This is a genomic window from Streptacidiphilus cavernicola, from assembly GCF_042510955.1.
GTDB lineage: Bacteria > Actinomycetota > Actinomycetes > Streptomycetales > Streptomycetaceae > Streptacidiphilus > Streptacidiphilus cavernicola.
This window is the reverse complement of record NZ_JBHFAB010000031.1, coordinates 1-57,671: the sequence shown is the minus strand read 5'-3', so window position 1 is coordinate 57,671 and position 57,671 is coordinate 1. Positions and strand designations below refer to the sequence as shown.

43 protein-coding genes, 1 tRNA gene and 1 pseudogene (1 of these 45 running past the window's edge) are annotated in these 57,671 nt (G+C 69.5%); 19 read left to right on the top strand and 26 right to left on the bottom strand.

The features are described from left to right. On the bottom strand, positions 1 to 1,313 hold the 5' portion of the coding sequence (locus ACEZDE_RS30410) for an ABC transporter permease (protein WP_380543131.1). It extends 70 nt beyond the left edge of the window; 1,313 of the gene's 1,383 nt are visible here — the first part of the coding sequence; it begins with the start codon at positions 1,311 to 1,313; the stop codon falls past the left edge of the window. A gap of 11 nt (positions 1,314 to 1,324) precedes the next feature. Next, positions 1,325 to 2,587: an ABC transporter permease gene (locus ACEZDE_RS30405; RefSeq protein ID WP_380543128.1), complete on the bottom strand. Its 1,263-nt coding sequence runs from the start codon at positions 2,585 to 2,587 to the stop codon at positions 1,325 to 1,327. A gap of 110 nt (positions 2,588 to 2,697) precedes the next feature. On the opposite strand from ACEZDE_RS30405, the gene ACEZDE_RS30400 reads away from it, so the two are divergent. Next, positions 2,698 to 3,360, top strand: coding sequence for a response regulator transcription factor (locus ACEZDE_RS30400; RefSeq protein ID WP_380543125.1), 663 nt, complete (start codon positions 2,698 to 2,700; stop codon positions 3,358 to 3,360). Continuing rightward, positions 3,351 to 4,574, top strand: a complete 1,224-nt coding sequence (locus ACEZDE_RS30395; RefSeq protein WP_380543122.1) for a sensor histidine kinase — start codon at positions 3,351 to 3,353, stop codon at positions 4,572 to 4,574. The genes ACEZDE_RS30400 and ACEZDE_RS30395 overlap by 10 nt, the downstream gene beginning before the upstream one ends. Positions 4,575 to 4,602: 28 nt before the next feature. On the opposite strand, the gene ACEZDE_RS30390 is transcribed toward ACEZDE_RS30395, so the two are convergent. Continuing rightward, on the bottom strand, positions 4,603 to 5,574 hold the full coding sequence (locus ACEZDE_RS30390; RefSeq protein ID WP_380543119.1) for an alcohol dehydrogenase catalytic domain-containing protein: 972 nt from the start codon (positions 5,572 to 5,574) through the stop codon (positions 4,603 to 4,605). A 172-nt stretch (positions 5,575 to 5,746) separates the two neighbouring features. Between ACEZDE_RS30390 and ACEZDE_RS30385 the strand changes: the two genes are divergently transcribed. Next, on the top strand, positions 5,747 to 6,241 hold the full coding sequence (locus tag ACEZDE_RS30385) for a TetR/AcrR family transcriptional regulator (RefSeq protein ID WP_380543116.1): 495 nt from the start codon (positions 5,747 to 5,749) through the stop codon (positions 6,239 to 6,241). Positions 6,242 to 6,284: 43 nt separating this feature from the next. Here the strand turns inward: ACEZDE_RS30385 and ACEZDE_RS30380 are convergent, their stop codons facing one another. The 4 genes from ACEZDE_RS30380 to ACEZDE_RS30365 form a co-directional block, all read right to left on the bottom strand. Further along, entirely contained in the window at positions 6,285 to 6,605 is a 321-nt protein-coding gene (locus ACEZDE_RS30380) for a hypothetical protein (RefSeq protein ID WP_380543113.1), read from the bottom strand. 175 nt (positions 6,606 to 6,780) lie between these two features. Further along, on the bottom strand, positions 6,781 to 7,458 hold the full coding sequence (locus ACEZDE_RS30375; RefSeq protein WP_380543110.1) for a DUF998 domain-containing protein: 678 nt from the start codon (positions 7,456 to 7,458) through the stop codon (positions 6,781 to 6,783). A 235-nt stretch (positions 7,459 to 7,693) separates the two neighbouring features. Further along, positions 7,694 to 8,401, bottom strand: coding sequence for a response regulator (locus tag ACEZDE_RS30370; RefSeq protein ID WP_380543107.1), 708 nt, complete (start codon positions 8,399 to 8,401; stop codon positions 7,694 to 7,696). Then, on the bottom strand, positions 8,398 to 9,606 hold the full coding sequence (locus ACEZDE_RS30365; RefSeq protein ID WP_380543104.1) for a sensor histidine kinase: 1,209 nt from the start codon (positions 9,604 to 9,606) through the stop codon (positions 8,398 to 8,400). Before ACEZDE_RS30365 ends, ACEZDE_RS30370 begins: the two co-directional genes overlap by 4 nt. A 608-nt stretch (positions 9,607 to 10,214) precedes the next feature. Here ACEZDE_RS30365 and ACEZDE_RS30360 point away from each other — a divergent pair. Continuing rightward, positions 10,215 to 12,125: a TolB family protein gene (locus ACEZDE_RS30360; protein ID WP_380543102.1), complete on the top strand. Its 1,911-nt coding sequence runs from the start codon at positions 10,215 to 10,217 to the stop codon at positions 12,123 to 12,125. Between the two features lie 91 nt (positions 12,126 to 12,216). Here ACEZDE_RS30360 and ACEZDE_RS30355 read toward each other — a convergent pair whose 3' ends face one another. The 4 genes from ACEZDE_RS30355 to ACEZDE_RS30340 all read right to left on the bottom strand — a co-directional run bounded on the left by ACEZDE_RS30355 (position 12,217) and on the right by ACEZDE_RS30340 (position 16,698). Then, a complete protein-coding gene (locus tag ACEZDE_RS30355) occupies positions 12,217 to 13,266 on the bottom strand; it encodes a hypothetical protein (RefSeq protein WP_380543099.1) in 1,050 nt (349 codons plus the stop codon). After that, complete coding sequence (locus tag ACEZDE_RS30350; RefSeq protein WP_380543096.1) at positions 13,254 to 15,308, bottom strand: PKD domain-containing protein; 2,055 nt, start codon at positions 15,306 to 15,308, stop codon at positions 13,254 to 13,256. The genes ACEZDE_RS30355 and ACEZDE_RS30350 overlap by 13 nt, the downstream gene beginning before the upstream one ends. After that, positions 15,305 to 15,442, bottom strand: a complete 138-nt coding sequence (locus ACEZDE_RS30345) for a hypothetical protein (RefSeq protein WP_380543093.1) — start codon at positions 15,440 to 15,442, stop codon at positions 15,305 to 15,307. Before ACEZDE_RS30345 ends, ACEZDE_RS30350 begins: the two co-directional genes overlap by 4 nt. A 260-nt stretch (positions 15,443 to 15,702) precedes the next feature. Continuing rightward, complete coding sequence (locus ACEZDE_RS30340) at positions 15,703 to 16,698, bottom strand: 4,5-dihydroxyphthalate decarboxylase (RefSeq protein ID WP_380543090.1); 996 nt, start codon at positions 16,696 to 16,698, stop codon at positions 15,703 to 15,705. Positions 16,699 to 16,839: 141 nt separating this feature from the next. Here ACEZDE_RS30340 and ACEZDE_RS30335 point away from each other — a divergent pair, with 141 nt between their 5' ends. Continuing rightward, positions 16,840 to 17,505 (top strand): TetR/AcrR family transcriptional regulator, encoded by a 666-nt coding sequence (locus tag ACEZDE_RS30335; RefSeq protein WP_380543087.1) that lies wholly within the window; start codon positions 16,840 to 16,842, stop codon positions 17,503 to 17,505. A gap of 149 nt (positions 17,506 to 17,654) precedes the next feature. Here ACEZDE_RS30335 and ACEZDE_RS30330 read toward each other — a convergent pair whose 3' ends face one another. Then, positions 17,655 to 19,310 (bottom strand): endo-1,3-beta-xylanase, encoded by a 1,656-nt coding sequence (locus tag ACEZDE_RS30330; RefSeq protein ID WP_380543084.1) that lies wholly within the window; start codon positions 19,308 to 19,310, stop codon positions 17,655 to 17,657. Positions 19,311 to 19,539: 229 nt separating this feature from the next. After that, positions 19,540 to 20,619, bottom strand: a complete 1,080-nt coding sequence (locus ACEZDE_RS30325; RefSeq protein WP_380543081.1) for a LacI family DNA-binding transcriptional regulator — start codon at positions 20,617 to 20,619, stop codon at positions 19,540 to 19,542. A gap of 220 nt (positions 20,620 to 20,839) precedes the next feature. On the opposite strand from ACEZDE_RS30325, the gene ACEZDE_RS30320 reads away from it, so the two are divergent. The 9 genes from ACEZDE_RS30320 to ACEZDE_RS30280 all read left to right on the top strand — a co-directional run bounded on the left by ACEZDE_RS30320 (position 20,840) and on the right by ACEZDE_RS30280 (position 31,330). Continuing rightward, on the top strand, positions 20,840 to 22,159 hold the full coding sequence (locus tag ACEZDE_RS30320) for an extracellular solute-binding protein (protein ID WP_380543078.1): 1,320 nt from the start codon (positions 20,840 to 20,842) through the stop codon (positions 22,157 to 22,159). Further along, entirely contained in the window at positions 22,156 to 23,118 is a 963-nt protein-coding gene (locus ACEZDE_RS30315) for a carbohydrate ABC transporter permease (protein ID WP_380543075.1), read from the top strand. Before ACEZDE_RS30320 ends, ACEZDE_RS30315 begins: the two co-directional genes overlap by 4 nt. Next, positions 23,115 to 23,957, top strand: coding sequence for a carbohydrate ABC transporter permease (locus tag ACEZDE_RS30310; protein WP_380543072.1), 843 nt, complete (start codon positions 23,115 to 23,117; stop codon positions 23,955 to 23,957). The genes ACEZDE_RS30315 and ACEZDE_RS30310 overlap by 4 nt, the downstream gene beginning before the upstream one ends. A 60-nt stretch (positions 23,958 to 24,017) precedes the next feature. Next, positions 24,018 to 25,676: a glycoside hydrolase family 43 protein gene (locus ACEZDE_RS30305; protein WP_380543069.1), complete on the top strand. Its 1,659-nt coding sequence runs from the start codon at positions 24,018 to 24,020 to the stop codon at positions 25,674 to 25,676. Between the two features lie 26 nt (positions 25,677 to 25,702). Then, a complete protein-coding gene (locus ACEZDE_RS30300) occupies positions 25,703 to 26,953 on the top strand; it encodes a hypothetical protein (RefSeq protein WP_380543066.1) in 1,251 nt (416 codons plus the stop codon). 172 nt (positions 26,954 to 27,125) lie between these two features. Further along, positions 27,126 to 28,382 carry an FAD-dependent oxidoreductase gene (locus ACEZDE_RS30295; protein ID WP_380543063.1) on the top strand — a complete coding sequence of 419 codons (1,257 nt, stop codon included), beginning with the start codon at positions 27,126 to 27,128 and terminating at the stop codon, positions 28,380 to 28,382. Positions 28,383 to 28,478: 96 nt separating this feature from the next. Then, on the top strand, positions 28,479 to 28,712 hold the full coding sequence (locus ACEZDE_RS30290; RefSeq protein WP_380543060.1) for a hypothetical protein: 234 nt from the start codon (positions 28,479 to 28,481) through the stop codon (positions 28,710 to 28,712). Positions 28,713 to 28,727: 15 nt separating this feature from the next. After that, on the top strand, positions 28,728 to 30,782 hold the full coding sequence (locus ACEZDE_RS30285; protein ID WP_380543057.1) for an MMPL family transporter: 2,055 nt from the start codon (positions 28,728 to 28,730) through the stop codon (positions 30,780 to 30,782). A gap of 35 nt (positions 30,783 to 30,817) precedes the next feature. After that, positions 30,818 to 31,330, top strand: coding sequence for a MarR family winged helix-turn-helix transcriptional regulator (locus ACEZDE_RS30280; RefSeq protein WP_380543054.1), 513 nt, complete (start codon positions 30,818 to 30,820; stop codon positions 31,328 to 31,330). A gap of 164 nt (positions 31,331 to 31,494) precedes the next feature. Here the strand turns inward: ACEZDE_RS30280 and ACEZDE_RS30275 are convergent, their stop codons facing one another. From ACEZDE_RS30275 to ACEZDE_RS30265, 3 genes are all read right to left on the bottom strand, one after another. Beyond that, on the bottom strand, positions 31,495 to 32,541 hold the full coding sequence (locus ACEZDE_RS30275; RefSeq protein WP_380543051.1) for a MerR family transcriptional regulator: 1,047 nt from the start codon (positions 32,539 to 32,541) through the stop codon (positions 31,495 to 31,497). A gap of 10 nt (positions 32,542 to 32,551) precedes the next feature. Further along, a complete protein-coding gene (locus ACEZDE_RS30270) occupies positions 32,552 to 32,764 on the bottom strand; it encodes a hypothetical protein (RefSeq protein WP_380543048.1) in 213 nt (70 codons plus the stop codon). Positions 32,765 to 33,082: 318 nt separating this feature from the next. Next, positions 33,083 to 33,155: transfer RNA gene (locus ACEZDE_RS30265), tRNA-Arg, on the bottom strand. Positions 33,156 to 33,766: 611 nt separating this feature from the next. Between ACEZDE_RS30265 and ACEZDE_RS30260 the strand changes: the two genes are divergently transcribed. Next, on the top strand, positions 33,767 to 34,870 hold the full coding sequence (locus ACEZDE_RS30260) for a hypothetical protein (RefSeq protein WP_380543045.1): 1,104 nt from the start codon (positions 33,767 to 33,769) through the stop codon (positions 34,868 to 34,870). Positions 34,871 to 34,892: 22 nt separating this feature from the next. Here the strand turns inward: ACEZDE_RS30260 and ACEZDE_RS30255 are convergent. From ACEZDE_RS30255 to ACEZDE_RS30230, 6 genes and pseudogenes are all read right to left on the bottom strand, one after another. Next, a pseudogene (locus ACEZDE_RS30255) lies at positions 34,893 to 35,522 on the bottom strand (serine hydrolase domain-containing protein); the annotation flags it as partial. Between the two features lie 368 nt (positions 35,523 to 35,890). Beyond that, on the bottom strand, positions 35,891 to 36,286 hold the full coding sequence (locus ACEZDE_RS30250) for a hypothetical protein (protein ID WP_380543042.1): 396 nt from the start codon (positions 36,284 to 36,286) through the stop codon (positions 35,891 to 35,893). A gap of 650 nt (positions 36,287 to 36,936) precedes the next feature. Beyond that, the gene (locus ACEZDE_RS30245; RefSeq protein WP_380543039.1) at positions 36,937 to 37,353 is read right to left on the bottom strand and encodes a hypothetical protein; all 417 of its coding nucleotides are present in this window, start codon (positions 37,351 to 37,353) and stop codon (positions 36,937 to 36,939) included. A 2-nt stretch (positions 37,354 to 37,355) separates the two neighbouring features. Continuing rightward, complete coding sequence (locus tag ACEZDE_RS30240; RefSeq protein WP_380543036.1) at positions 37,356 to 37,751, bottom strand: scabin-related ADP-ribosyltransferase; 396 nt, start codon at positions 37,749 to 37,751, stop codon at positions 37,356 to 37,358. A gap of 153 nt (positions 37,752 to 37,904) precedes the next feature. Then, entirely contained in the window at positions 37,905 to 38,147 is a 243-nt protein-coding gene (locus ACEZDE_RS30235; RefSeq protein ID WP_380543033.1) for a DUF7848 domain-containing protein, read from the bottom strand. Further along, positions 38,144 to 38,317, bottom strand: a complete 174-nt coding sequence (locus tag ACEZDE_RS30230) for a hypothetical protein (RefSeq protein WP_380543030.1) — start codon at positions 38,315 to 38,317, stop codon at positions 38,144 to 38,146. The genes ACEZDE_RS30235 and ACEZDE_RS30230 overlap by 4 nt, the downstream gene beginning before the upstream one ends. 105 nt (positions 38,318 to 38,422) lie before the next feature. Here ACEZDE_RS30230 and ACEZDE_RS30225 point away from each other — a divergent pair, with 105 nt between their 5' ends. Both ACEZDE_RS30225 and ACEZDE_RS30220 read left to right on the top strand, forming a co-directional pair. After that, positions 38,423 to 39,193, top strand: coding sequence for a helix-turn-helix domain-containing protein (locus ACEZDE_RS30225; protein ID WP_380543028.1), 771 nt, complete (start codon positions 38,423 to 38,425; stop codon positions 39,191 to 39,193). Next, a complete protein-coding gene (locus ACEZDE_RS30220; protein WP_380543025.1) occupies positions 39,190 to 39,720 on the top strand; it encodes a hypothetical protein in 531 nt (176 codons plus the stop codon). Before ACEZDE_RS30225 ends, ACEZDE_RS30220 begins: the two co-directional genes overlap by 4 nt. 944 nt (positions 39,721 to 40,664) lie before the next feature. On the opposite strand, the gene ACEZDE_RS30215 is transcribed toward ACEZDE_RS30220, so the two are convergent. The 3 genes from ACEZDE_RS30215 to ACEZDE_RS30205 all read right to left on the bottom strand — a co-directional run bounded on the left by ACEZDE_RS30215 (position 40,665) and on the right by ACEZDE_RS30205 (position 49,395). Continuing rightward, positions 40,665 to 41,204: a hypothetical protein gene (locus ACEZDE_RS30215; protein ID WP_380543022.1), complete on the bottom strand. Its 540-nt coding sequence runs from the start codon at positions 41,202 to 41,204 to the stop codon at positions 40,665 to 40,667. 56 nt (positions 41,205 to 41,260) lie between these two features. After that, positions 41,261 to 48,568 (bottom strand): polymorphic toxin-type HINT domain-containing protein, encoded by a 7,308-nt coding sequence (locus tag ACEZDE_RS30210; RefSeq protein ID WP_380543019.1) that lies wholly within the window; start codon positions 48,566 to 48,568, stop codon positions 41,261 to 41,263. A 488-nt stretch (positions 48,569 to 49,056) separates the two neighbouring features. Beyond that, positions 49,057 to 49,395 (bottom strand): hypothetical protein, encoded by a 339-nt coding sequence (locus ACEZDE_RS30205; protein ID WP_380543015.1) that lies wholly within the window; start codon positions 49,393 to 49,395, stop codon positions 49,057 to 49,059. Between the two features lie 40 nt (positions 49,396 to 49,435). Between ACEZDE_RS30205 and ACEZDE_RS30200 the strand changes: the two genes are divergently transcribed. Together ACEZDE_RS30200 and ACEZDE_RS30195 are read left to right on the top strand one after the other, a co-directional pair. Then, positions 49,436 to 53,065: a LamG domain-containing protein gene (locus ACEZDE_RS30200; protein WP_380543012.1), complete on the top strand. Its 3,630-nt coding sequence runs from the start codon at positions 49,436 to 49,438 to the stop codon at positions 53,063 to 53,065. A gap of 330 nt (positions 53,066 to 53,395) precedes the next feature. Further along, the gene (locus tag ACEZDE_RS30195) at positions 53,396 to 56,137 is read left to right on the top strand and encodes a PKD domain-containing protein (protein WP_380543009.1); all 2,742 of its coding nucleotides are present in this window, start codon (positions 53,396 to 53,398) and stop codon (positions 56,135 to 56,137) included. Between the two features lie 137 nt (positions 56,138 to 56,274). Here the strand turns inward: ACEZDE_RS30195 and ACEZDE_RS33790 are convergent. Next, a protein-coding gene (locus tag ACEZDE_RS33790; RefSeq protein ID WP_449341720.1) for an IS630 family transposase occupies positions 56,275 to 57,359 on the bottom strand; the annotation gives its coding sequence in 2 pieces (ribosomal slippage) (positions 56,275 to 56,834 and positions 56,834 to 57,359; 1,086 coding nt in all). Positions 57,360 to 57,671: the final 312 nt, after the last annotated feature.

Here is a 57,671-nt window from a genome sequence, read left to right as displayed (position 1 = left end):
AGCAGGCCGATCCCCAGCCCCGCGCCGGCGACCGCGCCCAGGTCCGAGGGCCGCAGCCGGACGGTCATCCGGTCGATCGGCGCGACGCCCTTGACCGGCGCCGAGTCGGGGTCGATGCCCTGCTCAAGACCGGTGGAACCGGGCGGCGGCGGGCGCCAGGCGTCGATCTTCTGCTGTGCGGAGGCGGCCTCGCCGCGCAGCAGCGCGTCCCCGGCCCACTGGGTCAGGCTCTGCGCGAACAGCGAGCTCAGCCCGACCGCGAGGACCGCGACGACCACGGTCTCCACGCACTGCTGGGCGACCAGCCTGCCCTTCCGCTCACCCAGCGCCAGCAGCACGCCGAACTCGGTGCGGCGCTGCTTGACCGCGAGCGCGGCCAGCAGCCCCAGCACCAGCGCACCGGCGACGCCGATCAGCCACATGGCCGCGGTCGCCGCGCCGGTGACGCTGTCCAGCGGGCCGGTCATCTGCTGGAGGGCCTTGTCGTTGATGCTGAGCTTGAACCCCTGCATTGCCTTCCCCGCCGTCTGCCGGGCCGCTGCCTGGAACGCGCCGAAGTCGGCGGCGTCCTTCAGCTGGAAGGTGGCTCCCTGCAGTTGCGTCGGCCCGTGGCCGCCCCCGGAGTTGAGCCGGCCCAGCGCGGCGGCCGGGACGATCAGCCGGTCCCCGGGGAACTGCTGGTAGTCGGGGTCGGGCTGGTCGGAGGGGTCCCGGTAGACGCCCTTGACCGTGAACACGGCCTTGGCCTTGCCGGCCGGGTCGTTCTCGGACAGCGTGAGCCGGTCGCCGACCTTGAGGTGGTTCTTGGCGGCCAGCCGCTCCTCGATCAGGATCTCGTCGCGGCCCTGGTCGGCCGCGGTGATGGGCGCGCCGGACAGCAGCGTCCAGGCGCCGCTGGCGAAGCCGGGGAGCAGCGAGGAGTCCCGGACCCCGGTGGCCAGCGTGTAGGTGGCGGGCGCACCGGCGAACACCGGCTTGTCGCTGACCAGTCGGGGACCGCCGAGCAGCTGGGTGCCGTCGACGTAGGTGTAGTTGTACCTGGACACCAGCGGGGAGCCGCCGATCCGGTCCACCACGTCCGACCCGATCTGCGGGGCCTGGAGCTGGCTGCCGGACATGCTGCTGAGGTCGGGCCCCAGGGTGACCGCGGCGCCCAGGGTGCGCCTGGCGCCGTCCGCGGCCCGTCCGGTGGCGCTCCCGATGAGGATGCCGGCCAGCACCGTGGTGCAGACGACCAGGAAGGTGCTCAGCGTGATCAGGGTCCTGGCCTTGCGCGACCACAGGCTCAGGCCCGCGCGTTTGACGAAGTTCATGGGAGTTCGGCCTATTCGGTGTCGGTGAGGATGGAACGGGGGTGCAGCCGGAGGATGCCGATGCCCGGGAGGACGGTGGAGACCAGGGAGATGCCGAGGCCGATCCCGGCGACCCTGCCGAGGTCGCCCGCCCCCATCCGGACCTGCGGCGCAGCCAGCACCTGGCCGGACCCCGCGCTGTGCTGGGCGTGGGCGAGCAGTGCCGTACCGGCCTGCTGGGCCAGGGACTGGCCGGCCAGTGCGGCCAGGGCCAGAGCAGGCAGCAGGACGGCGGTGACCTCCACCGTGTGCTGGCCGATGAGCTTCCACTTCTTCTCGCCGAGGGCGAGCAGCATCCCCAACTCGGCCCGCCGCTCCCTGATCGCCATGGCCACGATGAGGCCGAGGACGACCGCGCCGGACAGCGCGATCAGCCGGACCAGGACCGCCACGAACGCCCCGACCTGCTGCAACGGCACGACCTGGTCCCGGTAGGCCTTGTCGTTGACGTCGAAGCGGAAGCCGTCGGAGGAGCCGAGCAGCCGGGCTGCCTCGGCGTGCAACCGCCGTGCCTGCGCCGGGGAGCCGATCCGGAAGACCGCCTCCTCCGGCCGGTCGCCGAAGCCCAGCGCGGATAGCGCGGCGACCGGGACGTACACCTGGTTCGCGGCCAGCCCGCTGGGCGCCGTCCACTGCGGCGGGTCCGGACGGGAGTCCTGGTACAGGCCGACGATGCGGAAGGAGTCACTGCGGCGGCCGTCGGGAGAGGTCAGCACGACCGGGTCGCCGACCTTCAGCCGGTTCGCCGCGGCGAAGCGCTGCTCGACCAGGGCGACCTTGCGGTGCGCGTCCTGCGCGGTGATGCCGCGGCCGGAGACGACGGCGGTGTTCCCGACGGCGAAGTCCAGCAGCATCCCCGAGTCCCGGACGCCGTCCACCGACAGCGCGTCGCTGCCCTGGCCGCCCCCATCGCCCGGCGCCCGCGGCTTCGGCAGGGTCGAGGCCACCGGGACGGCGCCGCGCGGACTGCTCAGTCCGCGCAGCACCGGGTTGTAGCGCAGCACCGGCGGCGCCGACCCGATCCGGTCGGCCAGCCGCGAGGTCAGCACGGGGGAACGCACGGTGACGTCCACCCCGATCCGCCGCTGCGCCGCCGCCTCCTGGCGGGCGGTCGCACCCTGGAGCAGGAAGCCGCCGAGCAGCAGCGTGCAGAGCACCAGGAAAACGCCGAGCAGAATGCCGGTCTTTCCTTTTCGGGCCAGCAGGCTGAAGCCGGCCCGTTTGACGAAGTTCATGGGGAGAACAAGAGCAGCCGGCCCCGCGCAATCGGATAAGGCCCGTTACCGCGGCATAAAACCGCAGGTCCTTTATCTCTTCGCAAACCCCGGCGTGCTTCCCTGGTCCCATGAGAGTTCTGGTTGCCGAGGACCACGCGATCCTGGCGCGGACCATCGCCACCGGCCTGCGCCGGCAGTCCATGGCGGTCGACCTCGCCGCGTCCGGCGACCAGGCCGAACGGATGTGCCTGCTCGCCCCCTACGACGTGCTGATCCTCGACCGCGACCTGCCGGTGATGACGGGGGACGAGGTCTGCCGCAGCCTCCGCGCCCTGGAGGACCCGCCGCTGATCCTGATGCTGACGGCGGCCGGCACGCTGGAGGACAAGGTCTACGGGCTGGAGGAACTGGGGGCCGACGACTACCTCGCCAAACCCTTCGACTTCTCCGAACTGGTGGCCCGGGTAAGGGCGCTGAGCCGACGCGCGCCCACGCCGCCGTCGGTGGTGCACCGCTACGCCGGGATCTCGCTGGACCTGGCCAGGCACGAGGCGCGGGTGGACGACCGGGCGGTGGAGCTCACCCCCAAGGAGTTCGCCGTGCTCCAGGTGCTGGTCGAGGCCCGCGGCGAGGCCGTCCCGCACCGGGAGCTGGTGCGTTCGGTCTGGGACGAGAACCTGGACCCGCGCACCAGCGCGGTCCGCGCCACGGTCAGCCGGCTGCGGGGCAAGCTCGGCGTGCCCGACCTGATCACGGCCGACGCCGGCGAAGGGTACCGACTGTGCCGCTGACCTGGTCGGGACGCATCCGCGCCGCCCTGCGCGGCACGCCCTTCCGGGTCAGGATCGGCGCCGCCTTCGCCGCCCTGTTCGCCGCCTCCGGGGCGGTGCTGCTGGTCTTCGTGGTGGTGCTGGCCCGCTACGGCACCGCGCAGCAGGTCCAGGGCATCGATGTGACCCGGTGGAACCCGACCGCCCCGGAACCGGCCGGCGGCCTGCCGCCCACCCACGGCCCCACCAGCGGCCCCACCGCCGCCACCGACCCCGACGGCATCGCCCTGCGCCTGGTCGACCACACCGTCTCGACCGTGCAGCAGGCGGCACTTCAGCAGATGATCCTCTGGTCCGGGATCGGGCTGCTGCTGATCACCCTGCTCGGCTCGGTGCTGGGCTGGTGGCTGGCCGGACGCGCACTGCGGCCGGTGGTCGCGGTGACCGAGGCCGCCCGCAGCATCAGCGAGCAGAACCTGCACCAGCGCCTCGCCCTGACCGGCCCCGACGACGAGCTGCACCGACTCGCCGACACCTTCGACGTCATGCTCGACCGCCTGGAGAAGGCGTTCGACAGCCAGCGGCGGTTCGTCGCCAACGCCTCCCACGAACTGCGCACCCCGCTGGCCGCGCAGCGGGCGAGCCTCCAGGTCGGACTGGCCGACCCGCTCCCGGACGGCCTGGCGGAGGTCCGCGAGGACCTGCTGACCGTCAACCGCGACGCGGAGCAGCTGATCGACGCGCTGCTGCTGCTCGCCCGCGGCGACCGCGGCCTCCAGGAGACCGAACCGGTGGAACTGACCGCGCTGGCACGGCAGTTGGTCCACCGGCTACAGCCTGCCGCGGAAGCGGAGGGCATCGCCCTCAGCCTCACCGCCACCCCGACCGCCGACCAGCGGCTGCGCCCGGACGGCGATCCCACCCTGCTGCGCCACCTGCTGACGAACCTGCTGGACAATGCCCTCCGCTACAACCGGCCGGGCGGCAGCGTCCTGCTCCACCTCGGCGACCACGCGCTGACCGTCGCCAACACCGGCGACCCGGTGCCGCCCGACCAGGTTGCGGGCCTCTTCGAGCCCTTCCGCAGGCTCGGCCAGGAACGCGTCGGCGACACCGGCCACGGCCTGGGCCTGTCCATCGCCAAGTCCATCGCCGACGCGCACGGCGCGGAGCTCACCGCCCGCCCCGGCCCGGACGGAGGACTGGTCGTCTCGGTCGCCTTCCACCCCGGCTGAGCCCTCGCCGCGGGGGCGGCCGCACGGCCTAGAGGTCGACGACGACCTTGCCGTGCACGTGCCGGGCGGCCTGGAGCTCGACCGCGGAGCGGATCTGCTCCACCGGGAAGGTCGCCGCGATGGGCACGCGGAGCCGACCCGCCGCGACCAGGCCGGCGATCTGCTCGATGGCGCCGGGGGCGGCGTTGGCGCCGTTCGCCGGGGTGATCCCGTCGACCTGCGCCGCGATGGTGGTGATCCGCTCGTCGGGCACGCCGAGTTCCCGTGCCGCCTGCACCGTGTCCGTCCCGTGCAGGTCGATCGCCGCGGTGACGCCGCCGGGAGCCAGCGCGCGGACCCGGTCGACCAGGCCGTCCCCGTAGGCGACCGGCTCGGCCCCGAGGGCTTCCAGGGCGGCGGCCGAGCTCGCCGATCCCGTTCCGATCACCCGCGCACCCGCGAGCCGCGCGAGCTGCACCGCGAACACTCCGACCCCGCCGCCCGCACCGCCGATGAGCACGGTGTCGCCAGGACCGGGATTCACGACGGCGAGCGCGGCGGCGGCCGTGCACCCGGCGATGGCAAGGGCGGCGGCGGTACGGTCGTCGACCCCGTCGGGGGTGCGGTACGCGGCGCCGCCCACCGCGATCGTCCCGGCCGCGTCGATCACCACATGGTCGGCGACGGCACGGGAGAGGGCGCCGCCGAACACCCGGTCACCCACTGCGAACCCGCTCACACCGTCGCCGTCGCCCTCGCCGACCTGGTCGACGGTCCCGGCGTAGTCGGTGCCGAACCCGCAGGGCAGGCTCAGGCCGAAACGGGTGGCGGTGTCCGCGTCGGAGGTCATGAACCAGTCCATCGGGTTCAGCCCGGCCGCGGCGACGCGCACCCGGATCTGCCCCGGACCGGCCTGCGGCGCAGGCACCTCGCGGAGGTTCAGGGCCTCCGGGCCGCCGAACGAGTCGAACCGGACCGCCCTGCTCGTGGACGCCGACGTGTTGCTGCTCGGTTCCTGCATGCTGTGTTGCCTCCCTGGCGACAAACGAGGGGAGCAAAAGCGGACTATGCTCCGTTTACCAGGGAACCGTAACACAACCGGAGCGTGATCCGTTTTGGAAGAGCCGCAGACTCGCGCACCACGAGCGGACGCGACCCGCAATCGCGACCAACTCCTCCAGGTGGCGAGCCGCGTGTTCGGGTCCGCCGACACCGAGCCGTCGATGCGGGCGATCGCCCGCGAGGCCGGGGTGGGCATCGCCACGCTCTACCGGCATTTCCCCACCCGCGAGGCCCTGGTCGAGGCGGTCTACCGGGATCAGGTCGCGGGGCTCACCGCGGGCGCCCGCGAGCTGCTCGCCGAGTTCCCCCCGCCCGCGGCGCTGCGGCGCTGGATGGACCTGTTCGGGAAGTGGATCGCGGCCAAGAACGGCATGCTCGACACCCTGCTCGCGCTGATCGAGTCAGGCGACATCGCCCACGGCCAGACGCAGACCGAGCTGCTCGCGGCGATCGACGGCATCCTCGACGCCGGCCGCGCGACGAACGAGCTCCGCCCGGACGTCACCGCCGAGGACATCGCCGCCGGCCTCATCGGCATCTTCACCGTCGCCCGCCCGCCCGAGCACGACGCCAGGGCGAACCGCCTGCTGAACATCATGCTGGACGGCCTCCGACCCACCCGCTGAGCCGGCCCTTCGGACGGGCCGGCTCAGCGCGTGACCGGGTCTCTCAGTAGTCCTCGGCGACGCAGTGCTCACCGACGACGTCGTAGCCCGAGGACTCGACGACGGCGCACCGCCAGGGGATCTCGCTGCCGCGCCCGTTGTAGTAGTAGACGTACGCGTCGTAGTGAACCCCGACGGCGGTCCTGCCGCAGTTGGCGCCCTCGACGACGGCGGTCCCGTCGCCGCCGGGGACGGCGCGGCCGACCTCACAGCTGGCCACGGTCCCCGTAGGGGTATCGGCCTGCGCAGCCGGGGCGGCGGTGAGAACGGTCGCCGCCGCGGCTGCGGCTGCGGCGAAGACGGCAAAAGAAATCCTGGCCTTCATGGTGCTCCTTGCTCTGCGGACGAACCGGGACCGACTGCCCGGCCGTGCCGGCACACCCGGGCAACGCGGCTCGGATCATTCCTCCCCCGCCGACAGGACACGCCGGATGCCCCCGGACCCACCCGTACGGCCGTACCCCGTACCCCGTCCCCGTCCCCGTCCCCGGGTCGGTCGACTACGGCAGGCTGCGACGCGGCGCCGAGTGGAGCACCAGCCGGGCGAGTGCGATGAAGGCCGCTGCGCCGCCCAGTGCTATCAGTCGTTCGAACAGGCCGCTGAGGCCGGCGGACCGGGTGGCTCCGTCCAGGACGAACAGCGCGATCATCGCGACCGTGGCCCGGATGGTGGTGCGGGTGTAGGCCGACCACTGGGGCAGGCGCTTCATCGCGGAGGCCAGACAGAACCCCGCGGCGATGAGGGCGGCCACCCCCAGGGTGCTGAGGACGGCGTCCATGGCCCCGCCCGCGGTCGCCGTCTGGAGGTCGGAGGTGCATCCGGGCGCCGCGATCCGGCAGCCCTCGCGCTCGAACGGGCTGAGCAGGTCGCCGAGGCCGAAGATGGAAAGCGCCAGCAGGATCGCCGCCGCCTTCGCGGGTGCGCCGGCCTGCCGCAACGCGGGCCACAGGGCGGCACGCGCGAACAGCACAGCGGTGACCCCGCTCAGGGTGAACACCACGATCAGGAACCACGCGCCCGGCGCCCCGTCGGCGTACATGTCGCTGATCGTCTGACTGAACACGCTGTACCGGGGGCCCTGCCAGGCGGCGGCCAGCAGCCAGCTCAGGGTGAAGGCGACGTGTGCGACCAGTACCGCCCAGGACCAGCGGCGCATGCGCGGAGACGGTTCGGACACCGCCTCCTGATCCGGCCGTGCAGTCAGTGACGTCGTGTGGTCCATGGCACTCTCCGGGTCGGTCGGCTCGGTCGGCTCGGCGCCGGAGGCCTGTCGCCGCCGGCGGACCCGACGTTATGGCCGGACGGCCGGGCCCGGCGTCACCCGCCGGTGGACGATCGCGGGTAGCTCCCTCGGGGGATCCCCGCCCGGTCCGCACGCCACCGCCCCCGCCACCGCCACCGCCACGCCGGATTCAGTCGTCCGCGTGCACCAGTCCGCTGCGGTAGGCATGGATGACCGCGTGGACCCGGTCGCGCAACCCGAGCTTCGCAAGGATCCGCGAGACGTAGGTCTTGACCGTCTCGTGGCTGATGAACAGCTCCGCTGCGATCTCCGCATTGGACTTCCCGGCCGCCACCAGCAGCAGCACCTCGTGCTCCCGGGGCGTCAGGCCCGGAGCGCGGCCCCCGGGCGCCTGCGGCTGCTGCGCGGGAACCGCGGGCCGGACCCGGTCCGCGAAACTGCCGACCAGACTGCGGGTGACCGCCGGGGAGAGCAACGCCTCGCCGGCCGCGACCGTGCGCACCGCCGCCGTCAGCTCGGCGGGCCTGGTGTCCTTGAGCAGGAAGCCGCTCGCTCCGGCCCGCAGGGCGTCGTACACGTACTCGTCAAGGTTGAAGGTGGTCACCACCAGCACCTTCACCGGACGGGCCACGTCGGGTCCGGCCAGTTCGCGGGTCGCGGCGATCCCGTCGAGTACCGGCATGCGGACGTCCATCACCACCACGTCCGGCCGCAGTCGCGCGGCGTCGCGCACCGCCTGCCGGCCGTCCACCGCCTCGCCCACCAGCTCCATGTCGGGCTGGGCGGAGAAGATGGTGGCGTACCCGGCCCGGATCAGGTCCTGGTCGTCGCAGACCATCACCCTGATCCTGGGCGCATCGGGCGTGACCGGGTTCATGGCGCCGCCTCCAGCGGGAGTCGGGCACGGACCTGGAAACCGCCGTCCGACATCGCCTCGGCGCTGAACCGTCCGCCGAACACCTCGACCCGGTGCCGCAGGCCGACCAGCCCCCGACCGCTTCCGGCGGCTGCCAGCGGCCCGACTCCCCGCGCTGCCCTGCCGTCGCCGGACGCCCCCGGGGCACGGGTGACGCCCTCGGTGGTCACCACGATCTCGATCTCCGCCTCGCCGAAGTCGGCCAGCACCGAGGTCCGCCGACCGGGCGCGTGCTTGAGCGCATTGGTCAGCGCCTCCTGCACGATCCGGTAGGCGGTCAGCTCCGGGCCGCCACCCGCGGCCCGCTGCTCGCCCTGCTGGACGAACTCCACCGGCTGACCGGTCCGGCGCACCTGCTCGACCAGATCAGCCACGCGGGTCCGGGTCGGGGCCGTGCGGGTGACCGCCTCGGCATCGCCCGGACCCTTCAACACATCGAGCAGAAACCGCAGTTCGGCCAGCGCCCGGCGCCCGGTGTCGCTGATCGCCTCCAGGCTCTCGGCCGCGCGCCCACCGGCCGGCGGCAGTACGTACTGCGCGGCGTCCGCCTGCACGACCATCGCTGTGACGTGATGGGTCACCACATCGTGCAGGTCCCGGGCGATCCGGTTGCGCTCGGCCGCCGCGGCGGCCAGTACGTCGAGCTGCCGCCGCTGCTCGGCAGCAGCGTGCCTGCCCCGCACCCACGCCCCGGCCCACCAGCAGCCGGCCAGCACCAGAGCGAAGGTGACGAAGTCCACCGCACGCTCCGGCGACCCCTCGACCCGCAGCACCGAGGCGAGCACCGCGTACCCGGCACCGGCCGCAACCGCAGCCGTACGCCGTCCTCGCCCGAGGTGGGCCCCGGCACCGTAGAGAGCAGCCAACAGGCCTTCGCTGCCGAAGTTCGGCGGATAACCGCACACCTGGCCGACGCAGAAGCACATCCCGATCACAGCGAGGCAGACGCCGGGCGCAACCCGGCGAACAGCCAGCGGCAGGCACTGGCCGAGACCCGCCAGCACACCGATGAGGTCCACCTGCCGCACCGTCAACTCACCGAGCAGCACCCCGTCCCCGGCGATGCCCGGCACAAAGGCGACAGCTCCCAGGACCGCCGCGAACGCACCGTCACGCACCAGCAGCGGGCGCCCACGCCACCAGGCCCCGACACGTGCGATCGGCATTCCTACGATGACCTGACTGCGGCTGCGCACCCGACGACGATAGCCGAGGAGAACATCCAGCGGGCTCTCGCCCCGGTAGCACCAGAGCCGGGGTCGACCAGTTCGTCCCGCGTCATCGCGGTGGGGTTCGGGAACTCCGCCGCCTCGCGGCCCCGGCAGAGCGTGTCTTCGGCTCCTGCGGCGCAACGGTAAACGATCAAGGCCCAGGCTTACCGCTGAATTCACGCTCGCCGCATGACAACCCACCGCGTGTCCGGCATCGAGGGCGAAGGCCCGGCGACTGATACGAACTGTCTCCACACGGATCTGGCACTTCATCAATTGCACTGGCCGGGGCCTGCAGAACCCTGCGCCTCGTCACCCTTCCCACGGCCGTACGCGGCGTATCCTCATCGATCTACCATCACGTCGTCGCGCATACTTTTCCAGTCGGGCGAGTTGGGATGAATCGAATATTCTTGAGGCGAATTGCCCATCTTGCGGTCGCTTCGGTGGCCGCAATCGGACTTTCGGCGCTGGCGGCTCCTGCGTCGCGGGCCGCATCTGCGGCCCCGGCCGCTACCCCCACTGTCCCGGGACTGCTGGCGGGGATCAGGTACACCGGCGGGATGACCCAGACGTCGACCGAGAACCCGGACGGTTCCCGCCTGGTCTCGACCGCGCCCGGAGGCGGCCAGGACGACGGTGAGAATCCGGCCTGGTCTCCCGACGGCAAGCGCATCGTCTTCACGTCCTCTCCCGGGCCGGCGATGTGCACCTACACGCCCAACGGCACCAACACGGTGTGCCAGGACTGGGGCATGGACTCGGCTCCCACGTTCACCCCTGACGGGGCCGACATCATCGTGGGCAACATCGCGGTCTGGGGTGACCTCCAGCAACTGGGATACGTTCCCTCGACCTACGTGGCACCGCTTGGCCTGCCGCCGGCGAGCGACATGAAGCCGTGGTTCTCCTCGAACACCGGCGGCGACGACTCCTACCCCACGGTGTCGACGGCGACCGGCGCCGTACTGTTCGAGCACGACGCGAATGCGGCGACGGACATCTGGACCGATCACGGCGACCACACCGCAGGGCTGCTGATCGCGAACGGCCGGCAGCCGGACCTGTCGCCGGACGGATCGACGGTCGCGTTCGTGCGGGCCGTGGGCGGCTACGACCAGATCTTCACCCAGGACGCCTCCGGTGCGGGCACTGCCACACAGGTGACCAGCGGCTCGACCAACCACACCTATCCCAAGTGGACGCCGGACGGCCTGGGGCTGGACTACAACGCCAATCCGGGCACCACCCGCGAGGCCACGGTGGGCCACCACCTGGTCCTGGCGACGCAGGCGGACACCGTCATCCCCAACGGCCTCACCTGGGTCACCCAGCAGCCCACCCAGGTGACCACCCTGGGTGCGGCGTCCACCTTCCACCCCACCGGTCCGACCCGCCTGCTGGACACCCGCACCGACACCGGGCAGCCCGCCGCCCGGGTGCTCGGCCCCGGCGGGATCCTGCCGCTGGCCATCGAGGGCGTGAACAAGATGCCCGCGTCGGGGGTCAGCGCCGTGGTGCTGAACGTCACCGTGACCGCACCGACCGCCGCCGGCTACCTGACCATCTACCCGGAGGGCACACCGAGCCCGGCTTCCTCGAACCTCAACTGGACCAAGGGCGTGACCATCGCGAACCAGGTGGTCGTTCCGGTGGGCGCGGACGGCGAGATCGACTTCGCCAACCACAGCCAGGGCACCACCCAGGTGGTCGCCGACATCTCCGGCTACTACACCTCGGACAGCACCGGGGCGGGCTTCACCGCGGACGGTCCCGCACGGCTGCTGGACACCCGGGCCGCCGTCGGGGTGTCCACCAGGACACCGGTCCGCGCGAACGGAACGGTCGTGCTCCCGGTCGCCGGCAGAGACAAGATTCCTTCCACAGGCGTCTCGGCGGTGGTGCTCAACGTCACCGCCACCGATACCAGGGCCGGTGGTTATGTGACCGTCTACCCGGACGGGAAGGCCAAGCCGACCGCGTCCAACCTCAACTGGACCGCGGGCGAAACCCTCCCCAACCATGTGGTCGTCCCGGTCGGAGCCGACGGCAAGGTCGACCTGGCCGTCCACAGCTCGGGCACGGTCGACCTGATCGCGGACGTGCTCGGCTACTTCGGCGCCGGCGGCTCCGCGTTCCACAGCACCGCCCCGACCCGGCTGATGGACGAGGTCGGCAGCCCCATCGCGGCGAACGCCACGCACACGCTGACCGTGACCGGCTCGACCGTCCCGGCCGGTGCCACCGCGGTGGTCCTCAACGTCACCGTGACCAAGGCCAAGGCCGGCGGCTACCTGACCGTCTACCCGAACGGCACGGCCAAGCCGACCGCCTCCAACCTCAACTGGCTGACCGGCGGGACCGTCCCCAACCTGGTGACCGTGCGCCTGGTCGACGGGAAGCTCGACTTCGCCGTCCACAGTTCCGGCAGTGTCGGCGTGATCGCGGACGTGTTCGGCTACTACGGCGGCTGAAACCGCACATCATTCGCAGCCGGACAGCCTTGAAGCCCAGGCCGGGAGATGTCCCCGGCCTGGGCTTCGGTTGCTGGACAGGTTCTCACCGTCATGAGGGCAGGTAGTAGCCCTCGATGTCGGCGGCGAGGCTGAGACTGCCGTGGGCGTTGTAGAGGTCGATGGATCCGTCGGGGCCGATGGGGACCAGGACGGTGACGGCTCGGGTGGTGCGGGCGGTGAGGTTGAGGTTGGAGCTGGTGGTGGGGGTGCTGCCGTGGGGGTAGGCGGTGAGCCAGGTGGAGGCGGTGGGGGTGATGCCCGTCAGGTTGATCAGTACGGCGCTGGCGCCGGCGGGGACCGCGGAGGTGCCGCCGACTTTGAGGACCAGGTGGGACCCAGGTCCCAGGGGGGCTTTGCGGGCGCCGGTGGCGTTGCGGGTGTCCAGGATCCGGGTCGGGGTGAGGGGGACGTAGGGGGCGCCGTGGGTGGTGCCCTTGGTGCTGGGGTCGGTGATGTCGTAGCCCTGGACGTCGGCAACCAGGTCGACGGTGCCGGAGTGGTTGTACAAGGTGACCAGGCCGGTGTAGTCGAGCGGGACGACGACCTGGTTGGAGGTGGTCTGCCCGGTGTGGAAGTTCAGTACCGAGGTGGTGGGGGCCTTGCCGTCGCGCTGGACGCCGATGTAGCTGGTGGCGCTCGCGTCGGTCTCGGTGAGGTTCAGCACCACCGCTGAGGCCTGGGTGTACGGGGGCGCGGCCCTGAAGGTCACGGTCGAGCCGGGGCCGACCGCGTGGCGGCTGGTACCGGTGGCGTTGCGGGTGTCCAGGATCCGGGTCGGGTTCTTGGCGGTCACATACCCGGCGGGGGGCTGGAGGGCCGCGGTGGTGTAGTAGCCCTGGACGTCGGCGAGGATGTCGGCGGTCCCGGCGTAGTTGTACAGGTCGATGTAGCCGTCGGCCGCGACCGGGACAGTGACCTGGTTGGGGGTGATCTGGCCGGGGGCGAGGTTCAGGTCGGACGCGGTCGGGGTCGCGGCGCCGTCGCGGTAGGCGGCGATCCAGGTGCCGGCGGTGGCGTCCAGCCCTGTCAGGTTCAGCGTGACGGCGGTGAGTCCGGTGCTGGGCAGGCCCTGGGCCCCGGCGACCTTCAGGCGCACCACGGCCCGCGGGCCCACCGCGCCTCGGTGGCCTCCGGTGCTGGTGCGGGTGTCCAGCAGCCGTACCGGCCCGAAGGGGACCAGAGTGCTGCCGACCGAAAGGAGTTGGGTGGTGTGCGCGGTCTTCCCGGCGGTGTCGGTGGTGGTGGCGGCGAAGGTGTAGGTGCCGGGCGCGGCGTAGGTGTGGGTGATGACAGGGACAGGGACAGGGACGGGGTGGCGGAAGCGGTCTGCGGGGCGCTGCCGTCGCCGAAGTCGTAGGTGTACTGGGCGATGTCCCGGTCATCACTCGCGTTGCCGGACACCGAGACGGTCAGGCCCTGGCGGCTCACCCCGATCTCCGGTACCAGCGGGAGAGTCTGGGACACGTCGAACGTGGTGGTGCCCTGGAAGGTGGTGCCGTCCGCGTTGGTGGCGATCACAGTCACGGTGGGGAACCCGACGGCGGTGTAGGTGTGCGTGGCGCTGGGCGTGGTGGTCTCGGTGGGGGCGCTGCCGTCACCGAAGTCGAACCGGTACCCGGTGATCGCCGCGTTCCAGGGGTTGGTCACCTGCAAGGTGACCGTCTCAGCCAGCGGAGCCGGCCCCTTGTCCACCGACATGACGGGCTTCAGCCCCTGCAGCGCGTGGAACTCGACCGCGCCGCGGTCCACCACACCGACGCCGGTGTCGGGCACCAGTGGGTCGTCGACCCGGGGCCGGTCGTACCGGTCACTGGCCAACTCATCGGGGGCGTCCGCATCCCCCGAGTCGATCAGCGGCGAGCCCTCGGTGGGCCAGTAGGAGTCCTGCACGCCCATGTGGTCCAGATCGTGCGCACCTTGACCGGTGGCCGCGGTGAACGCCGCACTACTCGCATACGGCGCACCACCCCACAGATAGTCCTCCCCCGGAGACTGCGCCTGCACCGCGTTGTAGTCGCTGCGCACGTTGGCGACCGAGTCGGCGGAGACGGCGATCTCGGCGGGCGAGGCCGCCAGCGGGCACCCGGTTTGCCCACCCGCCCACTGGGCGACGACGTTTTCGATGGATCCCGAGGAGGATCCGGTGATGTCGACCGCACGGCCGCACGTCGAGGAGAGCGAATCACCGGTCACCACGATCCCGGCCACCCCATCGGCGTGGATCCCGCCTTCGCCCCGTCCTCCCTCGAAGTTGAACATGGAGTCGGTGACCACGATGTTGCCGGCCCCGGCCTGCACGTTCAGCCCCCAGCCCGTGAACTGGTGAACCTCGGTCCTGGCGACCGTCACATCCGAGGAGGTGCCGTCGACGTCAATCGCGTCCTGCGGATCGACGTAGTCGTCGCCGGCGTCGTACAGCAGCTCGTCATCGAGCCGGATTCGGTGGGCGCCGATCAGCTGGAACCCCGGGAACGGGGCCGAGGTTCCCACGCTGAGGCCGGAGAAGTCGATGTCGTGCGCGTTGCGGACGGTGAATGCCGCGGCCTTCACCGGCCGGATGTCGTCCCCTTCGGCGTCGGCGGCCATGGCGAAGGTGATGGGCGCCCCGGGGGTGCCGGAGTGAGTGATCGTCACCGGCTGGGTGTACAGCTTGCCCAGGCTCGGGACGATATGGACAGTCTGGCCCGGCAGCGCCGCGTCAGCCGCGGCTTGGATCGTGCAGAACGGGACGGACTGCGTACCGGCGCCCGTGTCGGTGCAGGCTGCAGCGGACTGATTGACGTACAGGTCCTGGGCCGGGTCGGCGTGGGCTGACGTGGTACCCGCCACACCGCTCAGGAGCAGCACGAGAGCTCCGGTCGCGGTGACGGCACGGCGGCGCAGCAGCATGACGAAGTCCCCCCAGGAGCCAGGAGCTCGTTCGGTTGCCGCTCTGGCCGATGATGTGCGATGACGATCTGCGGCACTGACCCTAGCGTTATGGATCACCCAGCACCATGCTCCCCGGATTCGCTGCTGCGGTTTGCGGAGCATCGCCCGGTTATCGTCACCCTCAGGATTCCTGCCAGCTGGCTCCCAACGGCGCCGCGACGGCATATCCACCACGCAGCGCCATGCGGGCCCGCCGCGGAGTCGGCTCAACTGGCTTTGGCCTCCTGCTCGGCGAGCTCACGCTTACGGTGGCAGACCATGCGGACCAAATCTTGCAGACCGCTGTTCGGCCGCATGAAGACCTGGCCGTGGGCAGTGAGGACCTGGAGGATGTTGACCCCCACCGCTCTGATCCTCGCTCGCGCCAAGCCCCTGGGCGTGGGCTTCGCCCCTGATGCCGGCACGGGCCCGTCCGCACTGAGGTCGCTGCGCCGGCGCAGCCCCACGGCTGGCCCGCAGCACTAGCCTGTGCCTGCGCGCGCCTGCAGTGGCGCGGCACCGTCACCGACGCGGCGCGCCGCGCACCGGCGGCTCCCTCGGGCCGGCGTCGCGAGCGTGCTGGTGGGCGCGATCGCAGGCGCAGGCGAGGGCTTGTGACGGGCACTCAGGTGTCCAGCAGGGCAGGGACGAAGATGTCGTCGCTGGTGAGCAGGGTGCGTGAGAGGCCCTGCTGGTGGTGGTAGCGCAGGAAGGTGTCGACGGCGTGGCGGTTGGCCGTGATGCCGTAGGGCCACCAGTCCTCCCCCAGCAGGCGTCGGTTCTCGTCGAAGAGTTCGCTGAACCAGGGGGTCATGGAGGCCATGTGCTGCTTGGTCGCTCCCTCGCGGTGGCGGCGGGCGAGGTCGTCCTTGGCGGTGCAGAAGGCGCGGTACACCGCCTGGAGCAGCTCGGTGTGGTCGGCCAGCTCCTTGCGGACCGCCACCACGTGCATCATCGGGAAGATACCGGTGCGGCGGTAGTAGGAGCGCTCCACTGCTTCGTAGTCGGGGAAGAGCCGGGCGATCCTGGGCGACCCGTCGAGCAGCGCCTGCGGAACGTCCACCGAGATCAGGGCATCGATGTCGCCCGCTTCGAGCATGGCGCCGAGGGTCTGGCCGTCTGCCGCGTGCCGCACCTCCACGACGGCGGGCACGGGCTGCGGGATCCAGTCGAAGGAGGGGATCGGATGGTCGGTCCCGCCGATCACCCAGCGGCACTGCTCCGGGGTGACGCCGTACTCGTCGGCCAGGATGCCCTTGACCCACACACCCGGGTCGTGGCCGTAGAGGGCGAACTCCCCCACGGTGCGCCCGACCAGGTCCTTCGGAGTCACGATCCCCGAAGCCGAGTTGACGAAGACCGCGCTGTGGCGGAAGTTCCGGTTGGGGAAGACCGGCAGCGCGAGGAACGGCGGATCCTCCAGGTCGAAGGTGCGCAGGAAGTAGGTCAGTCCCAGCTCTGCGACGTCGAACTCGCCCTGGACCATGCGCCGGAAGGTGTCCGAGACCAGCGGCTCGGTCGCGAAGGAGGCGTCCACCCCCTCGATGGGCACGGCCCCGTCGAGAAGGGCGGCGGTGTGCTCGTAGCGGTAGGTGCTGACAGACAGATCGGCGTCGTGCATGGCGAGCCCTCCTCGGGCAAAGCTTCCGCGAATAACCGTTCACTATTAAGCTAGCGAGAGCAGGGCACCGAGTCAACGCGAACCTTCATTCACTTTGCCTTCGGTCCCGGTCACCAGCCGCACATCGAGGAGGAACCGTCCATGCCGCGGATCAGCGACGCGCGTCGCGAGGCGAAGCGCGCCGAGATCGTTGCCGCCGCACGCCGCTGCTTCGCGCGCGACGGCTTCCACCAGACCTCCATGCCCGACATCGCCCGCGAGGCCGGAATCGCCGTCGGCGCCTCCTACCGCTACTTCGCCGGCAAGGAGGAACTGGTCCTGGAGATCGCCGGCGACGCTTTCCGGCTGGTCTTCGCCCCGCTCGAACACCTCGCCCGCCCCGCCGGAGCCAGCGCGACGTGCAGCGCACCCCCGGTGTCGCACGCGCTCGGCGAGATCGTCGCCGCATCGCTCACCGCGACTGCCCCCGCCCCCGACGCCGCCGGCAATCCCGTCCCCATCGACGAGGTGCTGCGCTGCGCGGTGCAGGCCTGGGGCGAACTCCTGCGCAACCCGGCCCTGCACCGGCAAGCCGCCGAGGGCTTCGAGCAAGTCCGCAGCCGCCTGGCGGAGTTGCTGCGCCAGGGCCGGCGCACCGGCGCCCTCAGCCCGGAAGTCGACCCCGACACCGCCGCACGCCTCGTCATGGCCCTGGCCCACGGGGTCATCCTGCAACGAGTCGCCTTCGGCCTCGACGACGTCGACGGCATCACCCGGGAGGTCCACGCGCTGCTGTCGGCGACAGGCACACGGGGCGATCTCCCGTGATCCTCTGGGCCGACGCGTTCACCCGACCTACTGGCGGACCCTGGCCGAACGGCCGGCTCCGCCGTTCCAGCCTGGGCCTCAAGCAGTGGCCGCGGGCGGTCGCCATCGAGCTCGCCGGGCGAGCCGTCGGAGTCCAGGGAGCAGCTGGTCTAGCTGCCCTGGAAGGTGTAGTGCGGTGTGGTGTCCTGGTAGGTCTGGGTGGTGGGTTGGTAGTCGAAGTAGTAGCTCAGGGTGTGGCCGGCCGGGACGGTCACCGACTGCTCCCAGCGGCCCGCGGCGGCGTTCCAGGTGGCCATGTAGTTGAGCTGGCCTCCGTTGTCCAGGGTGTAGTGGACCGCCACGAAGCTGCAGCTGCCGCTGCCCGGCTTGAACCAGATGGTGTCGTTGCCGCCGGTCCCGGTGGCGACGCCCTGGGTGAAGGCGCCGCTGCTGCCGGTCGGGCTCGTGGTGGCGGACGGTGTGGTGCTGGGCGTGGGCGTCGGCGTGGCGGTTGGGGTGGGTGTCGGGCTCGCGCTGCTGCTGGGACCGGAGGTCGGAGTGCTTCCGGTGCAGTTGGCCGGGGCGTTGACGAACAGGCACTTCTTCAGCTCGTTGACGAAGTTCTGCTCGATGGTGGGGTCGGCCTGGATCCGGGCGTCGCCCCAGTAGCCGTTGGAGCAGCCGGCCCCGCCGGCCGAGGCGCCGTCGGCGCACTGCCAGGAGGTCTGGGCGTCCCAGTCGGTGTTGATGTAGGAGGCGACCCGGATGACGTCGCTGTTCTGCTCGATCCAGTTCCAGTAGCCCGCGTACCACTGGTTCCAGACCGTGGCTGCGTCTGTGCCCTGCGGGTTCTTCTGCATGATGCAGCTCTTGGTCAGCCCCGAGGTGCTGTAGCCCTGCGGGGACGCCTCGGCGATCATCACCGGCTTGCCGTGGCCGCGGGCGAAGTCCAGGACCCGGTTCTGCAGCGTGACCGGGTTGATGTCGTAGCTGCTGCAGCCCCACTGGGTCGACAGTGAACCGGCGTTGTAGAAGTCGGACAGGCCGACGTAGTCGACGTAGGCGTCACCGGGGTACCACGGGTCGAGGTGGTTCGGGTCGGTGACGGTGTAGTTGTACTCGGGGTGGTCCGGCGAGGAGTTGAGCGGCCAGGCGGCGCTCTGCCAGACCGTGGCCACGTTGGAGGCGCCCAACGCGTCGATGCGGCCCTTGATGTACTGGAACGCCTTGACGTAGTAGCCCGCGTTGTAGCAGTTCCAGGGCCCGTCGAACTCGTAGCCGATGCGCAGGTAGGTGGGGCGCCCCCAGGACTTGAACTGGTTGACCATGCGGTCGATGTCCGCCCGGTACTTCGCAGTCAGCTGGGGGGTGATGTCGGCGTCCGCGGTCCCGATGATGGCGCGCAACGGTTGGTTGGTGCAGCCGGTCGAGGCGTCGGAAAGGTAGAGCCCGACCGCGAGGGCGGAGTTCGGGTACTGGCTCAGGGTCTGGTTGAAGTCGTAGGTCCCGCTGCCGTAGTCGACCGGGGAGAACATGCCGGCCAGCGGGGCCGGGCTGCCGCCCTCGATCAGGTTGGTGTACAGGGTCACCCCGCCGGGCTGCGGGGCGCCGAGCGCGGCGTTGCCCAGGACCTGGGTCTTGTAGTCGGACAGGGTGTCGCTGTCCTGGCCCATCACCGCCAGGACCTTCCCCCCGGCGGGCAGGTTGCGGGCGCTCAGGGTGGTGGCAGCGTGGGCCGCGGTGGCGGGGGGCAGCGCCAGAAGGGCCGCGGTCAGGGCCGCGGTGGCGGTGGCGGCGAGGGCCGCCAGGCGTGATCGGATACGCACAGGTGCTCCTTGGCTGAGTGGTGCCATGCCGCGGCGCCGGCGCCGCGGGGTCGCGAGGGCTCCGGGGCAACCGAAACTGTCGCTGTGTTTCCGATGGAGCACCGTAGGAGCGGGCAGGCTCACCGTCAATGGGTTGCACACAACGCGCACGGGTTCAGGCCGGAGGCGACGGGCCCGGCCGGGCAGGGCGCCCAGGTCAGCGCGTCGGCGCCGCCGTCGGCGCAGCGGCTCAGCCCCGGGCCGGGCCGGTGCTTTCGCGGATGACCAGGTCAGTGGCGAGTTCCAACCGCTGGGTGCCACCGGGCAGCACCGCGTCGACGCCCTTGAGGACGATGCGCGCGCCCATCGCGGCCATCTCGCCCAGCGGCTGACGCACCGTCGTCAGCGGCGGCGAGGCCCAGGCGGCCGAGGCGACGTCGTCGAAGCCGACCACGCTCACGTCCGTGCCGACATGCAGCCCGGCCTGCCGGATCGCCTCGTACGCGCCCAGCGCCTGCAGGTCGCTGCAGGCGAACACCGCGGTCGGGGGCCGGTCCAGGGCGAGCAGCTCGCGCATGCCGCTGAAGCCGGTCTCGTGGTGGAAGTCGCCGCGGCGGATGAGGTCCGGGTCGACGGCGATGCCGCCGCCTTCCAGTGCGGCGCGGTACCCGTCCAGCCGGGCGCGGGCGCACTGGATGTCGGTCGGTCCGGTGATGATGCCGATCCGCCGGTGGCCCAGCGCCAGCAGGTGCTGGGTCGCGGCGAGGCCGCCGGGCCAGTTGGTGGCGCCCACCGAGGGGATGGCCGGGTCGGGGTTGCCGACCGGGTCCACCACCACCAGCGGCACGCGCAGGTCTTGGATCTTGCGCCGCTGCCCCGCGGGCAGTGCGGTGACGGCGAGGATCACCCCGTCCGAGCCGCGCCGGGTCAGGTTGTCCAGCCAGCGCAGGATGTCCGCGGGCCGGCCGTGCACCGCGGTGATCACGACGCCGACGCCGTGCCGGGCCGCCTCGCGCTCGACGCCCTGGATCACCTCGACCGACCAGGGGCTGTCGATCTCGTTGATGACCAGGTCGATCAGTTCGACGCTCCGGGTCGGACGGCTGCGCCTGCGCAGGTAGTTGTGCTTCTCCAGCAGCGCCTCCACCCGATCCCGGGTGCCCTGGGCGACCTGGGCGTGGCCGTTGAGAACCTTGGAGACGGTCGGCACCGAGACCCCTGCCTCGCGGGCGATGTCCGCGATGGTGACCCGGGGGGTCTCGGCTCCGGGCGCGACATCGGCGCTGGTCGGAGCCGGTGGGGTTGGCTGGGTGCGGCCGCTGCGGGACACGGGAACCTCGCTGTCTGGTCGGTCGCAGCCAGCGTAGCGCAGCCGCGCAGAAACTTTCGAAAAGCGCCGGGACCGTCCCGCGGAACCCCCGCGGGCCCGCTGAAACCACACCGTTACGTCCGTCGGCGTTGACGCCGTCCGGGGAAGACCCTACGTTCCTCGACTTAGAAAGTATCGCAACTTTCTTTCACTTTCGCGATCCACAAGGAGCGTGTTTCCGATGATGCACCGCAGAGCATCCGTACGCACGGCTGTCGCCCTGGCCGCCGTCTCCGCTATGGCCCTGGGGCTGTCAGCCTGCGGCGGCACCGCAGGCCCCGGCAGCAGCACCAGCGGCTCGGCCTCCTTGACGGTGTGGTCGCTGCAGGACACCGCGCTGAACCCGGTGCAGCAGACCTCCATCAAGGCCTACGACACCGCGACCCCGGGCACCAAGGTCACGATGCAGACCTTCGTCAACGACCCCTACAAGCAGAAGCTGCAGACAGCGCTGGGCTCTCCCGACGCCCCGGACGTCTTCCTGAACTGGGGCGGCGGCAACCTGGCGACCTACGTCAAGGCAGGGGACGTCGCCGACCTCACCGGGGCCCTGCAGACCGACCCCGCGTTCCTGAACGCCTTCCTGCCCAGCGTCCTGGACGGCGGGAAGATCGACGGCAAGAACTACGGCGTGCCGATGGAGGGTGTGCAGCCGGTCGCCCTGTTCTACAACAAGGACGTCTTCGCCGAGGCCGGGATCACCGCCGCTCCGGCGACCTGGGCCGACCTGCTCACTGACATCGACGCGATGAAGGCCAGGAAGGTCACGCCGATCGCGCTGGCCGGGTCGCAGGCGTGGACCGAGCTGATGTGGATGGAGTACCTCCTGGACCGCGTGGGCGGGCCCAAGGTCTTCGCCGCGATCCAGGCCGGCGCCCCCGGCGCCTGGAAGGACCCGGCCGTGCTCACCGCGCTCACCATGATCCGTGACCTGGTCGACCGCGGCGCGTTCGGCACCAACTACGGCTCGGTCGGCCAGGACTCCGGCGGCGCGGACGCGCTGCTGGCCAAGGGCCGGGCCGGGATGGAGCTGATGGGCTCCTGGGAGTACGCGGGCCAACTGGCCGGCGCGCCCGACTTCGTCAAGAGCGGCAAGCTGGGCTGGACCACCTTCCCCAGTGTCCCGGACGGCAAGGGCGACCCCAAGGACGTGGTGGGCAACCCGTCCAACTTCTTCTCCGTCACCGCCAAGTCCAAGAACACCAAGGCGGCCGTGGACTTCATCGAGAAGACCGTGGCCTCGCCCGACTACGTCAAGGACCTCATCGCCATCGGCCAGGTCCCCGCCGTCGCCGGTGCCGACGCCCAGCTCCAGTCCGGCCCCAACGCCGACTACACCACCTTCGTCTACGGCCTGGTCAAGAACGCACCCTCGTTCACCCAGTCCTGGGACCAGGCGCTGGACCCGGCCACCGCGCAGAACCTGCTCACCGACCTGCAGAAGGTCTTCAACAAGCAGAGCACCCCGCAGCAGTTCGTCAGCGCGATGGGCGCCGCATGACCGGCGGCACCGCCCTCACCCGCCCGCTCCTCGGGCGGAGCAGCGTCTCCCGCGGGCGGGACGCGGCCCCCCGCCCGCGTGCCGCCGACGGGCGGCCCGGCGGCTGGTGGGCGGCACCGGCGCTGGTGTACTTCGCCCTGTTCGCACTGGTGCCGATGGCCTTGGTGGTCGTGCTCAGCTTCTGCCGCTGGAACGGCCTGGGCAGTCCGCACTGGACCGGCCTGGGCAACTGGGCCAAGCTGCTGCACGACCCGCAACTCGGCCCCTCGCTGCGGCTGTCGCTGCTGCTGACCGCGGTGACCTGGCTGGTGCAGACCCTCATCTGCCTGCCGCTGGGGGTGTGGTGCGCCGGTCCGCAGCGCTCCCGCGCCGTGCTCAGCGCAGTGTTCTTCGTACCGCTGCTGATGTCCAGCGCCGCCGTCGCGCTGCTGTTCTCGGCGCTGCTGGACCCCAACTTCGGCCTGGCGCACATGATCGGCCCCTGGCTCGGGGTCCCGGACGGCAACTTCATCGGCAGCCCGCGACTGGCGCTGTGGACCGTGATGGCGGTCGTCAGCTGGCAGTTCGCCCCCTTCCACACCCTGCTCTACCAGGCCGCCGCCCGGCAGGTGCCGGTCAGCCTGTACGAGGCGGCGACCGTGGACGGCGCCGGCCGGTGGCGCGCCTTCGCCTCGATCACCCTGCCGCAGCTGCGCAACACCGTGATCACCTCCTCGGTGCTGATGCTGGTCGGGTCGCTGACCTACTTCGACATCGTGCTGATCCTGACCGACGGCGGCCCCGGCGCCGCCACCCGGGTGCTGCCGCTGCACATGTACCTCACCGGCTTCAGCAGCTTCGACATGGGCTACGCCAGTGTGCTGGCGGTGTTGCTGCTGGTCGCCGGGACCACGCTGTCCCTGCTGGTGGTCCGGGTCACCGGCTTCCGCAGGATGACCAGCCAGCGGGAGGGCCTGTGAGCACCCGTGCCCGACGGATCCCGCGCGGGCGGCCCGACGTCCTGGGCGGCCTCGGCGCGCTGGTGTGGCTGGTCGTCGTCGGCGTTCCGCTGTACTACGTGCTGGCCTCCAGCCTGCGGCTGAAGAGCGACTACCTCGACGCGGGACCGCTGGCGCCGCCGACCCGTCCGGTGCTGGCCAACTACCGGACCGTGCTCGACTCCGGCTTCGCCGGCTACCTCTGGAACAACATCGTGGTGACCGGCTGCACGGTGGCGCTGGTGCTGGCCCTGGCCGTGCCCGCGGCGTTCGCGATCGTCCGCAGCCGCAGCCGACTGGTCGCGGGCGGGTTCTCGGTGATGCTGATGGGGCTGGCGATCCCGGCCCAGGCCACCATCGTCCCGGTGTACCTGGTCATCACCCGGCTGCACCTGTACGACACGCTGACCGCGATCGTGCTGCCGACCGCGGCGTTCTCGCTGCCGATGGCCATTCTGGTGCTCAGCTCCACCCTGCGGGACGTCCCCGGCGAGCTCTACGAGGCGATGACCGTGGACGGCGCGGGCCCGGCCCGGGTGCTGCGCTCCCTGGTCCTGCCGCTGACCCGGCCGGGCCTGGTCACCGTGGGCATCTACACCGCGCTCGGCGCCTGGAACGGCTTCATCTTCCCGCTGGTGCTGACCCAGTCCGACGCGCGCCGAACGCTGACCCTCGGCCTGTGGAACTTCCAGGGCCAGCACGGTGTGGACGTGCCCGCGACCATGGCCGCCGTGGTGCTGTCGCTGCTTCCCCTCCTGGCTGCCTACCTGGTGGGACGCCGCCACCTGCTGTCCGGCCTGACCGCGGGGTTCGGCAAGTAGCCGTGCCCGGCCCCGCTGCCCCGACCGTCCCGCATCCGTGCCCCGACCCGAGAGGCTTCCATGACCACCGAGGCCACCGCCCGTACCCGGGACGGCGACCCGCCGCCCGCCGAACCCGCTGCGCTGATCCGCAACCCGGTGCTGCCGGGCTTCCACCCCGACCCCTCGGTGCTGCGCGTGGGCGAGGACTACTACCTGGCCACCTCCACCTTCGAGTGGTCCCCCGGTGTGCGGCTGCACCACTCCCGCGACCTGGTCCACTGGCAGTCACTGGGCGGCATCCTGGACCGCACCGACCTGCTCGACCTCACCGGGGTGCCGGACTCCGGCGGTGTCTGGGCACCCTGCCTGTCGCACGCCCACGGCCGGTTCCACCTGGTGTTCACCCGGGTCGACAACCACCACGGCGGCTGGTGGGACGCGCAGAACTACCTCACCACCGCGGCCGACATCACCGGGCCCTGGTCGGATCCGGTCCCGGTGCATGCCCGCGGCTTCGACCCGTCCCTGTTCCACGACCACGACGGCCGGTGCTGGATGCTGTCGCTGACCGGCGACTGGCGCCCGGGGACCACGCCCTTCGCCGGGATCCAGGCCCAGCAGTGGGACTGCGCGACGGGCCGGCTGCGCGGCCGGGTCCACAACCTGTTCCAGGGCAGTGCGGCCGGGGTCACCGAGGGCCCGCACCTGTACCGGCGCGACCACTGGTACTACCTGCTCACAGCCGAGGGCGGCACCTCCTGGGAGCACCAGGTCACCGTGGCCCGCTCGCGCCGGCTCCTCGGCCCCTACCTGCCCGACCCGGCCGGACCGACCCTCACCTCGCGCGATCGCCCGGACCTGGCGCTGCAGAAGGCCGGGCACGGCAGCTTGGTCGAAACCCAGAACGGCGAGTGGTACCTGGCCCATCTCACCGGACGCCCGGACACGCCGCGAGGCCGCTGCGTGCTGGGGCGGGAGAGCGCCCTGCAGCCGGTCTGCTGGAGCGACGACGGCTGGCCCCGGGTCGCCGGGGGCATCCCCGCCGAGGCCGTCCCGGCCCCCGACCTGCCCCCGGCGCCGCTGCCCGCGGAGCCGGAGCGGGACGACTTCGACAGCGCGCCCCTGGGACCGCAGTGGAGCAGCCTGCGCCGGCCCGCGACACCCGACTGGGCCGACCTCACCGCCCGTCCGGGCCACCTGCGGATCCACGGCGGGCAGTCGCCGCGCGGACGCCGCACCCCCAGCCTGATCGCCCGTCGCGCCACCAGCAGGCACTGCTCGCTGGAGGCCGCGATCGACTTCACCCCGGCCGGGTTCCAGCAGCTCGCCGGTATCACCGCCTACTACGACAGCCGCAACTGGCACTACGCCTACCTCACCCGCGACGATCTGGGCGGCACCGTCCTGCAGGTTCTGACCTGCGACGACGGCCGAAGGATCAGCTATCCCGAAGCGACCGTTCCCCTCTGGCCCGGCACCCGGGTCGGCCTGCGCGCGACCATGGACGGCCCCCAGCTGCGCTTCGCCTACGAGACGGAGCCCGACACCTGGCACGAGCTGGACGCCGTCCTGGACGCCACGATCCTGTCCGACGAGTACGCCGGCGAGAAGCACGCCCCCGACGGCCGCTCCGCCAGTCCCGCCTTCACTGGCGCCTTCTTGGGGCTGTGGGTGCAGGACCTGGGCGCCGACGGCGGCTACGCGGACTTCGACCACGCCACCTACCGCAACCACTGACCTCCCGCCAGACAAGAAGGAGCCCCATGCCGCCGATCCGGCGCGTCCGCGCCGCACTCCTGGCCCTGCTCGCCCTGCTGCTGAGCACACTGGCCGTCCCCTCCGCGCACGCCGACCCCGCGACCCAGCGGGCCCTGCTGGTCGGCCAGAGCAACACCGGTGCCTGGAACGACCTGACCGGCTCCACCGGCGCGGCCCCGCAGGGCGGCTCGGTCTACTACAGCGTCCGTGACGGGGCCTTCTCCGGAGCCTGCGGCGGAAGCTGCGAACAGGACTACGCCCAGTTCCTCGCCGCCCAGGGCAAGCAGATCGAGGTCGGCGTCAGCTGGAAGGACGACCCGCCCGGCTGGGACGGCGACAACGCCGACAAGGAGACCGCCTCCCAGCAGGCCACCGCGGCGATCGCGGCGGGAAGCTACGACGCGCAGTTCACCCAGCTCGCCGATTTCATCAGGCGCTACCCCGCCGCCACCTTCCTGATCCGGGTCGACTACGAGGTCAGCTCCGCCTTCTTCTGCACCAACGGCACCGACTGCACCCCCTACAAGAACGCCTTCCGCCACGTGGTCCAACTGCTGCGGACGCAGACCGGCGCCGGCAGCCGGGTGCAGTTCGTCTACCACCCGGTCCGCGGCGAGTTCGACACCCTCTACCCGGGCGACGACGTCACCGACTGGATCGGCGTCAGCGTCTTCAACCAGGACCTGTGCCAGCCCTACCGGGAGAACGGCACCACCTACTGGAACGGCACCGAGGACACCACCGCCCGCACCTGCTCCGGCTACTACGACGACTACGTGGGCGGGAACCTCAACGCCGTCCCGCACGGCTACCCGGCCGACACCAACATCCTGCGGATGATGTGGTGGGCCCAGCAGCACAACAAGCCCGTGATCATCGCCGAGTCCGGGGTCCAGCGGATGAGCGACGCGCTCACCTCCGGCGGCACCCAGGCCGACAGCGACTACACCGCCTGGATGCAGCGCCTGCAAACCCTGATCACCTACCAGGGGCCGCTGCCCAACGGCACCGTCGACGGCACGCAGAGCCACTTCACCGGAACCGGGTACGACCTCTCCCACGTGGTACGGGCGCTGACCTACATCGACGTCGACTGGCGCTACGGCTTCGACGGCCAGACCTCCCCCGACAGCCCGCCCGCCCTTCCCCCCAGCAGCGGTTGGTACGTCAACTCCCTTCTCAGCCAGTACCCCCAGGGTCGTACGGCCTTCTGCAACCTGCTCGACGGCGCCGGCTTCACCGCGCGCTGCCGCTGAGCCCCGGCAGCCGGCCCGGCCGACTGCGCCCCACCCCGCCCGCGCAGCCGGGATTCCGTTGTTGATGCGCTGGAACCAGAAGAGAGACGAGACCGCACTGCCTCAGCGCACACGCCGGTGCCAGACGGTAGTGTGATCACTACCGTCTGGAGTCTCGCCTGGAGGTCGCGCCGTGGCAGCCGCCGCAGATCCGCACAGCGAGGTGATCATCGTCGGCGCCGGGCTCGCCGGCCTGGCGTGTGCCGCGGACCTGCTGGCGGCCGGGCTCAGCGTCCAGGTACTGGATGCCTCGGACGCCGTGGGCGGCCGGATGCGCACGGACACCGAGGCAGGCTTCCACCTGGACCGCGGCTTCCAGGTGCTCAACACCTCCTATCCGCAACTGCGACGACGCCTGGACCTGCGCGCGCTCCGGCTCCGCCGGTTCACCCCGGGCATCCTGCTCGACCACGGCGACCGACGGGTGCGGCTCGGCGATCCGACCCGGCATGCCGGAGACCTGGCGGACCTGCTGCCCGGACGCTTCGCCGCGCCGCGCGACCTGGCGGCGCTGGCCCTGCTCGGCGGACGCGACCTGCTGGCACCGCCGGCCCTGCTGCGCCGGGGCCCGGAGACCACCACCCAGGCCGCCCTGGCTGCCGCCGGCGTCTCCGACGAGCTCGTCGAGGCCCTCTTTCGCCCCTTCCTGGCCGGGGTGTTCCTGGAGGACGCCCTGGAGACCTCCAGCCGCTTCTTCCACTTGGTCCTGCGCAGCATGCTGCGGGGAACCACGTGCCTGCCGGCCGAGGGCATCCGTGCGGTGCCCGACCAGCTGGCCGCGGCCCTGCCGCCGCGCTCGCTGCGACTGGAGGCCCCGGTGCTGCGCCTTGCAGAGAACGGGGTGCTGTTGCGGGACGGCACCGAACTGACCGCCGAGAGCGTGGTGGTGGCGACCGGTGCGCGCGCTGCCGCGGCCCTGCTTCCGGAGCTTGCCGTCCCGGCCGGGCGCACCGTCACCACGTACTACCACGCGGCGGCCGACTCACCGCTGGCCGAACCGACCCTGCTGGTCGACGGCAGCCGGGCCCTGCTGCACACCTGCGTCCTGACCGAGGTCGCGCCGACCTACAGCACCGACGGACGGGCGCTGGTGTCCAGTTCCGTGCTCGGCGGGGACGCACCCGCGCAGGAGGGCTCGGTGCGGGCCCGGCTCGCCGAGCTCTACCGGACGGACACCAGCGGGTGGGAACACCTCGCCACCCGCACCGTCACCGACGCCCTGCCCGCCATGCCGGCCCCGCACCCGCTGACCCGGCGCACCCGGCTGGGGCACGGCCGCTACGTCTGCGGGGACCACCGGGCCACCGGCTCGGTGCAGGGCGCACTCGCCTCGGGCGCCAGGGCCGCCCGGGACGTCCTCGCCGACCGCGCCCGGGGCCCACGGGCCTGAAACGCTGCACCATCGCTGCGCTCTGCGCGGTCGCCGTTGCGGATCGACGCTGAAGGAGTCCGCAACAGACCCCCGGAGGATCGAGGTGCGTATCCCATGTTCGAACTCGCATCGAAGTACACGGAAGCCGAGGCGCTGGGCGGCGGGGTGGTGATCGGCGTGATCATCGTCGGTGCGCTGATCCTCGCCTTCGTTCTCGGAGCGCGGCACTACGAGTGGGAGCCCTCGCCCCTCGCCTCCACCCGCCAGACTCCGCCCGACTCCGCCCGACTCCGCCCGACTCCGCCCGACGCCGCCATCCCTAGAGGGACAGGTAGTAAGTCTGTCTAGGGATATGCTCTGCCCATGAGTCGATCCCCCCGCCCGCCCCGCTGGCTCCTCCCTGCGGTCCTGGTCCTGGTCTGGCTGGCCGTCGGTACGGTGCTGGGCCCTTTCGCCGGCATGCTCGGGCAGGTCGCGACGAACGACAGCGCGGCCTTCCTTCCACGCAGCGCCGAGTCGACCGAGGTGGTGACGCTGCAGCGCAGCATGGCCACCGCCGAGTCGATCCCGCTGGTCGTGGTCTGGTCGTCCGCGCCCGCCGCGCTCCCGCCGGACGCGGCGGCCGGCGCCCGGCACGCCCTCGCGGGGATGACCGGGCTGCAGGGCCTGGCCGGACCACCGGGCCCGCCGGTCCGGTCGGATGACGGCAAGGCGCTGCAGGCCGTCGTTCCGCTGCGTGCGGACCTGGGCGAGCAACTCCGTCCCACCGTCGCGTCGGTGCGGGAACGTGCGCAGATCCCGGGGGCGGGCGTGTTCCTGGCGGGTCCCGCAGCCAGCCAGGCCGATCTGGTGGATGCCTTCGGCGGGATCGACGGCCTGCTCCTCGGCGTGGCCCTGGGGGTGGTGCTGCTGATCCTGGTCGCCGTCTACCGCAGTGTGCTGCTACCGCTCGTGGTGATCATGAGTGCGGTCTTCGCCCTGGCACTGGCCAGCGGGATCGTCTACGCCCTGGCCCGGCACGGTGTGGTGCGCGTCGACGGGCAGGTGCAGGGAATCCTGTCGATCCTGGTCATCGGGGCCGCGACGGACTACGCGCTGCTGCTCAGCGCCCGCTTCCGAGAGGAGCTCACCCGTACCCCGGACCGCTTCGCCGCGATGCGCACCGCCTGGCGCCGCTCGCTGGAACCGATCCTTGCCAGCGCCACGACCGTGGCGCTGGGCCTCCTCGCCCTCCTGCTGAGCGACCTGGCCAACAACCAGGCCCTCGGCCCGGTCGGCGCCATCGGGATCGCGGCAGCCGCCCTGGCCGCCGTCACCTTCCTGCCCTGTGTCCTGGTCCTGCTGGGGCGCGCCGCGTACTGGCCCAAGCCGCCCCACGCGGGGCATGCGACCAGCTCCGGAGTGTGGGAGCGGATCGCCCGCCTGATCCAGCGCGGGCCCCGCCGCGTGTGGGCGACCACCCTCGGCGTCCTGGTCGTGGCGGCCTGCGCGCTGCCCCTGTTCTCGGCCGGCGGGCTGCCCCTGGAGGAGACCTTCATCCACACCGAGCCCTCCGTGACCGCCCAGCGGGTCCTGGACGCCCACTTCCCGGCCGGGCAGGGCGATCCCGCCGTGGTGGTCACCCGTGCGGAGCGGAGCACGGCGGTGCTCGACGCCGCGCGGCACACCCCCGGCGTGGCGTCCGCGACCCTGCTCCCCGCCACGTCCGGAACCGGGCCCGGAGCGAACCTGCGCACCGTCGACGCCGTCCTGGGCGACCCGGCCGACAGCCGCGCCGCCCAGCGCACCGTGCGCGACCTGCGCGACGCGGTTCACCGGGTACCCGGCGCCGACGCCCTCGTCGGCGGCTACACCGCACAGCAGGTCGACATCCAGGACACCGCCGCGCACGACCGGCTCGTCATCATCCCGGTCGTGCTGGCGATCATCACCCTGATCCTGATCGCCCTGCTGAGGGCCGTGACCGCACCGCTCCTGCTTGTCGCCACGGTGCTGCTGAACTTCGCGGCCACCCTGGGCGTCAGCGCCCTGGTCTTCCCGGCCGTGTTCGACCTGCACGGCGCGGACGCCTCGGTGCCGCTGTACGGATTCGTCTTCCTGGTCGCCCTCGGGGTCGACTACAACATCTTCCTCATGACGCGGGTCCGGGAGGAGTCCCGGCGCCACGGCACCCGCGCCGGAGTACTGCGCGGCCTGACCACCACCGGCGGGGTGATCACCTCTGCGGGCGCGGTCCTGGCCGCGACCTTCGCGGCCCTGGGGGTGATCCCGCTGGCCTTCCTGGTCCAGATCGCGTTCATCGTCTCCTTCGGGGTGCTCTTGGACACCGTCGTGATCCGTTCGCTGCTGGTCCCGGCGCTGGTCCACGACATGGGTGAGCGCGTCTGGTGGCCCGGTCGGCTGCACAGGGAAGAATAGGGGCGACCTCACACGGGAAAGGTGGTGGGCGGAAGGTGTCCGAGACACCCCCAGGCACGCAGACCGAATCGGCGCCGCCGGCCGGCGCGGCGCGCAGATTCGGCGGCCCGGTCTCCTGGGCGCTGCGCCAGGTGCTGCTGGCCAACCGTGACGCCCAGGCGGCACTGGCACGCCGACTGGGCCTGGGCCTCAACGACGTCACCGCCCTGGAGCACCTGTTGGGCGCCCCGGACGGGCTGGGCCCGGCCGACCTCGCGCAGCGCCTGGGCATCCGGTCGGCTTCGGCCACCGTCCTGGTCGACCGTCTGGAGCAGGCCGGCCACGTCACCCGCGCCGCCCACCGCAGCGACCGGCGCCGCACCGTGGTCGCGCCCACTCCCCACGCCCGCGACGAGATCGTTGCCGCGCTGCAGCCGCTGGTGGCCGCGGTCGACGACGCCGCCGGGCAACTGACCGACGCCGAGCGTGCCGTGGTGACCCGTTTCCTGGAGTCGGCGTCCACCGGGCTGCGTGCGGCGGCGCAGGGGCTCGACTCGACGCACGGCTGAGGGAGCCGGACGGCAGGGGCCGGCGCTAACGGAAGCTCCCGACCTGGTTGGACTGGGTTCCGCCGCCGCCGTAGCAGTCGTAGAGCTGGACCGGGTTGCCGTCCTGCCCTGACCCGACTACCGTCCCACCAGGACACCCTTCTCCGGACCCACAAGGTCCGTTGTCAGGGTGTCTGCACGAAGGGAGTGACCTCAGTCGTCGCCGGCACCGGTCTCGCGGACAGGTCGCCGGCACCGGTCACGGCACCGGTCACGGCATCGGCAATGCGCTCGACTGCAGCACGCAGGCCGGGGGGCCTCAGTGCCCCCGGCGGGGGGTTGAGGTGGCGCCAGCCTGGTCCGGCCAGAAGGAGCAGCGGTCGGTGGCGCGCGCCCGCGATGCCGAACGGCGTGGCCAGGATGTCGGCGGCGATCTGCGGCGCGGCTGTGGAGTGGGACTGCGACCACAGCACCACGGCTGCCGGTCCCAGTCGGCGCAGGCTGTGGGCCAGCGCGGCCGGGGGGACGGAAGAGCCGAGCATGCGGAACGGGATCCCCCGTTCGGTGAGCGCCGCAGCGACGGCGTCCAGCGGCAGCGTGTGGTCCTCCCCAGGGGTCGCGGCGAGCAGCGCGAGCGACGCGGTCCGGGCCGCCGGCGTGGCTCGTCGGCGAAGCTGCGCGGAGACATGCCAGGACAGCAGGTGTTCGACCTCGATGGCGGTTTCACCGCGCGCCGCCCAGCGGCGTCCCGCTGCCCGTAGCGCGGGCGCGATCAGCTCCTCCCAAGCGACTTCAACGCCCCAGCGGTCGAGCGCCGCAACCAGGAGTTCGTCGATGGCCGGGGCGTCCAGGCGGTCGGCGGCCCGGATCAGGCCGCGGACCCGGGAGCGGGCGACCTCGCTTTGCTCCTCGCCCTCGTGAGACGGAGGTTCGGCAGACAGTGCGGGCACGGCAGCACGAGCGGCGACGCGTGCGGCTTCGGCGGGTGGCAGGCCCTGTGCGGTCAGCGCACACATGGCCTCCAGTCGGGCGATGTCCGCTGCGGTCCAGCGGCGGTGGTGACCCTCGGCGCGCTGGGCGGGGCCGATGCCGTAGCGGCGCTCCCACGATCTCAGCGTCACCGCGGACACACCCAGCCGACGGGCAACCTCCCCGGTCGGAAAACCGGCCCCGGTCTCGCCGCCGGAGCTATCGTGCGTCATGGCTGTCCTCGGCTCGATCACTTCCTGCATCGTTGGCGACTCACATGGCGACAACCCGTCCGATCATGAACCCGACGGCTCCCAGCGTGAAGAACGCCACACCCAGCAGGCCCACCCAGTTCCACCAGACATCGTGCTGGTAGACCGGATCGTGGACCGAAATGCCATGGCAGGTCGACGACTCGCATTCGGGTGTCTCCTCAGGTTGGGCAAGGGGCTGCACCAGCGGCGTGCGGGCGATACCACCGGACATGACGACCTCCCGGGTTCTCGATCCTGGGTCCATGGTGACTCCCTTAGACCCCTCCCGCCGGGTGCATCGTTGGCGCATCGTCTACTGCCCATCTGGTTCACTGCCCTCGGCAGCGGCCCCGGGTTCGAGGGCGCGGAGGCGCCTGCCGCCACGAACCCTGCTCGGGCCGCGGCCCCGCACCGCCTGCGCGTGGGCGACTCACTCGACTTCTGGCGCGTCGAGGAGCTGTCGTTGCACAGCAACGAGCCCCCGGAAGGCAGAAGGGCCGGGTCGGTCCGCCCTCTGAGGGTGAACCGACCCGGCCCTGAAGTACTGCTGTGCGCCCGGCAGGATTCGAACCTGCGACCCTTCGCTTAGGAGGCGAATGCTCTATCCCCTGAGCTACGAGCGCTGGGGCTTGCCGAAAAGCTTGGCGAAAACCCAGTGAGTGGATCAACACCTCTGTCCGGCAAACGTCCTGGTCAAGCCCTACTTATCAGCTCGGTCCGACCTGCGGCAAGGGTGCCGAAACCGGGGCCGGGCCTGCACAGTGCCTGACTCAAGACAGGGTAGCGGATTGCCGCCGATTCATTGGTCTCCTATCTCCCGGACCTCGGGGCCGCAGCCACCTAACCATCATCTGACCTGCGGCTTCATCAAGATCTACCGCATCAACTAGGGGGAGGTGAGGTGCTCGGGCCATAGCTGCGCCGCGTGCCAAATATCCGTTCTGCCCGAGGACTGCTTCGCTGTGACGCGACCAACGCCTCTGGCACAAGTGCCTCCCGCCTTCTGGACGCACCCTTCCGGCCGTAGCCTGGGCAGCCCTAGCTTTGCCGTGTGATACGACGGGTGAGACGTGCGGTGCCTTGGCAGCCGCCGGCCGCGAGGAATCCACGTAGACGAAACCCACGGCGGACACCCCTGGGGGCCTGGCTGGACCAGGTATATCTGCGTGCGATACGCCGCGGCCTGCAGCGCCAGGTAGCAGCTGATCTTCGGTCTTTCGACGTGATACCGATCGTGGAGGCCACCCGCCATCGACGTCTTCGCGAACAGATCCACTTCGCGTCTTTACGGCTATGTGGCGCCGAGGATTTGGGGTTGCGGTTCGACTGGTGTCTGGCGATGGTCGTGACCATCGCCCTCATCGGCCCTGCCATGGCTCAGAGCTGGATCCGAATCCTCAAGGATCCGGGGTTCGACGCTCCCCAGGATTCGCCGGCCTACGCCGTTGCAGGGTGGTCGTTGATCGGCCTCCTGCTCGGGACGCTACTGGTAGCGGCATGCCAGAGGTACATAAACACTCTGGTCGACCGATCCCGCCTCGGCACCGCTCCAGGCCCCACTTTGGCCGCGGGCTGTGTTCTGCCGGCGTTCTCTCTCGCGCTGTCGCCCCTGGCCCACCCAGCTGCCGCCGCGAACCCGTTCGCACGGGGCTGCTGGGACGGCTGGATCTACACCTATCTGTCCGTGCTCGTCTACAACCTCTGCCGCGGGCTGCAAGCCGTGATCGTCCGCCGTACCACCGGCCACCGCTGCCGACCGCTGGATCGGCTCCTCCTGACAGCGGCAGCGATCACCGCGGAGATCCAGGTGACGACCCGTGGCCGCACCGCCCCGAAGGACTGTCAGATCTCCTGTATCCAACTGGAGCGCCTGGCCCTGCTGGCCGAGCGGGATCTCACGCTGCCCGGCCGGGTCTCACGCTCGGTCCGCAGGGAGCTGCGACCCGACGCGCTGCGCGTGGCCGCGGTGATCCGCGCACACCAGGTCCCGCTGGCGACAGCGGCCCGGCCTTCGGACGCAGACTTGATCGTGGCTTCTCTGGTGGCCGCGATGGAGGCGCTCGCCTCGGGAGACCGTTCAGCGCTTCTGGTCAACGCACCGGCCCAGGTCAACGTACCAAGCACGCTCCGTCGGCTGTTCCTACGTGTGTGGCCGGTCGCCGTCCTGATCGGTACAGGTCTTCTCCTCCCACTCATCCCCGCCATCGCCGCGCAACCTCCGATCGCCGGGAGTCTGCGCTGGACTCTCGTGGTCGCAGGCGTCCTCGCTCTGGTGGCCGGCCAGGACGTGGCCGGTCAAGTCAACGCCTCGCTTCAAAGGGCCCTGCCTTGGCGATGATGCGCTGCGCTGAGCCCGGCGGTCAGCCGAAGGCGAGTTCGCGGAATTGGTTGCGGATGGTGGTGAGGGGTTCACGGTCGCGGGTGAGGCGGATCTTGTTGGTGAGCAGGACGGCCCAGGTGCCCTGCTTGGGGGCGAGCCACATGCCGGTGCCGGTGAAGCCGTAGTGGACCCAGGCCTGGTCGGCGAGGTCGGTGCCGGGGGCGGGGTGCCAGAACAGGCCACGGGCTGGCACCAGTTCGCCGGTGTGAACGGTCAGGGATTCCTGGACCCAGTCGGCGTCGAAGCCTAGCCGGTGGGGGGTGGTGGCCGGGTCGAGGAGGTAGCGCAGGAAGGTGGTGAGGTCGTCCAGGACGGAGAAGACGCCGGCGATGCCGCAGACTCCGCCCAGCAGGCGGGCGGAGAAGTCGTGGGCGGTGCCCTGGAGGTGGGCGCCAGTGTCCTGGTCGAGTTCGGTGAGGGCGCAGCGGTTGACCAGGTCGGTGGGCATGGGGCCGAAGCGGGTGTCGGCCATGGTCAGTGGTTCCCAGACCCGGCTCCGGGCGAGTTGGTCGAGGGGTTGGCCGCTGAGGTGTTCGGCGAGGTAGCCGAGGATCAGTGCGGCTCGGTCGGTGTACTCGACAGTCTGGCCGGGCGGGCGGTGCAGGGCTTTGAACCGTTCCGGGTTCGATAGAGATCTCAGGCTATGGTTGTGACCTGCGGCTTTGTTGCGCAACTTCACCCTGGAACACGGTTACTTCACGGCGGATCCGCTCACAGAGCTGTTGGGCCATGCCCCCGTCAGGGTGACAGCGACGGTGTACGCCAACGTCCGACTCCGCCTCCAACGCGACGCCATCGACCTCCTCGGCAACGCCCTCCGCGAGCCCGACCAGCCCGCTATCCGACCCGACGACGGCGACGAACCACCCCTTTGTGCAGCACCCGTCCACTGACGTTGCCGTCAACTACTGCCGTCAAGACGCCCAAGAAGCCCCACCGGAACTGAATCCGGTGGGGCTTCTGCCTGCCAATCGGGCCCTACTTAGGATCTCGCTCTTCAATCTGCTTGGAAGCCCTATCTCGCACCTGTCCCCAGTGATGACTGGCCAATCTCACGAGAGCATCATTCGGCGTTCCAGGATTGCTGGCGACAGATGAGACCACGGCATCATGGTCATCCCCGGAAAGGTATTCAAGAATATCTCGCCTGCTCGCAATCTTTGCCCTCACGCGCCAATCTTCATCTTCACCCAGAAGCCGTATTACTTCCTCGGGAAGGGCCCGATTGAAGGCCATCCAGAAACGCATGTCCGGATGGTCCCTTGCGATCTCAAGCCAGACCGCAAGCGGGGCCTCTTCTTGCTTGATCCGCTGGTAGTCGGCATTGCCACCGCTGAGTCTCAACTGGACGAACTCGTCAGCGCTCTCGATCACGTCAGCATCCCCTCACGGTCGACAAATTATTCCATGAAATGAACTTCCCCGTCTTGCCCTTGAATTTCCCCTGAATGAAAGTTCCATCCGGCCCGCATCGGCGACCCAGTCCAGGCCCGTCGAGGTCTCGCGGAAGACCTTCCATGCAGACCCACCATGCCCAGCCTTATCCGGACTCCACCAATAGACATCACCGTTGGCGTCAGCGGCCTGCTGATAGTAATTGGCACCAAAGGGTCCGCCACGCATAATCTTTGTCGATCGACCGGGGTCAATAGTCCAAACGCCAGGAGGCGCCCCGCCATCATTGTGAACCAAGATCGGCGTGGTCCCGGCGAGTACATAGTACGTGTGGCACGGCGGGCCGGTCCACCTGCTCCTTCACGGGTCAGCAGCGATATGACGGTCCTCCGGGGTCCGTGGTAGTGCGCTGATGTCCGTGGTTGTTGCCGTCACTGCTGTCGTCAGAGGTACAGACCAATCGGTGTCACGGTCAGAGGAACGCGCCGGGTTCCGTGGTGGCGCAGTCGGTGGCGGTGCTGCCCGATCGCGCTTTAGATCTCCTCCTGGCTATATCTAGTTCGGAGAAATAGCTCGCATTGCTCCAATGATGACACCACAAAAATTGGCAAGCAGATACCATCGCCTCATCATGAATTCTTTCGCTTGAACCCATAGAAGTCAATGACAGCCCTACGATGCTCCACCACACCTACAACCTCGAAACATTCAGCCGGAGCGAAGATATCCACCAGATCCTCGTCTGAAAGAGCTACTCCATCATCCCTGAGCCTGTAGGCCATTCGCCCATCAGTCATTTGCCTGGTCATACCCGAAGGAAGAACGCTGGGACAGGCCCCCTGGCAACATAGGAGCCGTCCGTTCAGTTCTAGGAATTTGCGCACATTGATCAAACAATCAAAGAGATCAACGCCACCAAACTCCACGATACCCAGATCATTGTCGCTCATTTTGATATTCGCGGGCGGCTGGTCGGAGATCTCAAATTTGACCTGAGCTTGCTCTCCGCTGGCATTAACCGTTGAAAGTGTCACAGACTCAGGCATGATCAGCACCCTCCAACATAGTTTGGATTGGGAACCCAAGTTCCATCCCGCAGCGTCGCCCCTTCGATTTGGGATGACGGTACTGCACCTGGGACGGCAACCTCCAATTCATGGGCAAATGGGTTTCCAGGGAACGTCGCATTCACATCAACCCCAGATGCTCCACGGATTGTATAAACAATTCCACCGCGGCCAGCTACAACTGACTGGGACGTAGTAGTAGCCACATATCCGGAGTCCACGGACCACCCCGAGGCGTGTTCCATAATATCCATATTGCTGCCTCTGGGTTCGAATCCAGTACGAAATATCTCGCTTGGATCTCGCGTGTCGCTCCGAAATAGCGGCGAGCCAGCGCCGCCATCATTGTGCACCAATACCGGCGTGGTTCCGGCCATCACATAGTACGTGTGGCACGGTCCCCTGCTCTACCTGCTTCTTCGCAGGTCAGCAGCGATATGACGGTCCGTCGGGGTCCGTGGTTGTGCGCTGGCGTGCGTGGTTGTTGCCGTCACCGCTGCCGTCATAGGTATAGACCACTCGATGTCATGTCAGAGGAACGCGCCGGGTTCTGCGGTGGCGTAGTCGGTGGCGGTGTGCCGGTAGCACTGGTGGCCGGTCTCGGCGGCGTGCTTGGCGATCAGGGCGGTGACGTCGTCAGCGCGGGTGCGCTCGCCGCTGGCCCACTGGCACTGCTCCTCGTCCGTGACGCAGACTGCCTCCCGGACGGGTGCGGCGGTGTCGTCGGTGCGCACGTGGTACTCGCGGAACCGCATCCGCTTGCGCACGCTCATGCCGCCTGCCCGTGCTCGGTCTGGCGGTGGCGGCCCTGCATCACGCGCACGTCGCTGAGCCGGGACTTATCCCCGCAGAGCACAGCGGCACGGGCCTGCTCGCGGAGCCTGCCACACTCCTCACACACCGGGCCGGGACGCTCCCGCCACTGCACCAACTCTTCGCCCATCTCCCGCTCCTTCGCTCCCGCTCGGCTCTCTTGATCAGGGTCTCGTTCGCCTGAACCTTTCGGAGGAGCCAGCGCGTCTGCCCCGGTGTCTGCCAAGCTGGCTGGGTGCGGGAGACGGTCGGTGCACTGGTGCGGCGGTTACGCCTGGCGCGCGGCTGGAGTCAGCAGCGGCTCGCCGAGGCGCTGGCCCAGGCTGCCCCCGGACGTATCCCGCCGACGCGCAACGACGTCTCCCGCTGGGAGATCGGCACCCGATCCCCGCGCGAGTGGCTGCCCTTCCTCGCCCAGGTACTGGAGGTCCCGCGCGAGCTGCTGGAAGCCGCGAAGGCCGTCCAGTCACCCGAGCCCGCGCCGCGCGTACTGACCGTGGCCGACTTCCTGCCCGACGACGACCTGCTGGCCCCACTGCATTCCCGCACCGGCCGGCGGATCGGGGCCGGACAGGTGGCAGACCTGGCCCAGCGGGTCCACGGCCTGCGGCTGGCCGACGACGTGGTGTACGGCAAGGACCTGATCGGCCCGGCCCTGCGCGAACTGCGCGCGGCCGTGACGCTCTACCGCGAAGGGACACACACCGACGCTGTTGGTCGCGAACTGCTGCGGGCTATCGGTGAGTTGGCGCAGATCGCCGGATGGGTCGCCTCCGACGCGGGCGAGCACGCCGAGGCGGAACGCATCTACCGGCTCGGAATGAGCGCTGCCCACGCGGCGGGAGACGGCGTGCTGTCCGGCAACGTGGCGGGCTCGCTGGCCTACCAGTGGAGCAACACCGGACGCGCGAACGACGCCGTGGACCTGGCCCGCGCCGCCCTGGACAGCGCCGGACCCGATGCCCCGCCAAAGGCCCGCGCGCTGGCCAGGACCGCCCGGCGATGACCGCCCTCGGGGAAGCGGGTGAAGCCCTGGCCCAGGACTCGCCCGACACCGAATCGCCCTCATACCTCTACTGGATGGACGCCGGGGAGCTCCAGGTCATGGAGGCCCGCGTCTACACCGAGCTGCGGCGGCCCCTGCGCGCCGTACCCTTTCTGACAAACGTACTGGGCCGCTACGACGCGAGCCATGCACGCGAGTTGGCGCTGTACCTGTCCTGGCTGGCCGTGGCCTACGCCGACGCCAATGAACCCGAGGCCGCGGCCGGGACGGCGGGCCGCATGCTCGCTCTGGGGCAGAGCGGCAGTGAGCGCACGGCGGAACGCACCCGGATCGTCTTGGACCGGCTGCGGGCTTCCGCGACGTGCCCGAGGTCGCCGAACTACTGGCGTCCTGACCGCCCCTGCGCGGACTCGGCAGACTGCCGATGCCTTCGGCATGCTGCGGGCCTGAGCGGGGTGGGTCCCTCGTCGGTCGAGCAGCTTCGCTGTACCAGGGTTCTCCGGGGGCCGCCAAGGCTCACCGTGTGACGCTTGCGCTTGGCCTTGGTGGCCCCCGGAGGTTCCTGGTACGCCTCCGGGGGCCGGGCGACGAGGGAACCGCCCCCGCGACCCCGACGCTCACCACGACGATGCCGCACCGGTGCTCGGCCCCGGCCCCTCGGAGGGAGGGCAGCAGTTCCGGTCGCCCTCTGTCCGATCCACCGCGCACCCCGTCTCCCCCGGGCACCTGGCCGACGTCTCAGCCGCGGCGAGCCGCCCGCCGACCATGGCGGAGAACTGGTGGGGGCGGCCCTGCCGGAGGCATCACGGCGTCCGTCGTCTACACGATGAGGGTGCGTCAGTACCGTTGCCGCGGCACCAGTCCCCCGCCACGCCTCCTGCGCGGCCAGGGCCGGTCCGGCAAGCGGGGCGAAGCCGGAGCAGCCGGCCCCGGCCCGGCCGCGCGCGACCCGCGCCAGCGGGTCGCCTTGAACCAGGAAAGAAACTTTGAACACCTCGGCCACCCTCCCCTCTTGCCGATCATGATCTGGCCGACTGCACTACGCCGGTCATGACCCTGCTCAACGCTGCTCGATAGGTCCCCAGCGCCCCAGAGCTCCGCGCGCCGTGCACCGTGCCCACGAGCCGGACACCAACCTCGCCGTGATCAAGGAACGCCTCGGCCACGCCCACATAGGCGTGATCGCCACGACGTACGCCCACGTCCGACTCCGTCCCCAACGCGACGCCATCGACCTCCTCGGCAACGCCCTTCGACACCCCACAGACACCACAGCCGAGCCCGACGACAGCGACGATCCGCCGCTTTGTGCAGCACCCGTCCGCTGACGTTGCCGTCAACCGTTGCCGTCAAGGCGCCAAGAAACCCCGCTAGAATTCCTCCTGGCGGGGTCTCTTTGATTTGCTCAACTACAGTTGGGCCAAGCTATTAAACTACCAGTCCTGCGACACAAAGATAGCCTCCGGCAGACTTAATTCAACGGACTGACACAGTCTTCAGAATCCACTACTAGAACGCCAGACAGAGTCATCCGCGAAATATCAGCCAGATAGGGCTCTTCCTCATCATGCCGCACACAGAATGTCACACTCCCCGTAACGAGATTCTCGTCATACAGGGTAGGGCCAATCGAGATGTACGCACTTCCAGGCGGAGCGCCAGGGATTTTACGCAGAGCAAAGAGCGCGCCGTGCGCAAATGAATAGGCACGCCTGGCCAATGTTTCGACTCGCGCTGGATCATCTTCTGCTAGATCGAAATCCGGAATGGCTCGACCATTGATCGCGGCTTCGTATCCAGTCAGGTCAGTGAACGACGATCGATCGCCCTTATAGCCGTCGGAGAAGAATCGAAGAACCCATGCCCCGCTGGGATCAGCTGCCCATCCCGCGTCCAAAGCGGACTGGAAGAGCTCCGGAACGTCCCCCTTGGTCACCTGCTCCAGGAACTCTGGCCGAACCAAATCCGAGAACATCGCGTTGAACTTCACTTGCCTATCCAATCCAGTCATGCCATCGAGATTCTTCCGTCTCTACGTAGACTCCACCTGCCGCGCCCGGCACGGTACTAGCACGCCTCGCCAAGGAAACTGAGCCCCTTCTTGACACCCTTCGCAAAGTCAGTCTTTGCCAGATCCTTCTGCAGGTTCTTCGGCAATCCATCAAACTGACCAGTCTCAAAATTGTACTGGTACTTGGGGGCGTCAGATGATTTCATCCCATTGACCTGAACCTGCAAGTGCATCTGGCCAGGTCGGCCGCCAGGGCTGGGATTCTCTACATCGATGCGCATCCCACTCGGACCTCGCCATACTGTCGAACTCGTGATCTGCGTGCCATTCGCACCGACCATGGTTCCGTCGTCATTGTGGACGAGAACGGGAGTTGCGCCAGCGAGTACATAGTACGTGTGGATTTGCTTGACGGTGAGGTTGTAGGTCGTGATGTGGCCGATGTAGTCGTGGATGCGCCTGACCGTTACAGGCTCCCCGTTGAGTTGACGGAGTTGGTCGCCGACGTGGAGGTCGGAGGCATTGGTCCAACGTTGTGAGGTTTTGTCCCAGTATGGGTGGTGCTGGGTCGAGGTGATGGGTTGATCACCTTGGGGGGTACTGATGGTCAGGTCTGTGAAGGCGGTATCGGTGGTGGTCTTGATAACGGCGGTTACTTGCTCGGATTGCGTACGGCCTGTGAGGGGGTTTGTGGCCTCGACAAGGTCTCCGATCTTGATGGCGCTGATCGGCTTGGTGCTCTCATCTGCAAGGAGAACCTGTGTCGTTGCGGGAAAGCTGTTTACTTTGCAGGCGTCGAGTACGAGGTCTCCAATGGCGTCGTCTGCGGCAGCGGCTGTGGTCGCGTCCCCTGCCGCCGCGACAGCTCCGTCTGCGGAATCTGCAAGTGCACTGCCGCCGAAGAAGACTTCGCCGGCCACATAGGCAAGGAGATCCATGCCGATCTTCTTGGCCGCTGTCCCGCAGCTTTTTCCTGACCTCAGGCAGCTGATGCTGTCTGAGACTCCCCACGGGTCAGGTCCGTCGTCCAAGGCACCGCTAGCGCCGAGGGATGCGCAGAGCGCCAATTCATTGGACGGATCACCTTCGGTGTTTGAGCACAGATTTCCTGCCCATATACCGATCAATTGCGCATAGCTCAAGGGCCTGGTGGAAGGATACGCTGCGTATTCGACGAATCGAGCTGCGAGTTCCTTGTAGCTAGGGACCCGAATTCCGTCCAGGTATGCAGTCCCATTTTTGACTGTGACGGTCGGGGTAGTGGTCTTTGGCTTGGTCGGCTTCTTCTTTTTGACGGGCGGCCCACCGGGGCAGCCTGCGACGCCGGTGTCGCCGGAGCAGCCGACCGTGTCTCCGACTCCGCCGTCGTTGTTGCCGCAGCCGTCGCAGAAGAGGCCGGTGGGGTCGCTGGCGTTGGTGGGTTCGTTGTTGCTGTAGGCGTAGCCGTTCCACTGTTGCGGGTCGGTGGGGTCGAGGACGGGGTCGGTGTTGAGGAAGCGTCCGGTGGCGGGTTGGTATTCGCGGGCGCCGATGTTGGTGAGGCCGGTGGCGGGGTCCTGGGTGCCGCCGACGAAGCCGTGGTCGCCGAAGCCGTTGGCGGTGGTCCAGTTGGCGGGGGTGGTGCCGCGGGGATTGCCGAAGGGGTCGAGGTAGCGGCGGGTCTCGGTGAGGTTGTTGGCGTCGATATTGAGGCTTGCGGTGCCGTGGGGGTCACTAGCCTGGAAGTTCTCGATGGCACCCTGGCGGACGATGGTCAGTCCGTTGGGCTGGGCGTAGTAGCGGGTGTCCTGGAGGGGTGCTCCGCTGGCGGGGGCGTAGGTGATCTGGTCGGAGCCGAGGAAGACGGTGGTCAAGGTGGGGTCGGTCTGGACCAGGAGGTTGCCGTCGGCGTCGTAGAGGTAGGTGGTGGCGCCGCTGGTGCCGGTTGCCTGGTCTTTGCTGAGGTGGTCTTCGGCGTCCCAGTTCAGGGCGGTGGTGCCGGCGGTGGTGGTGATGGCGGTGGTGTTGCCAGCGGCGTCGTACTGGTAGCTGCTGGCGCCGGGGTTGTTGGGGCCGGTGCTGGTGGTGGTCATCAGTGCGTGTGGGCCGCCGGTGCCCCCACCGGTGTTGGGTGCGGTAGTGGGGGTGTTGTCAGTACCGGGCGTGGGGAAGACCTGGCTGGTACGGATGTCGTTGCTGGTGTTGCCAGCAGGGTCGTGCTGGATTTCGCTGGTCCGGTTGCCGGTCGGGTCGTAGCCGTAGTCAGTCCAGTAGGCGGCCGGTCCGCCGACGGTGGTGGCCTTGCCCGGGGCGGGGTTGGCGGTGGGGCTGCTGTTGTTGCAGCCGCCGATGCCGGGGATGGAGGGGGTGGGTGCGGTGCTGGTGGTGCCGGTGTCGGTCCAGGCAGTGGTGAGTCGGCCGAGGTAGTCGTACTTGTAGCACTGGAGGTCGGTGTTGGCAGGGTTGTTGTCGGGGATGTCGGCGGCGGAGGTGAGCTGGCCAGCCTGGTTGTAGGTGTAGTTGTACTGGTCGACGGAGCCGGTGGTGGCGGTCTGCTTGTCGATGTAGTCCGAGAGCACCCGGCCGAGCGCGGGGTCGTAGGTGTAGGTGGAGACGACCTGGCTGCCCCACGGGTTCATGGTGGTGCGGGTCGGGTCCCCGTAGGCGTCGTAGTTGGTCTGCAGGTCGTAGGTGGAAGCCCCGTCGCTTTCGATCATCGGACCGTTGCTGTCGAGGCTGTAGTTGACAGTCTCGTACGGGTTGCCTCCTTCCGCCGGGAGCCGGAGGCCGGTGGTCTGTCCGGTGTAGGCGTCGTAGTAGCTCTTGGTGGTGTAGACCAGTGGGGTGGTCAGGCCGACGACGCTGCCAGGGATGGTAGTGGTGTTGCCGGTGGGCTGGTAGTTGTTGTTGTAGCCGGTCACCGCCTGGGTGTAGGCGGTCCCGGTGGAGCCGCCCACGTAGCGGATGGCGGTCGCGGGCTGGCCGAGGCCGCCGGTGACGGTGTCGTAGGTCCAGGCAGCCTGCTCGTTGGCTGCGGACGCGGTGCCCTTATACTCGGCGGTCTTGCGGCCCAGGAGGTCGTAGGCGTAGGTCAGGGTCTGGCCGCGGCCGTCGGTCGTGGTGGCTACCTGCCCGTCGGCGGTGTACGTGTTGCTGCTGGTGCCGGTGTCGGGGTCGGTGACTGAGGCCTGTCGCCCGTACAGGTCGTAGCTGTAGGTCCACTTGTCCTTGGTGGTGGCGTCGGTGCGCGTGTCGGTTTGTCCACCGGGTGTGTAGGTGTAGCTGGTTACGTCGGCGTCCGAGGCCTGGCCGGTGGCTGTGGGTGTGTGGTATTCCCACAGCTGGCTGGTGCGTCCGGCGGCGTCGGTGATCGTGGTGGTGGGGGTGGCGCCTGCTGGCGGGGTGACGTCGGTCTCGTCGGCGCCGGGGTAGCTGGTGGTGACCTTGCTCTGGAAGTGGCCCAGAGAGTTCAGCGTGGACACCAGAGGGCGTCCCTGGCCGTCATAAGTGGTCGTGGTCTGCGCGGGGACCTGGTCGCTGTCGGTGGCGTACAGGCTCGTGCTGGGAGCGGAGTCCGCGTTGTACCAGGCACTGTCGGCCGCGGCCGTGCGGCCCTGGGAGTCGTACTGGGTGTCACTGATCAGCCGGCCGGCGTAGGAGGACAGACCAGGGGTGGACTGGGTCTGGGTGACCTGTCCGAATCCGTTGTAGATCTGAATATCCGACAGGCGTTTGGTGCCGGCCGGGCCCAGCGTTGCTGTCGTCACTGTCGACGGGGCCTGGGTGCCGTTGACCGTGTAGGTGTAAGTGGCATCGGCGGGCTGGCTGGTGGTGTGACCAGGCATCCAGTCCGCTGTGATGCGCCCGAGCGCGTCATATGTGGCGGTGCTGGTCTTGTTGTTGACGTCGGTACTGGTCAGCGCGAGGTCTCGGCCCACATCCAGGGTGGCCTTGGTGTTCCAGTTCGTCGCCGTGCCGGGAGCCGACGTGCTGGTGGTGATGGTGGAGGGCAGTTCGCCAGCCGCGGCGGGGGTGTAGGTGGTGGTGGTGACCGCGCCTGCCGGGTGGACGGTGTCGGTGGCGTTCGGATCGGTGGAGGTGACGACCCGGCCGTAGCTGTCGTAGGTGCTGGCACTGGTGGTCAGGTAGACCGGGTTACCGCTGGTGTCGTAGTGGTCCAAGGCCTGGGCGGACGTGGCATCGCCGAATGCTCCCGCCGTACCGAAGGGCTGGCTGTCGTACAACTGTCGTGCGTCGGAGACCGTGTTTGTCTTGGTGGCGGTAGCGGTGCAGGCGGCTGCCCCGGAAAGAGTCCTGGTCTCGTCGACCAGTCCTGTGAGCAGGGCGTTGCTGGTGCTGGTTGCGTAGCTGGTTCGTGTGCAGGTTTCCGGCAGGCCGTCAGCGGTGGTGTCGGTGGTCTTTACCCGGTTGCTGTTTGTTGGATCGGTGATCGTGGTGGTACTGCTGGTCTGCCAGGTGCCGTCAGTCTTGAGGGCTTTACTGACTGTGGTGCTGGTGGTCGAGTCGTAGCGGGCGACGAGATTGGGCAGTCCGGTTCCGCGCACGTGGGTGGCGGTGACGCTCTCTCCACTGGTGCGGGTGTAGGTGTAGCTGGCGACCGTGCCCTTGGTGACCGTGCCGTCGGGGTTGTGGATGTCGGCGTGGTTGTAGGTGTCGGTCTCCAGTTCCTGGCCCGCGAGCCAGTCGGAGTCGGTGATCGAGCCGGCGAGGGTTCCAGCCACGGTCTTGACGGACTTGGTGGTGATGCCGTCGGCCTTGTAGTCGCCGTCCATGCCCTGCGCGTAGTACGTCACGGTCTCGGAGGAGGGGCTGTCGAGGTCGGAGCCTGTGATCGCGGTGACGCTGTCGAAGCCGCGGAACTGGTCCCAGGTTCGCACGGCCTTGTCGGTCAGTTCGCTGTCGTCGCGGTGCCAGGCTGCGTTGCCGTAGGTGTAGCTGGTGATGCGCTGGGGGGCGCCGCCGACCTCGTCGTTCTCGGTGACGTCCTTGACGGTGTAGCGGTTGAACCAGTCCGAGATCGGGGGTGCGTCGACGGCCGAGCCCGGGGGGTACCACAGCACCGAGTAGCAGGCCAGTGTGTCGGTGTCGGGGGATGCGGGCATGACGTTGGCCGTGCGCGAGCAGGCGGGGAGGTTGTAGTCGACGTTGATGCTCTCGCCGGTCTCGGTGTGGATCTGTTGGATCCGGGGCCGGTCGAATGCGGCTGGCAGGGGCACGACGTTGATGCCGTCGACGCGGTTGGCCAGCATGACGGGCGTGAAGGTGACATCGGGCAGCGGGGGCAGGGCCGGTCCGTCCTCGCCGGTATGTCCGATGGAAGCGAGCCACAGGGTGGGGGTGGTGCCGTCGAGCGGGTCCTGGAAGGTCTGGGTCAGCTTGTAGAGGTCGACCTGTACGGGCTTGCCTGCGGACTGGACCTGGGTGGTGATCGTGGCCAGGCGCTGGTTGCTCCAGAAGCTGGGGCCCCAGTTGGTGCAGGCCCCGGTTGCGGCGCAGCGCTGGTCGTAGGGGACGTCGGGCCACTGCTTGGCCTGTACCGCGGCGGTGTTGGCGTCGATGGTGGTGCCTGTGCAGGTGAAGTTGCCGACCGTGTCGCAGCGGCCGTCCGCTGCGAGGTTGAACAGGACCGAGGCGGCTGGAGTGGCGGCTCCCTTGGCCGCGACCTGCCCGGCCAGGGTCTGGCCGTAGTCGATGCGTGTGAGCGATCCGCCGGGGATGTAGCCGGTCAGGGTGCCGGTGCCCTGGTTCTGGCCGGCGCCGCGCTCGTAGTAGTTCGTCTTCTCGGGGGTGTACTTGTAGCTGATCATGTTGCCGTGCGGATCTACGGCGTAGGCGAGGTTGAAGCGCCAGCCCATTTGGCACCAGGAGCCGGTTGTGGCAGTGGTGCTGTTGCAGGGGTCGCCTGTTTTGGGTGAGTAGACCGGCACGGTCCACAGGGAGTTGTTTGAGGGGTCGGTGCCGTCCCCTCCGGGCAGGTGGTCCAGGCCGAAGTAGTAGACCATCCCGGTGGAGTCGGAGACCTTGGCGTACTCGCCGTAGGTGCCGCCGTTGCCGCCGGTCAGGCCAGTGGTGACGAACTCGATGGTGGTGCCATCGTCGCCCTGCAGGTGCCACTTGCCGCTGGTGTCGTCGCGCACCAGTTCGCCGGAGTGCCCGTCCAGGGACATGGTGGCGTTGTAGCCGCCCCAGCACTCGTCGGACGAGTAGGTCAGCCCGTCCTTGGAGCAGGACTTGTAGGAGCGCTCGATGAACCCGCCCGCGCTGACGTCCCATCCGTCGCCCACGATGGAGCTCTGGGAGTTGGTCGAGGAGGTCCTGCCGTCGACCGAGGAGGAGTCGTAGGACAGAGCGACTTGGGGGGCCGCCCCGCCCAGGGCAGGCGGTGTGGTGATGGGGTAGCCGTAGGAGAAGCCGCCGTCCGTGCTGCCGGAGGTCCACTTGGAACTCGGCTGCAAGCTGGTGGCCGCGTAGCTGCCGTTGCCCCCGCTGGAAGTGGTCTGAGCTGCCAGCACCATCGGGGCCGCCGCGACGGTGGCACCGCGCGCGGCACCCACTGCGGGGGTCGTCGCCGTGGGCGCTTTCGTCGTCGCGCTTGCGGGCAGCGTGAGATCGGCGAGCAGGCGCTTGCTGGTGGGGTCGTAGTGCGAAGTCACCGCGGTGGCGTTGCCACAGCCCTTGACCTGAGGTGTCGTCAGCGAGCAGGCGGGCAGTTCGACCAGTTTGGTGCGCGAGGAGGCGTCGGCCCCGTAGGTGGAGTCCAGTGAGCTGATGTCGACGCCGAGCTGCACGTTGACGGCCCCCGCTGCCGCGTCGGTGCGGGCCACGGAGAGCATCAGGCCGTGGATGCCCGCAGCCTTGGTGTGAGCGGTGTCCACCACGGTGGCCTGAACCGTCCCCGCCGACGCAGAGGCGCCCACGGGTGGAGTGGCTCCGCCGGTATCGGTGTGAGTGGTCCCGGTGCTGTGTGTGGTGGCCAGCCAGACGGGGAGCTTCCCGGCACGCACCGCGCCGGGAAGCGGCTTGCTGTCTGCGGTGCGGCTGGGCGTGGTGGCGGGTGGCGCTGGCAGGGTGACCGTGGCGCTGCCCGCCACCGGGGTACTCACGGCTGCGGGCCCCATCCATTGCGGGGGGACGGGCTGGTGCGGCTTGGTCGAAGCGGGCTTGGTCACCGGGTGGCCGTGGATCGACTTGGTCGTCGACAACGGCGCGTCCGGGGGGGACCACAGCGTGCCCGGTGCGACCGGGAGCCGGGCGCTCAGCGCTTCGGCGCTGGCCGGGCCGAGCAGCGTCACTGCCAGCGCCAGCACTGTGGCCGCGCCGATGAGCCCCTGCCGCCCGCGCGTCCAGCGGTCGATGCTCTGCATTGTTCCCCGACTACGCACAGTCCGCCCCTCAAGTCCCCCGCCCGCACATGCCAGGTGACATGGCGGGTCGCCAGGCACTCTCATCGATCGGCGATCACCGGGTCAAGGGAGCATCGGGCAATCCGGCACGTGAAGGATGTGTGCGTCTTCTCACACAGTCCACTTGATTGGGACATGACCCGATCTATCCGGGCGTACGCAAATCAACTCCCTTGACCTGTCCCTTTGCTCCCTGAACCCTGTGCTCGGTCTATGCCTACGCGCTGTACGAGATACCGGGGGTCTGCGATGCACACCGTTCCACCTAGAAGTACCCACAGCCCGTCATCACGGCAGCGGGCCCGGAGGCTGGCCGCTCTCGTTGCCGCGATGTCCCTGGGGGGTGCCTTGTTGGGCGCGCCTGCTGCGTGGGCGGATTCGGGCACGGATCCCACGGCGGTGGAGGCCGCGCACATCGCCGGCGGTCCGCAGGTTCCGCTCACTGCTTCTCAGCAGGCGCTGGCGCAGGCGAAGGCGACCGGGACGAGCGTGCCGGTTCCTTCGATGACCACGATGTTCAGCACCACGGTCGCCAATCCGGACGGCACCTTCACCGACACCAGCGATGCGCAGCCCCAGCGGGTCCAGAAGGACGGTTCCTGGACGCCGGTGGATGCGACGCTGGCGGCGAACGCCGGTGGCGGGATCTCGCCGAAGGCTGCAGTGTCCTCGCTGGTGCTGTCAGCAGGCGGCTCCGGTCCGCTGGCCACGATGACCACGAGTACGGGTAAGTCCCTGTCCTTGAGCGCGCCCTTCGCCCTGCCCGCTCCCACCCTGTCGGGGGCCACAGCTGTCTACTCCTCAATCGCGCCTGGCATCGATCTGGACGTGACGGCTGACACTGCCGGCGGCTTCAGCACGGTGATCGTGGTCAAGTCCGCTGCGGCCGCGTCCAATCCGGTGCTGAAGAGCCTCGTCTTCGGTACCGCCACCAGTGGTCTGACGCTGGCCAATGACGCCCAGGGCGCGTTGAGCGCGGTCGACGGCACCGGTGCCACCGTGTTCTCGGCCGCCACCCCGATGATGTGGGACTCCAGCACCGACCCCGCAACCCCCGCGCCCCAGGTGCAGGCGTCCCCGGCCGGCCGGACGACCTCCCAGCTCGTCGCCGCCACGACCGCCGACACCGATGGTGCGGTGGACGGTGATCCCGCTACCAGCAGCCCGCAGGGCCCCGGTGCCAACGCCCAGACCGCGGCCATGCCCGCCACCGTGTCGGGTTCCGCGATCAGCCTCACCCCCGACCAGAGCATCCTGACCGGTGCGGACACCCAGTACCCGGTGTACCTGGACCCCTCGTGGATCCCCGACGACCGCACCCTGCAGTCCTTCACCTGGACCCAGTCGGCCAGCCCCAGCAGCGCCAGCAACTACCACACCGGGTCCTCCACCAGCCTGTACCCGGCGGTGGGCACCTGCGGTAACGACTACGCGGGCGGCTGCAGCCCCTCGGACACCGAGCGCACCTACTACCAGTTCAACACCACGGCCTGGAACGGCGCGATCATCCACACCGCCTGGCTGAACGTCAAACAGCATGCCTCGGCCAACTGGTCGTGCACCACGACCTACCCGGTCAGCCTCTACACCACCCCGCCCATCAGTTCCAGCACCACCTGGAACTCGATGAAGGACGCCACCGTCACCAAGGTCGGCACGATCGACATGGCCGGCGCCGGCGGTGACTGCGGCACCGACGTGGCCTACGGCTACAACATCGCTGGCACCGTCAAGTCCCTGCTGAACGGCACCACTGCTCACAACACGCTCACGTTCGGGCTGATGTCCGGGGCGGAGAGCAACGACCTCGGCTTCAAGCGCTTCACTGCCAACCCCACCCTGACCATCACCTACGACCGCACCCCCACTCCGCCCACCGGCCTGAAGACCAGCAAGGCCCAGGCCGGGTCCTACGCCAGCGGCGCCCTGGCGGCCAACGACACCTGCACCGCCACCGCGAACAGCGCCTACAGCACCTGGGGTTGGATCAACGCCGCCGGCACCACCTTGAACGCCGCCCCCTCCGGGCCTAGCCAGGCCCAGTACGCGGCTGCCTACCGTCTGTGGGACGACTCGGTCAGTTCCACCAGCGACGTCTACGACTTCACCACCGGCTACGTCAACAAGGGCACCAACGCCCCCTCCCAGGCGCAGACCGTGCAGTACGTCGACCCGACCACCGGAGCCGTGGTCAACAACGGCGCCAACCTTATCGACGGCCACCTCTACGGCTGGGACGCCGCCTCGTCCGACGGCCTGGTGCCCAATTCCGCAGGCTCCTCGGTCTGCCACTTCCGCGTCGATGCCACCGCCCCCACCTTCACCTTCGGCACCAGCACTGACTTCCCGCCCTCGGGCAGCGGCACCACCCCGACCAAGCACCTGGGCGACACCGGGACGATCCCGTTCACCGACGGCGACGCCACCCCGGTGAACTACACCGGCACCGCCCAACCCGCCCAGGTATCCGGCGTCGCGTGCATGCGCTACGGCAACGACCCCACCTTGACCAGCGACGCCTGGAAGTGCGGCAGCCAGCTGCCCACCGGCAGCATCAGCACCACCCCGGCCCACTGGGGCACCAACATCGTCTTCGCCCAGGTCATGGACGCCGCCGGGAACCAGTCCCAGATCCAGCCCTACTCCTTCTACGTCCCGTGGACCGCGGGCAAGCTCGCCTACGGCGACGTCACCGGCGACGGCGTCCCCGACGTCCTGGCCGCCAACCCCACCACCGGCAACCTCCTGGACTACCAGCAGGCCCGCAACTTCACTCCCGCCACCGCCACCAACGACCCGGCCGCCACCGCCGCCCAGGCCCCGCCCAGCGACCCGAACGCGGACACCACCACCAACGGCTGGAACGGCTTCCACATCACCCACCGCGGCTCGGTGACCGGCACCGCCAACGTCGACGACCTGTTCGTCCACCAGGACGCCAGCCCCACCGACACCAGCACCACCAAACTCGGCGGCAGCCAGCTGTACTGGTACCCCAACAACACCCAGGACCCCGGCTTCTTCACCGCAGGCGGCACCGCCCTGCACCGGCCCGACTGCGACCCGGCCGCCGGCTCCTGCGCTGGCTTCACCGACGGTGACACCTGGGCCAACACCAGCCAGATCACACCCATCGGCTCCATGGGCGACATCCCCAACCCGGACGGCGGCGACACCAACGGCCTGCTCGCTGTCGAAGGCGACAACCTCTGGTACTACGCCCTCGCCGACGGCGCCGGAACCAGCACCGGCGACGGCAGTAACGCCACCAGGTTCGCCCCGCCCACCCTGGTCGCCTCCGGCGGCTGGTCCCACTACGACCTGATGGTCCCCGGCGACGCAACCGCCACCGGCAAACCCGCCATCTGGGCCCGCGTCCGCACCGCGGTCGGCGGCCACGCTGCCGGCGACATCATCCAGTTCCCGATCACCGTCGACACCGCCGCAACCTACCAGCCACAGATCGTGGCCCCGAACAGCATCCCCTCCCCCCAGCCCGGCGCCGGAGTCTCCTGCAACACCGGTTCCGACGGCTACCCGGTCTGCACCTATACCCGCATCACCGGCGTCGGCACCCCCACCACCATCGGCACGGGTTTCGCCACAGCCGCCTATCCCTTGATCGGCGCCGACAGCGACCTGAGCGGAACCAGCGCCACTCCCGGCACCGGCACTCCCGATCTGTGGGCCAGCACCGGCAGCGGTGCGATCACCGTCTTCAACGGCACCACCACCGACGGAACCGCCACCACCGCCGTCACCGGACTCACTCACCCGGACGACCAATGGCTCCTGGCCACCGGTGGAACCGACGCCAACGGCCAGCACCCCGCCACCAACCTCGGCAGCGTCACCTTCAGCGCCACCGACGTCCCCGCAGGGCCCAACGCCCTGACCGCCGCAGGCGGATCGGCCAACCTCACCGGCAGCACCAGCACCTTCCTGAAGGCCAGCGCCCCGGCAGTCAACACCCAAAGCAGCTACACCGTGTCTGCCTGGGTCAAGACAAGCAGCGCCACTGCCACCGGCTCTGCCATCGGCCAGGGCACCACCGCACACCAGGCCTTCTACCTCGGCTACGACAGCACCCAAAAGGCTTGGTTCTACCAGACCACCACCACCAACGACGCCAACGCCGCCTTCCCCACCGCCGAAAGCCCCGCCAACAGCGCCACACCCGGCACCTGGGCCCACCTGGTCGCCACCTACTCCGCACCCACCCACAACCCCGACGGCAGCACCGTCGCCGGCTTCATGACCCTCTACGTCAACGGCACCCTGGTCGCCACCGCCGCCAACGCCACCCCCCAGTACGACTCCACCCTGCCCCTGACCATCGGCGGCTGCGTCCACACCGCCACCAGCACCACCGACTACAGCTCCTTCACCGGCTCCATCGCCGACGTCCGCACCTTCCCTTACACCCTCACCGCCATTCAGGCAGCACAACTGAAGTAACCCTGCAACGCACCATCCGAAGGAGGTGGGCGGTCCTCAGTTCGGGGACCCCCGCCCCCTTCGTGGGAGCACCAAGCCCCTGAGCTTGCGGTACACCCACGGACCTGTCTCGTCACGTCACATCCTTGACTTCGCGACAGGGGAACCAGCAGTCCCATCCCGACTCCTCAGGGGACACACGTCCGAGGAGAGATCTCGCCGCATCCAGCAAGGATCGCGTAATATCCGCCAGGCCTGACGCACCGTGGGTTGGTACCCGCCCCAGCGTCCGGGCCGTTCAGCGCAACCAGGGGAGACTTCGTGCGCACTGTCTCACGTATTGCCGGGCTCGTGACGATATCGATCGCGCTGGGGTCCCTCGCAGCACCGCCTGCCGGCGCCGACACCGCGGGCGGCAGCTCGACGCTGTACGTCAACAAGACGGGCACCTGCAGCGACAGCAACCCGTCAGCAGGCTCCCAGGCACTGCCGTTCTGCGGCATCCAGGCCGCAGCCGACGTAGTCGCCCCTGGGCAGACGATCATGGTAGGTAGCGCGGACGACGACGGCTCCACCTACGCCGGATTCACTCTGACCCGCTCCGGCACCCAGAACGCTCCCATCACCATCACCACCGCGGGAACGCAGTACGTCAGAGGCACGGTGACACTCACCGGCGTTCAACACGTTCAGCTGACCGCACTGCATGTGGACGCGACCGGCAACGGCATCACCGTCAACCACAGCAGCGACGTGACCGTCGACCGCGTCACGCTGCACAATGCCTCCGACGTCCTCGGAGCGAACGGCGTCGACATCAACGGAACCTCCTCCCAAGTCACCGTCTCCCGCTCCAACATCAGCGGAACTTGGGCCGGGAACACCATCCGCGTGCAACCCGGCGCGCAGCACATCGTGATCACCACCAACTACCTCACGTCGGACATCGGCCTTCCCCTGCCCTTGGTGCAGGTCAGTGCTGCCACAGATGTCGATGTGACGAGCAATTCGCTGTCCGTGATCGGGGCGGCGGACATAGCGTTCGACAGTGGTTCATCGGGGACAGCCGAGAACAACGTCGGAGCAGTCGGCGGCACGCCCGCGCTGACGGTCTCGACCGATTCCGCCGCAGGCGTGACCGCGGACTACAACGCCTTCGAGCAGCGCCTCAGCACCGGCGGACTGTACCAGTGGGGCGGTGTGGGGTATGGCTCGCTTGCTGCCTTCACAGCCGCGACCGGGCAGGGCGCCGATGACATCGACGGCCCTGGTGAGGACTATCCGCTGGTCTACGAGGGTTCCCCGTTGGTGGACTCGGCGAACGCGGACGCGCCCGGTGAGCTGTCGACCGACGGTGTGGGGCGTTCCCGGGTGGACGACCCCAATTCCCCCAACACCGGGGCCGGCGCGCACGCGTACTTCGACCGCGGGGCCTACGAGGTCGTCGACCAGATCAAGGACTTCACCAGCGGAGTCCTGGCCACCTGGTCGGGGGCGGCACCGTTCACCTACGCCCAGGAGTTCCGCGCCTTCCCCGCCGACGTCGCCACCTCATGGGGCGAGCCACTGCACGCCACCGTGGACTTCGGCGACGGCAGCGCACCGCAGGCAGTCACCCCGGGAGCCACTGCCCCCCACGTCTACACCACACCCGGAACCTACGACGCGGTCACCACGGTGGCCGACGCCGACGGGAACCAGCTCAGCAACACCGTCCCGATCCGCGTCCTGCCCCCCACCGCCCCCCAACCGGTCCTGACCGCCACCACGATCGGACACGGCGCACCCAGCAGCACCCTGACCTCGGGCGAGGTGTCCTTCACCGTCACCGGCCAGCCCGCCGGCGGCTTCCCGACCCTGACCATGAACTACGGCGACGGCACAACCGGCACCCTGGACCCGTCCGCGCCCACGCACCTGTACCCGCACCCCGGCACCTACACCGCCACCGTGACCGCCACCGACGTTCTCCATCGCACCGGCACCGGACAGGTCACCGTCACCGTCGGCGACGCCTTCGTCCCACTGGCCGGCGGCCCGCAACGCGCCTTCGACAGCCGCACCCGCGGACACGACAGCATCCCCGCCCACACGGTGGTACGGCTGTCACGCGCCCAACTCCACGCCCCCGCAGGCACGGACGCCGCCCAGCTCAACCTGACCGTCACCGACACTAAAGGCACCGGCTACCTGACCGCCTACCCCGACGGCGGCACCAGGCCCACCGCGTCCAACCTGAACTTCACCACCGGCAAGACCGTCGCCAACCAGGCCACCGTCGAGATCGGCGCGGACGGGTACGTCGACGTCTACAACGGAAGCACGAAACCCGTCGACGTGATCGTCGACACCGCCGGCACCCAAAGCGGCTCCTCCCCCAACGGCCTGACCTACAACCCGGTCGGACCCGTACGCATCCTGGACACCCGCACCACCGGCCACCCCGTCGCCAGCGGCGCAGCGGTGACCTTCGCCGCGGCCGGCACGCACACGGTCCCCGCGAACGCGGCCGGAGTCCTGCTGAACGTAACCGCCGTCAACACACACACCACCGGGTACCTGACCGCCTACGGCGCCGGGCAGACCCAGCCCGCCGTCTCCAACGCGAACTGGGCCCCCGGGCAGACCGTGCCCGCCCTGGTCACCGTCCCGCTGACCAACGGCAGCGTGGTCCTGCGCAACAGCAAGAGCGGCGGCTCCGTCGACTTCGTCGCCGACCTCGTCGGCTACTACGACAAGACCGACAACGGAACCGTCTTCATGCCGTCCGCACCCGTCCGCATCCTGGACACCCGCAACGGCACTGGACAGCTCGGCGCCGGGAAGACCATCCGCCTGCACATCGGTGCCGCCGCCGCAGCCGCACTGAACCTCACCGCTACCGGCGGCACTCACCCCGGATACCTCACCGCCTACCCCGACGGCGGCACCAAGCCCACCGCATCCAACGTCAACTACAGCAACGGCCAAACCGTAGCCAACATGACCGTCACCCCCGTCGGAACCGACGGCTACATCGACATCTACAACGGCGGCACCGCACCCGTCTCCATCATCGCCGACCTCTCCGGCATCTACCGCGATCACAACTGACCTACCGGGGACCACTCCCTGCTGCGCTCGTTTTTCCGTCGGGCCTGGGGGACATGCCATCAACCCGGTGCGGGTCCAGCGTCTCGAAGGAGCACTCCATGACGGCGTCGGCGGGGAGCAGCAATCTCGCAACCGCTCTACTGAGGTTGTAGCTGGGATGTCGTCAGGGTGAGTCCGGTTGCCGTGGGGCATCCGTCGATGATGTCGCTGCGGTACTGGACCTGGCGCAGACTGTGGCGCAGGGCGCGCATCAGGTGTTCGGGGTCGGTGAAGGCAGTGTTGGTCTGGCAGCGGCGCCGGAGCAGCGACCAGATGCCTTCGACCGGATTGAGCTGTGGCGTGTACGGGGGCAGGTGGTAGGCGGTGATCCAGTCGTGGGTGTCGATGAAGGCGCGCATCCGGGCGTCGCGGTGCACGTTGAGGTTGTCCCACACGAGCACGATGGACCTGCCGAGCTGCTGGTGGGCGTCGACGAGCAGGTCGCGGTAGTCGGTCCAGGCAAAGCTGCGTCGGCCGCCGGCCTTGTGGTCCGGATGGACGATGGGCCGGTAGACCAGCCGTGAGCGTTCGCCCGGTTTGTAGCAGGTCAGGGCGGCGATGGAGATGCGGCGCTGGGAGCGTGCGCGGACGTGGATGACCGGGGTGGTGCCACGTCGGGACCAGGTGCGGGCGGTGGGCGGCGTCATCGAGAAGCCGGCCTCGTCCTCGAAGACGAGGTAGGCGTCGAGTGCCGCCGCGGCGCTTCCGCGGAGGGCCAGGTCTCCTTCACCCAGCCCGCCACGGCCACCTCGTCGCGTTCAACCGCGCGCCGGGCGGGGACCTGGTGGCTCCACCCGTGGCGGCGCAGCATCTGGCTGATGCCGGACAGGGTCAGGCTCTTATGGAAGCGGCGCCCGATCAGGGTCTTGATCCGGGCCAGGGTCCAGGTCTGGTCGTCCCAGCCGTGCGCCACCGGTCCCTTGTCCAGTTCCTGCTCCAGCACGGCGAACAGCGCCTCGCTCAGCTTGGGCAGCGAGGCTGGCCCGGCCGAGCGGAGTCCGTCACTTCCGGCGTCCAACCACTCCCGACGCCATCGCTGCACCGAACGGACGGTGACCCGTAAGTCCTTGGCGACCTCCGCATTGCAGACGCCGGCGGCGAACCGCTCGGCAGCCTCCATGCGGATCCGCTCACGAAACGCCTGTCTCTCCGGCGTCAGCCCACCACCCTGCGGATACCTCATACAACCGGCATACCGCGACGATCACACCTCGTCAGCCCCCTACGACATCCCAGCTACAACCTCAGTAGAGGCGCCTTTGCGTTTTCTTGACCTTCAGTCAGCGCTCATTGTCGATCACGTTCCCAGGTTAGCCAGAGGTTCGCCTGCATGGGCGCACTTGGACGTGGCTGACGGGGGTCTGTCTTGATCTTGGGTCTTACAAGATTTTCGTAGGCGTTGATCGAATTGTTTAGCCGTCAGCTGAGCAGGATGCGGTGGCGTAGGAGGGCGAAGCCGGCTCGTCCGTACATCTGCCGTTTGATGAGTTTGATC

Excerpts from the sequence above, each read along its gene's own strand:
- ACEZDE_RS30405 (WP_380543128.1), bottom strand. The coding sequence starts at position 2,587 with ATGAACTTCGTCAAACGGGCCGGCTTCAGCCTGCTGGCCCGAAAAGGA.
- ACEZDE_RS30400 (WP_380543125.1), top strand. The coding sequence starts at position 2,698 with ATGAGAGTTCTGGTTGCCGAGGACCACGCGATCCTGGCGCGGACCATC.
- ACEZDE_RS30390 (WP_380543119.1), bottom strand. The coding sequence starts at position 5,574 with ATGCAGGAACCGAGCAGCAACACGTCGGCGTCCACGAGCAGGGCGGTC.
- ACEZDE_RS30380 (WP_380543113.1), bottom strand. The coding sequence starts at position 6,605 with ATGAAGGCCAGGATTTCTTTTGCCGTCTTCGCCGCAGCCGCAGCCGCG.
- ACEZDE_RS30370 (WP_380543107.1), bottom strand. The coding sequence starts at position 8,401 with ATGAACCCGGTCACGCCCGATGCGCCCAGGATCAGGGTGATGGTCTGC.
- ACEZDE_RS30365 (WP_380543104.1), bottom strand. The coding sequence starts at position 9,606 with ATGCCGATCGCACGTGTCGGGGCCTGGTGGCGTGGGCGCCCGCTGCTG.
- ACEZDE_RS30360 (WP_380543102.1), top strand. The coding sequence starts at position 10,215 with ATGACCCAGACGTCGACCGAGAACCCGGACGGTTCCCGCCTGGTCTCG.
- ACEZDE_RS30340 (WP_380543090.1), bottom strand. The coding sequence starts at position 16,698 with ATGCACGACGCCGATCTGTCTGTCAGCACCTACCGCTACGAGCACACC.
- ACEZDE_RS30335 (WP_380543087.1), top strand. The coding sequence starts at position 16,840 with ATGCCGCGGATCAGCGACGCGCGTCGCGAGGCGAAGCGCGCCGAGATC.
- ACEZDE_RS30320 (WP_380543078.1), top strand. The coding sequence starts at position 20,840 with ATGATGCACCGCAGAGCATCCGTACGCACGGCTGTCGCCCTGGCCGCC.
- ACEZDE_RS30315 (WP_380543075.1), top strand. The coding sequence starts at position 22,156 with ATGACCGGCGGCACCGCCCTCACCCGCCCGCTCCTCGGGCGGAGCAGC.
- ACEZDE_RS30305 (WP_380543069.1), top strand. The coding sequence starts at position 24,018 with ATGACCACCGAGGCCACCGCCCGTACCCGGGACGGCGACCCGCCGCCC.
- ACEZDE_RS30300 (WP_380543066.1), top strand. The coding sequence starts at position 25,703 with ATGCCGCCGATCCGGCGCGTCCGCGCCGCACTCCTGGCCCTGCTCGCC.
- ACEZDE_RS30290 (WP_380543060.1), top strand. The coding sequence starts at position 28,479 with ATGTTCGAACTCGCATCGAAGTACACGGAAGCCGAGGCGCTGGGCGGC.
- ACEZDE_RS30285 (WP_380543057.1), top strand. The coding sequence starts at position 28,728 with ATGAGTCGATCCCCCCGCCCGCCCCGCTGGCTCCTCCCTGCGGTCCTG.
- ACEZDE_RS30275 (WP_380543051.1), bottom strand. The coding sequence starts at position 32,541 with ATGCAGGAAGTGATCGAGCCGAGGACAGCCATGACGCACGATAGCTCC.
- ACEZDE_RS30270 (WP_380543048.1), bottom strand. The coding sequence starts at position 32,764 with ATGTCCGGTGGTATCGCCCGCACGCCGCTGGTGCAGCCCCTTGCCCAA.
- ACEZDE_RS30245 (WP_380543039.1), bottom strand. The coding sequence starts at position 37,353 with ATGCCTGAGTCTGTGACACTTTCAACGGTTAATGCCAGCGGAGAGCAA.
- ACEZDE_RS30240 (WP_380543036.1), bottom strand. The coding sequence starts at position 37,751 with ATGGCCGGAACCACGCCGGTATTGGTGCACAATGATGGCGGCGCTGGC.
- ACEZDE_RS30235 (WP_380543033.1), bottom strand. The coding sequence starts at position 38,147 with ATGAGCGTGCGCAAGCGGATGCGGTTCCGCGAGTACCACGTGCGCACC.
- ACEZDE_RS30230 (WP_380543030.1), bottom strand. The coding sequence starts at position 38,317 with ATGGGCGAAGAGTTGGTGCAGTGGCGGGAGCGTCCCGGCCCGGTGTGT.
- ACEZDE_RS30220 (WP_380543025.1), top strand. The coding sequence starts at position 39,190 with ATGACCGCCCTCGGGGAAGCGGGTGAAGCCCTGGCCCAGGACTCGCCC.
- ACEZDE_RS30215 (WP_380543022.1), bottom strand. The coding sequence starts at position 41,204 with ATGACTGGATTGGATAGGCAAGTGAAGTTCAACGCGATGTTCTCGGAT.
- ACEZDE_RS30210 (WP_380543019.1), bottom strand. The coding sequence starts at position 48,568 with ATGCAGAGCATCGACCGCTGGACGCGCGGGCGGCAGGGGCTCATCGGC.